Below are 57,671 nucleotides of genomic sequence, written 5' to 3'. Positions count from 1 at the left end.
CCAGACCGGCTCGGCCTGGGACGAGGCGGTGACCGCGGGACTGGTCCTGCTCTGCGAACCGGTCCGCCAGGAGTACCTGCGGGCGGTCGGCGGACGGGCCTCCTACTTCGAAGCGGCCGACCTGCTGCGTGAGCTCTTCCCGTACCGGCACCTGCGGGACAGCGCCTGGCAGGACGCCGCGGAACTCCAGCAACTTCTGGCGCAGTCGAGCAGGCACCAGTGCACCAGCCCGGTCGACCTGCTGGTCGCTGTCACGGCCGCCCAGCACAAGCTGACCGTGCTGCACCAGGACGCCGACTTCGAGACCATCGCCCAGCTCACAGGCCAGCCCGTCCGGCGGATCTGTTAGGTCCTGTCCGACAGGGGGCTACTCCACCAGGTCACGGACGACCGCGTCGGCCAGCAGGCGGCCCCGGAGGGTGAGGACGGCGCGGCCCCGCGCGTAGGCGGTGTCGGCGAGGAGGCCGTCGGCGAGGGCGCGGTCGGCGGCCTTCAGACCGGTGTCGGTGAGGAGGGTGAGCGGGATGCCCTCGGCGAGGCGCAGTTCGAGCAGGATGCGCTCGACCCGGCGGTCCTCGGCGGTGAGCAGTTCGCGGCCCTGGGCGGGGGTGCGGTGCTCGGCGAGGGCCCGGGCGTAGGCGGCCGGGTGCTTGGCGTTCCACCAGCGGACGCCGCCGACGTGGCTGTGGGCGCCGGGACCGGCCCCCCACCAGTCGGCGCCGGTCCAGTAGAGCTCGTTGTGACGGCAGCGCCCCTCGGGGGTGGTGGCCCAGTTGGAGACCTCGTACCAGGAGTACCCGGCGGCGGCGAGCGCCTCCTCGGCGATCAGGTAGCGGTCGGCGTGCACATCGTCGTCGATCATCGGCAGTTCGCCGCGCCTGACCCGGGCGGCCAGCCTGGTGCCCTCCTCGACGATCAGCGAGTAGGCCGAGACATGGTCGGGCCCGGCGCCGATCGCGGCGTCCAGGGAGGCCCGCCAGTCGTCGTCGGACTCACCGGGGGTGCCGTAGATGAGGTCCAGGTTGACGTGGTCGAAACCGGCCGCGCGGGCCTCGGCGACGCACGCCTCGGGGCGGCCCGGGGTGTGGTGGCGGTCGAGCAGCTGGAGCACGTGCGGGCGGGCACTCTGCATGCCGAAGGAGATCCGGTTGTAGCCGCCCGCGCGCAGCTCGGCGAGGTACGCCGGGTCGACCGACTCGGGGTTGGCCTCGGTGGTGACCTCGGCGCCGTCGGCGAGCCCGAACTCCTCGCGGATCGCGGCGAGCATCTTCACCAGGTCCCGGGCGGGCAGCAGGGTGGGCGTGCCGCCGCCGAGGAAGACGGTCCGCACCGGCAGGTCGGTGTCGCCCAGCACCCGCCGGGCGTGCCGGATCTCGGCGACCACGTTGTCCGCGTAGGTCTCCTGCGAGGCGACCGCGCCCGAGGAGCGCAGCTCGGTGGCGGTGTAGGTGTTGAAGTCGCAGTAGCCGCAGCGGCTGGCGCAGTACGGGACGTGCAGGTAGAAGCCGAAGGGCCGCGTCCCGAGTCCGGCGAGGGCGTGCGGGGGCAGGGAACCGTCGGACGGCACGGGTTCGCCGTCGGGAAGTGCGGAGGGCATGACCCCATTGTCCCGTACGGCTCACCCGACCGGGCGAGCCGTACGGCAGGGGCGGCTCAGGCCTCGTTGGCGCCCGCGTACATCTCGGCGACGGCGTCCGCGTACGTCCGCTCGACCACCGGGCGCTTGATCTTCAGGCTCGGGGTGAGTTCGCCGTGCTCGATGTCCAGGTCGCGCGGGAGCAGGGTGAACTTCTTGATCGTCTGCCAGCGCTGGAGGTCGGCGTTGAGCCGCCGCACGAAGCCGTCGATCAGCTGGCGCACCTGCGGATCGGCGACCACCTCGGCGTACGGCTTGCCGGCCAGGCCGTGCCCGGCGGCCCACGGCATGATCACCGACTCGTCCAGGCCGATCAGCGCGGTGCAGTAGTTGCGGCCGTTGCCGATCACCAGGATGTTGCTGACGAACGGGCAGACCGCCTTGAACCTGCCCTCGACCTCGCTCGGCGCGACGTACTTGCCGCCGGAGGTCTTGAACATGTCCTTCTTGCGGTCGGTGATCCGCAGGAAGCCGTCCTGGCCGATCTCGCCGATGTCCTCGGTGTGGAACCAGCCGTCCGGCTCCAGCACCTCGGCGGTCTTCTCCGGCAGGTTGTGGTAGCCGCGCATCACGCCGGGTCCGCGGAGCAGGATCTCGCCGTCCTCGGCGATCCGGACCTCGCTGCCCGGCAGCACGGTGCCGATGGTGCCGACCCGGACGTCCTCGGCACGGTTGACGGTGATCCCGGCGGAGGACTCGGTCAGGCCGTAGCCCTCCAGTACGGGCACCCCGATACCGGCGAAGAAGTAACCGATCTCGGGCGCCAGCGCCGCGCTGCCGGAGACCGAGCCGCGCATCCGCCCGCCGAAGGCGGCCCGGATCTTGGCGTAGACCAGCTTGTCGGCGAGCGCGTGCTGCAGCCGCAGGCCGAGCGGGGCGCTGTCGTGGCCGGTGGCGATCCGGCTCTCCTGGGTGGCGCGGGCGTAGGCGCGGGCCGTTCGCGCGGCCCACAGGAAGATCTTGTACTTGGCACCGCCCTGAGCCCGCGCCTTGCCGGCGATGCCGTTGTAGACCTTCTCGAAGATGCGCGGCGCCGAGGCCATCATGGTCGGGCGGACGACCGGCAGGTTGTGGATGATCCGGTCGACCCGGCCGTCCACCGCCATCACGTGGCCGGTGGCGATCTGGCCGCAGATCAGGCTCTTGCCGAACACGTGCGACAGCGGCAGCCACATGAACTGCACGTCCTCCGTGCGCAGCAGCCGGCTGGCCTCCTGGGCCCGGCCCTGGTACGCCCAGCAGTCGTGCACCAGGCGCACGCCCTTGGGCCGGCCGGTGGTGCCGGAGGTGTAGATGAGGGTGGCCAGCTGCTCCTTGTCGAGCGCGGCGACGGTCTTCTCGATGGCGTCCGGGTGCCGTTCCAGGTACTCGGCGCCGAGCTGCTCCAGCTCGGCCAGGGTGAGCACGTTCAGCCCGGGGGTCTCCGGGACGGCGTCGGCCGGGTCGAACATGATCGCGGTGCGCAGCTCGGGGAGCTGGCCGATCTCGCCGACGACCTTGGCGAGCATGGTGTCGTTCTCGACGAACAGGGCTCTGGAGCCCGAGTCGGAGAGGATGTACGCCGTCTCGTCCGCGTTGGTGCTGGGGTAGACGGCGGTGGTGGCGGCGCCCGCGCACATGTTGCCGAGGTCGGCGATGATCCACTCCAGCCGGGTGGAGGCCATCAGCGCGACCCGGTCCTCCGGGCGGATGCCGAGCGACAGCAGGCCGGCGGCCACCGCGTGGACCCGGGTGGCGGTCTGCGCCCAGGTCACCGAGCGCCACTGTTCGGCGCCGGGGGTGCTGTCCGCCGCGTGTTCGTCGACCGGGACGGGGAAGCGGTAGGCCTCACCGCCCGGGGTGGCGGCGACCCGCTCCAGGAACAGGTGGGCGACGGAGGCGGGACGCCCGGCGACGATGTCGGCACTGCCGGAGCCGATCAGGGACTGCGCGGAACTCAACGAGGACCTCCGGTGGCGGGTGGCCGTCTGAGGGATTCGGGTGGCCGTCTGAGGGATTGTCGCGGCGCCCGTGGGGGCGGTCGCCGGCCCCCGGCCGACCGGACGGGTACCGGCGAGTAACAAGGGGGCTATCAGCAGCCTAGGGGGAAAGCCGCCATTCCGTAAGGGGGTGCGACCGGCCGGCACCCGAGCGGGCCACCGGCGCGGGGCACGACCGGGCACGCCCGGCCGTTCGGCAAAGGACTGGGCAAAGATCCGGCTCGCAAGCCCGGAATCGCCTTTACCGGTCCACCGAAGAACGAGAATCGGGATGCGAATCCCACCGTCGACGACAAGAGTGTGCCAGTGCTGATCAGACTGCTAAGGGCGTACTTGCGCCCGTACTCCCGACCGATCGCCCTGCTGGTACTGCTCCAGCTGGTGTCGACCCTCGCGGCGCTCTATCTGCCGACGCTCAACGCCGACATCATCGACCAGGGGGTGGTGAAGGGGGACACCGGCTACATCCTTGAGGTCGGAGGGGTGATGATCGGGGTCACCCTGGCCCAGGCCGCCTGCTCGATCGGCGCCGTCTACTACGGCGCGCGTATCGCGATGGCCTTCGGCCGGGACCTCCGGGCCGGCATCTTCGACCAGGTGCAGAGCTACTCCGCCCGCGAGCTCGGCCAGTTCGGCGCCCCCTCGCTGATCACCCGGACCACCAACGACGTCCAGCAGGTCCAGATGCTGGCCCTGATGGCCTTCACGCTGATGGTGGCCGCGCCGATCATGTGCGTCGGCGGCATCATCATGGCGCTCAATCAGGACGTGCCGCTCTCCGCCCTGCTGCTGGCCGTGATCCCGGTGCTGGGCGTCGTCGTCGTGCTGCTGGTCCGCTCGCTGCGCCCGAAGTTCCGCAGCATGCAGGTGAAGATCGACACCGTGAACCGGATCCTGCGCGAGCAGATCACCGGCATCCGGGTCATCCGGGCGTTCGTCAAGGACGACCACGAGCAGGCCCGGTTCGCCCGCGCCAACGACGACCTGACCGGTGTCGCCATCCAGGTCGGCCGGCTGATGTCGTTCATGTTCCCGGCCGTGATGCTGGTGGTGAACGTCTCCAGCGTCGCCGTGCTCTGGTTCGGCGCGTACCGCATCGACAGCGGCGGGATGGAGATCGGCGGCCTGACCGCCTTCCTCTCCTACCTGATGCAGATCCTGATGAGCGTCATGATGGCCACCTTCATGTTCATGATGGTGCCGCGCGCCGAGGTCTGCGCCGAGCGGATCCAGGAGGTGCTGTCCACCGACTCCACCGTCGTCCCGCCCTCCGCGCCGGTCACCGAGGTGCTGCGCCGGGGCAACCTGGAGCTGCGCGACGTCGAGTTCCGCTACCCGGGCGCCGAGGCCCCGGTGCTGCGCGGCATCGACATCACCGCCCGCCCCGGCGAGACCACCGCCGTGATCGGCTCCACCGGCAGCGGGAAGTCCACCCTGCTGGGCCTGGTCCCCCGGCTGTTCGACGCCACCGCGGGCCAGGTCCTGCTGGACGGCGTGAACGTGCGCGACCTCGCCCCCGAGGCGATCGCCGAGACCGTCGGACTCGTCCCGCAGAAGCCGTACCTCTTCTCCGGCACCGTCGCCAGCAACCTGCGCTACGGCCGGCCCGACGCCACCGACGAGGAGCTCTGGCACGCGCTGGAGGTCGCCCAGGCCAAGGAGTTCGTCGAGCGTCTCCCCGAAGGCCTGGACGCGCCCATCGCGCAGGGCGGCGGCAACGTCTCCGGCGGCCAGCGCCAGCGCCTGGCGATCGCCCGAGCCCTGGTCCGCAAGCCCGGCGTCTACCTCTTCGACGACTCCTTCTCGGCGCTCGACTACGCCACCGACGCCCGGCTCCGCAAGGCGCTCTCCCGGGAGACCGCCGACGCCACCGTGCTGATCGTCGCCCAGCGCGTCTCCACCATCCGCGACGCCGACCGGATCATCGTCCTGGACGAGGGCGCCGTCGTCGGCAGCGGCACCCACGGCGAACTGATGGCCGGAAACCCGACATACCGGGAGATCGTGCTCTCCCAGCTCACCGAGCAGGAGGCGGCGTGACCACCCCCGAGAAGGGCGCCCGACTCACGAAGGCGCCCGCGGCGGCCCCGGCCGGGCCCGCCAGCGACTCCCAGGCCGCGGCGGCCCGCCGCGGACCGGCCGGCCCCGGCCGGTTCATGGGCGGCCAGGGCGCCGAGAAGTCGATGGACTTCAAGAACTCCGGCAAACGGCTGCTCAAACTGCTGCGCCCCGAACGCGCCCTGCTCAGCGGCGTCATGGCGCTCGGCGTGCTCAGCATCGGCTGCGCCGTGACCGGCCCCAAGGTGCTCGGCCACGCCACCGACCTGATCTTCGCCGGCGTGATCGGCGCCCGCTTCCAGTCCGGCACCTCCAAGGAGCAGGTCGTCGAGGGCCTGCGCGCCCACGGCGACGGCGGCGTCGCCGACCTGCTCTCGTCGACCGCCTTCACCCCCGGCCAGGGCATGGACTTCGGCGCCATCGGCACCGTACTGCTCTGGGTGCTGGCGATCTACGCCGTCTCCGCCGCGTTCGGCATCGTCCAGGGACGACTCGCCACCACGGCGGTCCAGCGGGCCGGTTACCGGCTGCGCGAGGAGGTCGAGGCCAAGCTCTCCCGGCTGCCGCTCAGTTTCTTCGACAAGCAGCCGCGCGGCGAGGTGCTCAGCCGCGTCACCAACGACATCGACAACATCGGCCAGTCCATGCAGCAGACCATGGGCCAGGTGGTGAACTCGCTGCTCACCGTGGTCGGTGTACTGGCGATGATGTTCTGGATCTCGCCGCTGCTGGCGCTGATCGCCCTGGTCTCCGTCCCGCTGTCGGTGGTCGTGGCGGCCAAGGTCGGCAAGCGGGCGCAGCCGCAGTTCGTCCAGCAGTGGAAGTCCACCGGGCAACTCAACGCGCACATCGAGGAGATGTACACCGGCCACGCCCTGGTGAAGGTCTTCGGCCGGCAGAAGGAGTCCGCCGAGGTCTTCCGCGAGCACAACGAGGCGCTGTACAGCGCGAGTTTCCGGGCCCAGTTCATCTCCGGGATCATCCAGCCCGCGATGATGCTGATCGGCAATCTGCAGTACGTGCTGGTCGCCGTGGTCGGCGGGCTCCGGGTGGCCAGCGGCGCGCTGTCGATCGGCGACGTGCAGGCGTTCATCCAGTACTCGCGGCAGTTCAGCCAGCCGCTCACCCAGGTCGCCAGCATGGCCAACCTGGTGCAGTCCGGCGTCGCCTCCGCCGAGCGCGTCTTCGAGCTGCTGGACGCGCCCGAGCAGACCCCGGAGCCGGCCATGCCGGAGCGCCCGGACGAGGTGCGCGGCCGGGTCGCCTTCCAGGACGTGTCCTTCCGCTACGACCCCGAGAAGCCGCTGATCGAGGACCTCTCGCTGAAGGTCGAGCCTGGCCAGACGGTGGCCATCGTCGGCCCGACCGGCGCCGGCAAGACCACCCTGGTCAACCTGCTGATGCGGTTCTACGAGGTCAGCGGCGGGCGGATCACCCTGGACGGGGTGGACATCGCCGCGATGTCCCGCGAGGACCTGCGCTCCGGCATCGGCATGGTGCTCCAGGACACCTGGCTGTTCGGCGGCACCATCGCCGACAACATCGCGTACGGCTCCGTCGGGGCCACCCGCGAGCAGGTGATCGAGGCGGCCCGCGCCGCGCACGTGGACCGCTTCGTCCGGACCCTGCCGGACGGCTACGACACCGCGATCGACGACGAGGGCACCGGCGTCAGCGCCGGCGAGAAGCAGCTGATCACCATCGCCCGGGCGTTCCTGGCGCAGCCGTCGATCCTGGTCCTGGACGAGGCGACCAGCTCGGTGGACACCCGTACCGAGGTGCTGATCCAGCGCGCCATGGCCCGGCTGCGCACCGGCCGCACCAGCTTCGTGATCGCCCACCGGCTCTCCACCATCCGGGACGCCGACGTGATCCTGGTGATGGAGAACGGCTCGATCGTCGAGCAGGGCTCGCACGACGAGCTGATCGCCGCGGACGGCGCGTACGCGCGGCTGTACCAGGCCCAGTTCGCCGAGGCGGTGGCCGAGGTGGACTGACCGGTGGTGGGCGGGTGGCCGGCTCGTGGTGGGCCCGCGCCGCTTCGGTGGTGAGCCCGTGTCCGGTTCCTGGTGAGCCCGCGGTTGGTTCGCGGGGTGAGCCCGCGGTCGGTTCGCGGGGTGAGCCGGAGTGAGAGGTCGGCCGGTCCGACGTCCCACTCCGGCTCTTCGGCTTCCGGAGGCCGGCCGCTACGGTGGGGCCGTGCGTGACGACCTCTCGGCTCCCTCCACGGCGGGCCAGGACCCGGACGCCTTCGAGGCGAACCGGCGGTACCTGGGCTCGGTCGCCTACCGGCTGCTCGGCTCGTTCAGCGACGCCGAGGACGTGCTGCAGGAGGCCTGGCTGCGCTGGCGGACCGCGGACCAGGCCGCCGTCGCCGACCCGAGGGCCTTCCTGACCACCGTCGTCACCCGGCTCTGCTACGACCAGCTGGGCTCCGCCCGGGCCCGCCGGGAGGCCTACTTCGGCGAGTGGCTGCCCGAGCCGGCCGTCTCCTACGAGGACTCCCCCGCCTCCCCGGCCGAGCTGGCCGAACGCGGCGAGTCCGTCTCCCTGGCCCTGCTCGCCGTGCTGGAGCAGCTCACCCCCGCCGAGCGGGCCGCGTTCGTGCTGCACGACGTGTTCGCGGTCGGCTTCGACGAGATCGCGGCCGGCCTCGACCGCACCCCCGCCGCCACCCGCCAGCTGGCCTCCCGGGCCCGGCGCCGGGTGAAGGACGGCGGCCGGCGCGCCACCGCCGATCCGGCCGAGCACCGGCAGGCGGTGCGGGCCTTCGCCGCCGCCACCGCCGGCGGCGACATCCAGGGCCTGCTGGCCGTCCTCGACCCGGACGTGGTCTGGCACTCCGACGGCGGCGGCATCGTCACCGCGGGCGCCCGCCCGGTGCTCGGCGCCCAGAAGGTCTCCCGGCTGGTGGCCGGGCTGGCCTCGAAGTGGGTCACGGCCGAGGCCGGAGTCGGCTTCGCCCTGGTCAACGGCGAGCCCGGACTGGTCTGGTACGAGAGCCCGGGCCGGATCGGCGGCGTGGTCGCGTTCACCGTCGCCGACGGCCGGATCACCGAGGCGTACGCCGTGGTCAACCCGGAGAAGCTGGCCCACCTGAACGAGGCGCCGACGGCATGACGCCGGGGTGACGCGAGCGTGACGCGGGTCACTGTCACAGCCGGGCCGGCCACGTCGTCCCCTTCCCGGACACGCGCGGAGAGCGCGGCGAAGGAGGCGGACACATGACCGAGAAGCAGATCGTCGTACTGGGGGCCGGTTACGCGGGACTGACCGCGGCGACCCGGGCGGGCAAGCGCGACCGGGTGACCCTGATCGCCCCCGAGACCCGTTTCCTGCACCGCATCCGCCAGCACGAGACCGCCGCCGGCCACCCCGAGCACCGGCCCGCCGTGGCCGACCTGATCCGCGGCCGGGGCGTACGGCACGTCCGGGCGCGCGCCACCCGCCTGGACCTCACCGCCCGCAAGGTGTTCCTGGACACCGGCGAGGCCGTCTCCTACGACACCCTGGTGTACGCCCTCGGCAGCCGCACCGCCTGGCACGGTGTCCCGGGCGCCGCCGAGCACGCCCGCACCGCCGAGCAGGCCGCCGAACTGGCCGAACGGCTCCGCTCCGCCGAACGCCCCGGCACCGTGGCCGTGGTCGGCGGCGGCGCCACCGGCATCGAGCTGGCGGCCGAGCTGGCCGAGGCCCACCCGCGGTGGCGGGTCCGGATCGTCGCGGCGGGCCAGGTGGGCGGCTGGTTCTCGGCCAGGGGCCGGGGCCACGTCCTGCGGGTCCTGGAGCGGCTCGGGGTCGAGGTGCACGAGCAGAGCACCGTCACCGCGGTCGACGCGGCGGGCCTGGACACCGCGCGCGGCCGGATCCCGGCCGACCTGGTCGCCTGGGCCGCCGCCATGGAACCGCACCCGCTGGCCGCCGAGGCCGGTCTGGCGGTCACCGCGAGCGGTCGGGCCGTCGTCGACGACCGTCTGCGCTCGGTCTCCCACCCGGACGTCTACGTGATCGGCGACGCCGCCGAGGTGACCGTCCCCGGGACCGGCACCCTGCGGATGGGCTGCGCCACCGCCCAGCCGATGGGCAAGTACCTCGGCCGGGTGCTCGCCGGACGCACCGACAGGCCGTTCGCCTTCCGGTACGCCGTCCAGTGCCTCAGCCTCGGCCGCCGCGACGGGCTGCTCCAGCTGATCCACGGGGACGACTCCATGCGGCCCACCGTGTTCACCGGCCGGGCCGGGAAGCTGGCCAAGGCGGCCATCGTCGGAGGCGTGGTCTCGACCCTGCGCTGACCGGCGGCCGGCACCGGCGGCCGCGCACGCGAACGGGCCCGGGGCTGCTCGCCCCGGGCCCGTTCAGCCACCGCTGGTTACTTCTTTTCCTTCGGCGCCTCGGCGTCGGTGGACAGCGCGGCGATGAAGGCCTCCTGCGGGACCTCCACGCGGCCGACCATCTTCATCCGCTTCTTGCCTTCCTTCTGCTTCTCCAGCAGCTTGCGCTTACGCGAGATGTCACCGCCGTAGCACTTGGCGAGCACGTCCTTGCGGATCGCGCGGACCGTCTCACGGGCGATCACCCGCGAGCCGATCGCGGCCTGGATCGGCACCTCGAACTGCTGGCGCGGAATCAGCTTCTGCAGCTTGCCCGCCATCATCACGCCGTAGTTGTAGGCCTTGTCCTTGTGCACGATCGCGGAGAAGGCGTCCACCGCGTCGCCGTGCAGCAGGATGTCGACCTTCACCAGGCTGGCGCTCTGCTCACCGATGGGCTCGTAGTCGAGCGAGGCGTAGCCCCGGGTCTTGGACTTCAGCTGGTCGAAGAAGTCGAAGACGATCTCGGCGAGCGGCAGGGTGTAGCGCAGCTCGACCCGGTCCTCGGAGAGGTAGTCCATGCCCTGGAGGTTGCCGCGGCGGGACTGGCAGAGCTCCATGATCGCGCCGACGAACTCGTTGGGCGCCAGGATGGTGCCGCGCACGACCGGCTCGAACACCTCGGCGATCTTGCCGGTGGGGAACTCGCTCGGGTTGGTGACGGTGTGCTCGCTGCCGTCCTCCATCACCACGCGGTACACCACGTTCGGGGCGGTGGAGATCAGGTCGAGGTTGAACTCCCGCTCCAGGCGCTCCCGGATGATCTCCAGGTGCAGCAGGCCGAGGAAGCCACAGCGGTAGCCGAAGCCGAGCGCGACCGAGGTCTCCGGCTCGTAGACCAGCGCGGCGTCGTTGAGCCGCAGCTTGTCGAGGGCGTCGCGCAGCAGCGGGTAGTCCGAGCCGTCCAGCGGGTAGAGGCCGGAGAAGACCATCGGACGCGGGTCCTTGTAGCCGCCCAGCGCCTCGGTCGCACCCTTGTGCATCGAGGTGATGGTGTCACCGACCTTGGACTGCCGGACGTCCTTCACACCGGTGATGATGTAGCCCACCTCGCCGACGCCGAGGCCGTCGGCGACCTTCGGCTCGGGCGAGATGACACCGATCTCCAGCAGCTCGTGCGTCGCGCCGGTCGACATCATCGCGATCCGCTCGCGCTTGGTGAGCTGCCCGTCGACCACACGGACGTAGGTGACCACACCGCGGTAGGAGTCGTACACCGAGTCGAAGATCATCGCGCGCGCCGGGGCGTCCTTGACGCCGACCGGGGCCGGAATGTTGGCGACGATGTGGTCCAGCAGCTCCTCGACGCCCAGGCCGGTCTTGGCGCTGACCTTGAGCACGTCGGCCGGGTCGCAGCCGATGATGTGCGCGATCTCGGCGGCGTACTTCTCCGGCTGGGCGGCCGGCAGGTCGATCTTGTTGAGCACCGGGATGATCGTGAGGTCGTTCTCCAGCGCCAGGTACAGGTTGGCGAGGGTCTGGGCCTCGATGCCCTGGGCGGCGTCCACCACCAGGACGGTGCCCTCGCAGGCGGCGAGGGAGCGGGACACCTCGTACGTGAAGTCCACGTGGCCGGGGGTGTCGATCATGTTGAGGATGTGCGTCGTACCGGTGTCCGGGCCGGTCTTCGGCGCCCACGGGAGGCGGACGGCCTGCGACTTGATGGTGATGCCGCGCTCACGCTCGATGTCCATGCGGTCGAGGTACTGGGCACGCATCTGCCGCGGGTCGACGACGCCGGTGATCTGCAGCATCCGGTCTGCGAGCGTCGACTTGCCGTGGTCGATGTGGGCGATGATGCAGAAGTTGCGGATCAGCGCCGGGTCGGTACGGCTGGGCTCTGGCACATTGCTGGGGGTCGCGGGCACCTTGGTCCGATTCTCCGTTGGTCCGGGGGCCGGGGGTGTCCGGGTCATCGCTGACCGGTTTCCCGGGGACCGGACAGTCGTCCGATCGAAATAGTTCCTCCCATCTTCCCACGCCCGCGACGTGCGCCGCCGGTCGGTTCTTCCACAGGCCTCCGCGGCGCGGCAGGATGGCGTTCCATGATCCTCGAAAGCGCCCTGCTCGATGTCCTGCCCGGCCAGGAGGAGTCCTTCCTCGCCACCTTCGCCGAGGCCCGGCCGCTGATCTCGGTCCAGACCGGATTCCGCGCGCTGGAACTGCGCCGCTGCCTGGACGAGGGGCGCGGCTCGCGGTTCCTGCTCCAGGTGGAATGGGAGACCCTGGAGGACCACACCGAGGGGTTTCGCCGCTCGGCCGAGTACCAGCGGTGGCGGGACCTGCTGCACCGGTACTACCGGCCCTTCCCCGAGGTGGAGCACTACGGCGAGCCGCTGCTGAGCGCGTAGGCCGGGCGGGCCGGGGGCGGCCGGACCGGGGCGGGCCGTCACGGGCGGGCCGCCGGGGCGGCCGGTTTGGGGCGGGCGGCGGCCCCCTGGTAGCGTGGGGCGCTGCACCTGGCCTCGGCATGCCCTCTCAGCTGGTCCGGCGGCCGCGCGGTGCAACCCTCCCCCAGCCTTCGGCCGGGGGGACCTCCAGAACCGTTACAGACAAGACTGAGGCTCCTTCGTGGCGAACATCAAGTCCCAGATCAAGCGCAACAAGACCAACGAGAAGGCGCGCCTGCGCAACAAGGCCGTCAAGTCCTCGCTGAAGACCGCTCTGCGCAAGGCCCGTGAGGCCGCTGCCGCCGGCGAGACCGAGAAGGCCGCCGTGCTGGCCCGCGCCGCCTCCAAGGCGCTGGACAAGGCCGTGAGCAAGGGCGTCATCCACGCCAACCAGGCCGCCAACAAGAAGTCGGCCATCACCAAGCGCGTCAACGCCGTCCAGGCCTGACGCCCCCGGGGCCCACGGCCCCACACGCCTCAGGACGAACCGGCCCTCTACCCGAACTCCTGAGGTACGACAAGGATTCGCACCGCACGCGGCCTGCGTTCGCCACGCGGGTGCGGTGCACAGAGCAGTACGGCAGGCGCCGCAGCGGACCTCTTCCCCAGAGGTGGCTGCGGCGCCTGTCGCGTGCTGTGGCCGTACCGCTAGGGTTCGGTCACGGCAAGGCAATGGGGATCACGTTCGACGATCACCTGTGCAGAGGGCTCAGGGGGGCACCTATGGCGACACCACCGCCACCACCGCCGCTACCGGGACAGAGCGGGCCGGGGTTCGCCGGTTTTCCGCAGCAGCACCCGCCACAGCATCCGCAGCAGTTCCCGCCGGCGACGGCCGTTCCGGGCTTCGGCCCGCCGCCCGGGCTGCCCGCCTCGCCCGGCCTGCCACCGGCTCCGGGCAGCGGTGGGCCGGGCCGACGGGCCGGGAACCTGCGCCGCAACGCCGTCTGGGCGTTCGTGGGCGCGCTGCTGGCCTCGGCCGGCTGGGCCGGCGCCGTGGCCGTCGTACCCCGGATGGTGACCAGCGGCTCCTTCCCGCAGAGCGTCCGTGGCTACCACACCGTGGACAAGCTCTGTGACGCGGGCAAGCTCACCAAGTTCAACCAGAACTACCGCATGGTGGACAACTATCCGCTGCAGCACAGCAGCCGGAGCGACTCCATGGACATCATGCGCTGCTACGCGTTGATGAAGCGGACGGTCAGCGGGAGCGACAGCCCGGACTACGCCACCATCGACATGCGCGCCGAACTGCACAAGGCCGTCGACGCCGCCCCCGAGTTCGCCGCCACCAGGATCTTCTTCGAGCAGCAGAAGTACGAGATCACCGATGTGCGGAACCTCGGCCAGGAGGCCTACTTCGCCTACGGCGACGAGCCGACCAGCTCGGACAAGACCTTCCACGACATCAACTGCTACCTGGAGGTCCGGGACGGCGGCATGACGTACTCGCTCTACTGGACCGACAACTACCAGACCGGCAAGGACTACACGCTGGACCGCGACACCGTCCGGCAGATCATGATCGCCGACAGCCGGGACGTCCTCAAGGCGATCGGCGGACCGTAGTGGCGGTGGCTCCGTAGCGGCGGTGGCTCCGTAGCGGCGGTGGCTCCGGGGTGGCGCGGGCCCGCCGGGCAGGGCGGGTCAGCCGTACCGGGGTGAGCCCGCCCGGGGGTGAACCGCCGGGCCGCTGTGGCGGGAGCCGCTCAGTACGGGCGGGAGCCCGCGCGAGAGGCCCGGGCGACCGCGACCACGGCCCGCTCCAGGGCGTACGCCGGGTCGTCGGACCCGCCCTTGACGGCGGCGTCCGCCTGCGCGATCGCGGTGAGGGCGATGGCCACCCCGTCGCCCGTCCAGCCGCGCATCTGCTGGCGGACGCGCTCGACCTTCCACGGCGGCATGCCCAGCTCGCGCGCCAGGTCGGCCGGTCGCATGTTCCGCCCGGTGGTCGCCAGCCGCCCGATGCTGCGGACCCCGGACGCCAGGGCGTAGGTGATGCCGGTCGGCGGCTGCCCCACGGCCAGCGCCCAGCGCAGCCGCTCCAGCGCCTCGGCGGCCCGGCCGGTGACCGCGAGGTCGGCCACCTCGAAGCCGGTGGCCTCGGCCCGGCCGCTGTAGTAGCGGGCGACCACGGTCTCGTCGATGGTGCCCTCGACGTCCGAGGTGAGCTGGCTGCAGGCGGCGGCCAGCTCGCGCAGGTCACTGCCGAGCGCGTCCAGCAGGGCCTGGCACGCCTCCGGTGTCGCCGACCGCCCGAGCGTGCGGAACTCGCCCCGGACGAAGGTCAGCCGCTCCCCCGCCTTGGCCAGCTTCGCGCACTGGACCTCCCGGCCCCCGGCCTTCCGCCCGGCGTCCAGCAGCCCCTTGCCCTTGGCGCCGCCGGCATGCACCAGCACCATGATCACTTCATCGGCCGGGGACTCGATGTACGCCTTGACCTCCTTCACGGAGTCGGCGGAGAGGTCCTGAGCGGCCCTGACCACGATGACCTTGCGCTCGGCGAACAGCGAGGGCGTGGTCAGCTCGGCGAGGCTGCCGGGCTGGAGGCCCCCGGGCGGGATGTCCCGCACGTCGGTGTCGGAGTCCGCCGCCCTCGCCGCCGCCACCACCTGGGCGACCGCACGGTCGAGCAGCAGCTCCTCCTGACCGACCGCGAGGGTCAGCGGGGCGAGCAGATCGTCGGGTGCACTCTTCCTGGCCATCGCCTACCAGCATCCCACGGGGTACGGACACTCCCCGCCCGGCCGCGACCGCCACCGCGACAGGAACGCCACCGCCACCGGAGGCAGGACCGAACGCGAGCCGCACACCCGGCCCGGGGAGAATGGACCGGTGACCGAAGACCTCACCATCGACCAGCCGGACGCCTTCGACCCGCGCGCCCGGCAGCTGCTCGTCCTTCCCGACCGCGACGCCGCCGACGAGGCGGCGGAGGAGCTGAGCGCCAACCACCCCGACCTCGGCGAGCTGGAAATCGTCCGGGACGCCCTGGCCGGCGAGGACGACGCCGAGGACGCGCAGTGGCTGGTGGTCGTGGAACCTCCCGAGGACGGCTGGACGGCCCGGCACCTGCGCGCCCTGGACGCCGTCGCGGCCGAGAACGAGGGCTGGCGCGAGGAGGGCTGAACAGCGGGGCCGCATGCTTCAGTGCCCTCCCGCCGGCCGGTCGCCGGACGGATGGACGACCGCACCGAGGCCGGCCGGGGTCTCCCCGGTCAGGGCGATGTCCCCGGCCCGGTCCGTCCGCAGCACGGCGGCGCCGAGGGCCCGAAGCCGCTCCACCGTCCGCGGCGAGGGGTGCCCGTACGGGTTGCCCTCGCCGCAGGAGATCAGCGCCAGCCGGGGGCCCAGGGCGGCGGCCAGCCCCCAGTCCTGGTGGGCGGACCCGTGATGGGCCACCTTCAGGACGTCCACCCGGGTCCGGCCGAGGCGGCCGAGCAGCACCGACTGGGCCGGTGGTTCGAGGTCGCCCAGCAACGCCAGCCGTAGTCCGCCGGCCAGGGTGACCAGCAGCGCGACGCTGGCGTTGTTGGCGCCGGATGCCGAGGCCGCCGCCTCGGCATCCGGCCAGAGCACCTCCCAGGAGAGGCCCGCCCCGGCCGCCCGCCGTTCGCCGCGCCCGGCGCGCAGCAGCGGGACACCGGCGGCGGCGGCCCACCCTGACACCCGGGCCGCCTCACCCGGCGGATCGTCCAGGGTGGTGCCCTCGATCGCCCCGACCCGGCGCCCGCGCAGCACCCCCGGTACGCCCTCGACGTGATCGGCGTGAAAGTGCGTCACCAGCAGCAGTGGAACGGCGGTGATGCCGAGGTCGCGCAGGCAGCGGTCGGCCGCGCGCGGGTCCGGACCGGCGTCCACCACCACTGCGCTGTCGGGCTCCCGGCCGCCCCCGGACACATCGGCGGGGACGACGGGGAGCACCAGCATGTCGCCCTGGCCGACGTCGCACATCGCCATCCGCCACCCCGGGGGCGGCCAGCCGGTGGCGATCCGGGTGAGCAGGGGCGGTCGCAGCAGGACGGCCGGCAGGGCCAGCAGGAGCAGGCCCGCCACCAGCAGCCGGATGCGCCCGCCCCGCAGCCGCCTGCCCCGAAGGCCGGCCCGGCCGGGCGCGCCCGCGCCGGTGTCCACCCGCCGGGCGAGCAGCAGCGGCGCCGTCCAGCAGACCGCCACCGTGGCCAGGGCGAGCGACACCGTCCCGAACAGCCCGCCCGGCCAGGACAGTTGCGCGCCCGGCAGCTCGGCCCCGCGCCTCGCCACCGCCGCCAGCCAGCCGACCGGGATCGCGGCCGGCTCCGCGAGCACCCGGGCCAGCGCCGGCGAGAGCGGGTCCAGCGCGAGGACCGCGAAGCCGAGCAGCGTCGCCGGGGCCACCGCCAGCTCGGCCAGCAGATTGCACGGGATCGCGACCAGGCTGATGTGCGCGGACAGCACGACCGTCACGGGCGCGCAGAGCGCCTGGGCGGCCGCCGTGGCGGCGACGGCGCCCGCCAGGTGACGCGGCCAGCCCCGGGCCCGCAGGGCGGCCGCCCAGTGCGGGCCGAGGACCAGCAGGCCGGTGGTGGCGAGCACCGAGAGGAGGAAGCCGAACGACCGCGCCAGATACGGATCGACCAGCACCAGGATCAGAACGGTGCCGGCGAGCGCGGGCACCGCCTGGCGGGGGCGGCCGGTGGCCAGGGCCAGCAGCCCGACCAGGCCCGTACCGGCCGCCCTCAGCACGCTCGGCTCCGGCCGGCAGATGGTGACGAAGGCCAGGGTGACGGCCGTGCCCAGCAGCGCGGTACTGCGCAGCGAGAGCCCGAGCAGGGCCGCCAGGCCCCGGCGCTCGGGCGTACCGGCCCGCCCCGGCGCGCCCAGCAGCACACCGAGCACGATCGCCAGGTTCGCCCCGCTCACCGCGACCAGATGGGCCATGTCGGTGGCCCGGAAGGCGTCCCGGAGATCGTCGGGCAGCCGGGAGGTGTCGCCGACGACCAGACCGGGGAGAAGACCCCGCGCGTCCGGCGGGAGCCCGTCAGAGGCCGCCCGCAGGCCGCCCCGGAGCCGGCCCGCGATCCGTTGCGGCAGGCTCGGCGTCGCGAGCTGCCGGGGCGGCCCGTGCGGGAGCAGCAGCGCGGCGGACTCGGTGTCGTGGCCCTCACCGGCCGGGCGGACCTCGGCCTCGACGGCCAGCCGGGCCGACGGGAGCAACCGCTGCCAGGCCTCGACCGCCTGCCCTCGCACCAGCACGGTCACCGGGGTCCGCGTCCGGACCGTGTACCCGGCACCGCTGGTACGGCGGTCACCCGGGGCAGGCCCGTCCCGGACGGTGACACGGTCCGCCACGGCGTCCACGGTGAGGACGGCCTGCCCGCCGGTCGGCCCCCCGCTCCGGGAGGTACGGGCTCTCGGGTCGCCGGTGACGGTCAGTTCGACGCCCACTTCCGGGGCGGGCGGCGGCGGTTCGGGCGGGCGGCCGGCACCCCGGGGAGCCGCGGCCGCCGCGGCACGGGCCAGCTCGGGCAGCGGCCCCCGGTGCAGGTCGGCGGTGTGCAGGAGGGTGGCGGCGGTGGCCGCCGCACCGGTGAGGAGGACGGCGGCCAGGGTGGCGGCCGTCCCTCGGCTCCGGCGCACACCCGGGCGGGTGAGCAGGAGGACGCCCACCACTGCCGCCGCTCCCGCCGACACCGACGCCACCGCACCGTGCCCCGGGTCCAGGCCGAGCAGCGCGGCCGCGACCACCCACGCCGACACGGCGGGGAGCAGCAGCCGGAAGTCGGCGGCCGGGGCACGGGCGGGCGAAGCCGGGTCGACGGTGGCGATAACGGTACCTCCCTTCGGCAAGGCGGCGGAGCGGGGACGACGGACGGACCGGGCGGCGGAGCGGGGCGGGGAGTCAGAGGGTGAGCAGCGGTCTGATCTCGGCGTAGATGTGCTCGCCGATGCCGTTGACCTGTCTCAGCTGGTCGAGGGAGCGGAACGACCCGTGCGACGTGCGGAACAAGAGGATGCGCTGGGCAAGCGTCGGGCCGACGCCGGGGAGGGTGTCGAGCTGCTCAAGGGTGGCCCGGTTGATGCTGACCGGCTGCTTCGGCCCGGCCGCCGCCGGAGGGCCGGATCCCGCCCCGGCGGCAGGGGGCGGCCCGGGCTCGCCGACCAGGATCTGCTCACCGTCCGTCAGCACCCTGGCCAGGTTGAGGCTCTTGGTCTCCGTCTCGGGCAGCGGGCCACCGGCCACACGCAACGCGTCCGCCACCCGGGACCCGCCGGGCAGGGTGTGCAGCCCCGGCGCGTGCACCCTGCCCCCGATGTCCACCACCACGGCCCCCGCCCCCGGGCCGGTATCGGGGCCGGCCCGGGCAGCGGCATCGGAGGCGGTCTCCGCCGAGGCCGGTCCGCTCGCCGCCGGTGCCGGCGCCGCCGAGGCGACCGCCACCACCGGCACCGCGACCGGCCGGGGCCGCGCCAGCCAGAAGTGCTGAAGGCCGTAGCCCACGGCAAGCAGCAGCAGGACGGTGAGTCCGGCCACCGCCCGCCGGTCGAGTACCACCGCCGGGGCGAACCGCGAACGCGCCCTGCCGCCCCCAGCCGCAGGCGGCTCCACCACACCCGGCTCCGACACCCCTCCCAGAGGCACCCCTCCCAAAAGCGGCCCGCCCGAAGTCACGCCCGACGGCGGCCCGGTGGCCACCGGCTCCCCCGCACCGAGCGGCCCTTCGGCCGCCGGCAGCAGTGCCGACATCCGCAGACGGGCGGTCTCACCGATCTCATGGCGCTTGGCCGCGCCGAGGCTCACGCTGGTCATGCGCAGCACGCTAGGAGCCCTCGGCCACCCTCGGGAGAATGACCAAAATCCTGTGGAAAACCAGGGGGTTGTGGATAACTCAGGTCACTCGTACGAGTGCCGATCACTCCTACGAATTGACCACCACCACGCCACCCGGCCTCAGCGCGGCGAGACCACCACCGCCAGCAGCCCCGGCCCGACGTGAGCGCCGATCACCGCTCCCACCTCGCCCACGTACAGGTCCCGCAGCCCGGGCACCCGGCCGCGCAACCGCTCCGCGAGCGGCTCCGCCCGCTCCTCCGCCGCCAGATGATGAACGGTGATGTCGACCTCGCGCTCGCCCGCCCGCTCGACCGCGATCTCCTCCAGGCGGGCGATCGCCCGGGACGCCGTCCGGACCTTCTCCAACGGCTCGATCCGCCCGCCCGCCAGGTGCAGCAGCGGCTTCACCGCCAGGGCCGAACCGAAGAACGCCTGGGCCGCACCGATCCGGCCGCCCCGGCGGAGGTGCTCAAGTGTGTCGACGTAGAAGAAGCCGCTGGTCACCGCCGTCCGCCGGATGACGGCCTCGGCCACCTCGTCCAGCTCCCGCCCGGCCGCGATCGCCTCGGCCGCCGCCAGCACGCCGTACCCGAGAGCCATGCCGACCAGCCGGCTGTCCACCACCCGCACCGGGACGGGCGCCTCGGCCGCCGCCAGCCGGGCCGCCTCCACGGTGCCGGACAGCTCACCGGAGATGTGCACCGAGACGATCCCCTTCGCCCCGGCCTCGGCGGCCGCCCGGTAGGCGGCGGCGAAGGACTCGGGGTTGGAGCGCGAGGTCGTCACCCGCTGCTTGCCGTTCAGCGCCTCGGCGACGTCCTTCGGGGAGATCTCCACCCCCTCGGCGAGGACCGAGTCACCGACCGCGACGCTCAGCGGGACCACGGTGATCCCATGGCGATCAACAGCTTCGTGCGGCAGATAGGCCGTGGAATCGGTGACAAGTGCGAGGTCGGCGGGCATGAGGCGGAGGTTACTCCCCGCCCGGCCCGGATAACAGCGCCGGACGGCAGCACCCGGACGACGAGGCCGGGACACCCCAACAACACGGCATACGAGGCCTGCGGGACCGACAGGACCAGGACACCCGGGGCCGACAGGTCAGCCCGCCGACGATCCCGTCGTCGGCTTCCGCAGCCGCTGCGCCAGCCGGGCCAGCGGGTCACCGAGGCCCAGCAGGTCCTCGGCGCTCGGCCGGCCGCCCTTCCCGTCGGTCAGCCCCGGCCGCTGCTGCGACCCCTCCCGAGCGGCACCCGCGGCACCGGCCCCACGCCCGGCACCAGCCCCTGCGGTCCCCGAGGCCCCCACGGACCCGGAAGAGCCCGCACCCCCCGACGTGTCCCAGTGTCGCAGCGCCCCCGCCTCGCTCTCGCACTCCTTGCTGAGCCGGCTCAGCTCGTCGTCCGCGAAGCGGTGCATCCGGTCCTGGGCGGCCCAGCGCATGGTCTCGGCGGAGTGGGTGATCCGCTCGGCCCGCTCCCGCAGCTCGGGCAGCTTGGCCGCGATCCGGCCGGCGTCGGGCTCGCGCTCCAGCGTCCGCAGCTCTCCGTCCAGCTCGGCCGCGTGGACGTCGAGCCGGGCCAGCAGGCCGAGCGACTCGCTGAGCTGGCCGTCCTGGGCGAGGCCGCTCTCCAGTACCTGGCGGGTGCCGCTCAGCGAGGTCCGCAGCCCGAGGCGGACGGCGGAGATCTGCCCCTGCGGGCCGGCCTTGGTGTACGTCTTCGCCTTGAGGGCGGCGTTCTCCACCGCACGCCGGGCGTTGGCCTCGTGTCGATCGACCTTCGCCGCGACCGCCTTCGCCGCCTTCACCGTGCCCACCACGGCCAGGACCGCCACCGCGATCCCGAAGAGCAGGGCCAGGCCGATCATCACGCCGAGCACGTCCATCACGAGTCACCTTCCGACAGCCGAACCGGCCCCCACCGGGCCCAACGCGGACCGGGTCGCCGAGGGTTCCACGGTAGCCTCCACTCCGGTCCCGGGGCAGGCCGAACGAGCCTCCGACGGCCGAGATCAGGGACAAGTCGGGGATCTCCCCCGAGGGTCCCCCGCCCACCGGACCGGTCGGCGGGATCAGCCCGGCCACGACGCCCGGAACGCCACGGGGCCGGAAGCACCACCACACCCGAAGCACCACCACGCCCGGAACGCCACAGGGCGGGCGCCCCGAAGGACACCCGCCCCGAACAGCCGGACAGCGGCGAAACGTCAGCCGGTGACGATGTTCACCAGCTTCGGCGCACGCGCGATCACCTTGCGCACCGGCGCGTCACCGATCGCGGCGACGACGGCCGGGTCGGCCAGCGCCAGCGCCTCCAGCTCGGCGTCGGAGATCGCCGGGGCGACCTCCAGCCGGGCCTTCACCTTGCCCTTGACCTGCACCACACAGGTCACCGTCTCGTCCACCACGTACGCCGGGTCGGCGACCGGGTAGTCGGTGTGCGCCAGCGACTCGCCGTGGCCCAGCCGGCGCCACAGCTCCTCGGCGATGTGCGGGGCCAGCGGGGCGACCAGCAGCACCAGTTGCTCGGCCACCACCCGCGGCGTAGACCCGCGCTTCACCAGGAAGTTGTTCAGCTCGATCGCCTTGGCCACGGCCGTGTTGAAGCGCAGCCCGGTCATGTCGCCGCGGATGCCGTCGATGGCCTTGTGCAGCGCGCGCAGCGTCGCCTCGTCGGCGGGCTCGTCGGTGACGACCAGCTCGCCCGTCGCCTCCGAGACGACGTTGCGCCACAGCCGCTGCAGGAAGCGGTACGAGCCGACCACCGCACGGGTGTCCCACGGACGGGAGACGTCCAGCGGGCCCATCGACATCTCGTACAGGCGCAGCGTGTCGGCCCCGTACTCGTCGGCGATCTCGTCCGGCGCGACGGCGTTCTTCAGGGACTTGCCCATCTTGCCGGCCTCGCGCTTGACCTGCTCACCCGCCCAGAAGTACGCGCCGTCGCGCTCCTCGACCTCGGCGGCGGGCACCGGGAAGCCGCGCTCGTCGCGGTACACGTCGGCGGTGATCATGCCCTGGTTGAACAGCTTGTGGAACGGCTCGACCGAGGAGACGTGGCCCAGGTCGTGCAGCACCTTGTGCCAGAAGCGGGCGTACAGCAGGTGCAGTACGGCGTGCTCGGCACCGCCGACGTACAGGTCGGCGCCGCCGCCCGGCTTGGTGGCCGTCGGGCCCAGCCAGTACTGCTCGTTGGCCGGGTCCACCACGCGCGAGCCGTTGGACGGGTCGACGTAGCGCAGCTCGTACCAGCACGAACCGGCCCAGTTGGGCATGGTGTTGGTCTCGCGGCGGTACCTCTTCACGCCGTCGCCCAGGTCCAGCTCGACGTTGACCCAGTCCTCGTTGCGCGACAGCGGGGTCTTCGGCGAGGAGGCGGAGTCGTACGGGTCGTAGGTGTGCGGCGAGTAGTCGTCCACCTCGGGGACCTCGACCGGCAGCATCGACTCGGGCAGCGCGTGCATCACGCCGTCCTCGTCGTAGACGATCGGGAAGGGCTCGCCCCAGTACCGCTGACGGCTGAACAGCCAGTCACGCAGGCGGTAGTTGACGGTGCCCTCGCCGATGCCGTGCGCGGTCAGCCAGCCGGTGACGGCGGCCTTGGCGTCCACCACGCTCAGGCCGTCCAGCGAGACGCCGTCCTCGGTGCCCTCGGCGTGCGCCGAGTTGACGATGACGGAGTCGTAGGTGTCGAAGGCGTCGTCCCAGGTGTGCGGGTCCTCGTCGCGCCCGTCGGTGGGCTTGACGACGCAGCGCATCGGCAGTGCGAAGGCGCGGGCGAACGCGAAGTCGCGGCTGTCGTGGGCCGGGACGGCCATGATGGCGCCGGTGCCGTAGCCCATCAGCACGTAGTCGGCGATGAACACCGGGACGGGCTCGCCGCTGACCGGGTTCACCGCGTACGCGCCGGTGAACACACCGGTCTTGACCTTGGCCTCGACCTGACGCTCGACGTCGGACTTGGCCGCGGCGGCGGCGCGGTAGGCGGCCACGGCCTCGGCGGGGGTGGCGGCGCCACCGGTCCACTCGGCCGGGACGCCCTCGGGCCAGGCGGCCGGGACGATCGAGTCGACCAGGCCGTGCTCGGGGGCCAGCACCATGTAGGTGGCGCCGAACAGGGTGTCGGGGCGGGTGGTGAAGACGGTGATCTTCTCACCGGAGCCGACCGCGAAGTCGACCCGGGCACCCTCCGAGCGGCCGATCCAGTTGCGCTGCTGCAGCTTGATGGCCTCGGGCCAGTCCAGCAGGTCCAGGTCGGAGATCAGGCGGTCCGAGTAGGCGGTGATCCGCATCATCCACTGGCGCAGGTTCGACTTGAACACCGGGAAGTTGCCGCGCTCGGAACGGCCGTCCGCGGTGACCTCCTCGTTGGCCAGCACGGTGCCCAGGCCCGGGCACCAGTTGACCGGCACCTCCTTGGAGTACGCCAGCCGGTACTCGCCCAGCAGCTCGTCGCGCTCGGCGGCGGACAGCTCCGCCCAGGCACGCCCGTCCGGGGTCTGCCGCGCGCCGGACTCGAACTGCGCGATCAGCTCGGCGATCGGGCGGGCCTGGCCGGCCTGCTCGTCGTACCAGGAGTTGAAGATCTGCAGGAAGATCCACTGGGTCCAGCGGTAGTACTCCGGGTCGATCGTGGAGATCGAACGGCGCGGGTCGTGGCCCAGGCCCAGCCGGCGCAGCTGCTGGCGCATGTTGGCGATGTTGGCCTCGGTGGAGACCCGGGGGTGGGTGCCGGTCTGCACCGCGTACTGCTCGGCGGGCAGGCCGAAGGCGTCGTAGCCCAGCGTGTGCAGCACGTTGTGGCCGGTCATCCGCTGGTAGCGGGCGTAGACGTCGGTGGCGATGTAGCCCAGCGGGTGGCCGACGTGCAGGCCCGCGCCCGAGGGGTACGGGAACATGTCCATGATGAAGCTGTGCGGCTTCGCGGTGACGTCACCGGCGGCCGGGTCGGCCAGGTCGCCGGCCGGGTTGGGGGCGTTGAACGTGCCCTCCTTCTCCCAGATGTCCTGCCAGCGGGACTCGATCTCCGCAGCCAGGGTGGCGCTGTACCGGAACGGCTCGGTTGCGGCTTCGGCCGCGCCGGAAGCAGGGGTCGTCTCGCTCATGGTCCTTCAAGCTCCATCGATGTCGGTTGGCGAACCGTCGCCGGGCCCGTACCGGTACCCGGCCGGCCACGGCCAGGGCGCGGGAAACGCAGGCGGAAAACAAAAAATCCCCTCGCAGGAGGGGACGCCACGCCGACTCCGGCACCACCCGAAGGCGCGGCCGGTCCTGGTCAGCGCGGCCAGCTAAGGAGCAGGCGCACGGTTCGCATGGGCTCAGGGTACCGCAAGGGGCTCAGGCGCCTCCCGGCAATGCCGCCCGGGAGGCCGCGTCGAAGTCGCGCAGCGCCCGGGCCACCCGCTCGGACTGCATACCGGAGGCCAGCGCGCGGGCCAGGACGGCGGTCCTGGCGGCCTCCTCGGGGGCGCCGTCGCGGCGGTGGGAGTCGGCCAGCCGGACCAGCAGCAGGGCCTTGGCCCGGGCCCGGCCGGGGCCGAGGCCGGCCACCGCCTCGGCGAGCAGGGCCTGGGCCCGCCGGTGGTCACCGAGGTAGAGGTACGCCTCCCCCACCATGCCCGCGAGATCGGCCCCCGTCTCGGGATCCGCCATCACCCCGTCACCCGCCTCCGCGAACGCCCGCTCCGCCGCCGCACCGGCCGCCTCCGGCTCGCCCCACCGCCCGTACGCACGGGCGATCCGGCCGTACTGGAGCGCCCGTTCGGCCGGGCCGAGGGTGTCCCCGGCGGACTCCAGCGCCGCGGCCAGCATCGTGACGGCGCCCGACCCCCGCCCGCCCGGACCGTGTGTGGCCAGTACCACCAGAGAGCCGACCACCTCCACCCCGAGCCGGGGGTCGCCGCTGACGTGCGCGGCCCGCAGCGCGGCCACGAACGCCCGCTGGGCGGCCGCGTCATGGCCGAGGTCGTAGGCGGCCGAGCCGGCCAGCCCGGCCAGCCGGCTCGCCGTGCCGTACAGCTCGCGCCCGCGCTTCTCGTCGTACGCGCCGAGCTCCAGCAGTTTGGCCACCATGGCGAGTTCGGCCCGGGCCGGGCCGAGGACGAGCCCGCCCCCGCAGGCCCGCTCCAGCCGCAGCTTGCTCCGGTAGGAGAAGCCGAGCTCGTCGACCAGGCCGGGGTCGATCCGCAGGGCGCCCTCGCCACCGCCGACCGGTGGTGGCGGGGAGGCCAGCCGACGGGCGGCCTGGTCGAGGTCGGCGCCCCGGAAGAGGTCGGTGAGCCGGACCGGCCCGGCGTCGGTGGCCGCCTCGCGCAGGGCGGTCTGGGCGGTGTCGGCCGTCCACGGGTCGGTGAGCAGCCGCGGCGAGAGGATCTTGGCTCCCCGGTTGCCGCCCATCCGGCCCCAGAGCTGCTCATAGGTGACGGCGATGCCCAGCGTGCGGCTGAGCACCTCGCAGACCGCCTGGTCGTGCGGGCTGCGCGGCACCATGCCCCGGTCGCGCCACTTGTACGGGGCGGTGGAGCTGATCGCCAGGCCTGGCTGCAGGGTGAGGTTCACCTCCCGGGCCAGGCGCTCCGGGTTCCAGCCGAGCTGGTGCAGTATCCGGGCCAGTTCCTCGTTGCGTCTGCGCTCCAGATCGGCCATGTCACGACCGTAGCGGGCGGCACGGGCCGGGCGCTGCGAGACGGGTCAACCGTGCGCCCGCCCGGCGGGAAACGCCGAGGGCCGCCTCCCGGAACGGGAGGCGGCCCTCGACTGCTGTGGAGCTACGGGGAATTGAACCCCGGACCTCTTGCATGCCATGCAAGCGCTCTACCAACTGAGCTACAGCCCCTTGACCTGCGTTGTCACCGGGGGCTACCTGCGGTTTCCCTCGGCGACATCGACTACTTTACACGGTCACGGGGGTGGTCCACGAATCCGTTGCCGGAGGCGCCCGCGGGCCCGCCCGCCACCCACCGGGTACGGCCGGCGAAGGCCCCCGCGAGGACGGCGGTGACGAGCACCCCGCCGCCGACCGGCAGCACGCACCCGAAGCACCCGAGGCACCCAGAGCACGCGGAGACGGCGGGAACCCGCAGGGCCCGGGAACACGGACCCGGAAAACGGAGAAGGCCGCCACCCGGTGGGTGGCGGCCTTCTCACTGTTGTGGAGCTACGGGGAATTGAACCCCGGACCTCTTGCATGCCATGCAAGCGCTCTACCAACTGAGCTACAGCCCCGCGACACGCACGGCCCTCGCGGACCGCAGGTGCGGAGTGGAGCTACGGGGAATTGAACCCCGGACCTCTTGCATGCCATGCAAGCGCTCTACCAACTGAGCTACAGCCCCGCACTTCACCGGATTTTCCGCTTCCCTTCCGGGCCGCGTTTTCCTCCGTGCGAACGAGGAAGACTCTAACTGGTCAGGCCCGGAACTGCGAAATCCGTCCCCGCCGGCCGCTCGGCGGATCACCGCCGGCAGCCCCCACTCAGGTGTCGTCGCCGATCACCGGCTGCGGCAGCGTGCCCGCGTTGTGCTCCAGCAGGCGCCAGCCGCGCACGCCCCGGCCCAGAACGGACCAGCAGCAGTTGGACAGGCCGCCGAAGCACTCCCAGAGCGCCGGCTCCAGGCCGAGCAGCCGCCCGAGCATGGTCCTGATGGTGCCGCCGTGGCTGACCACCACCAGGGTGCCGTCCTCCGGCAGCTTCCCGACCGTGTCCAGCACGACCGGCACCGAGCGGTCGGCCACCTCGGTGGACAGCTCACCGCCACCGCGCCGGACCGGTTCGCCCTGCGCCCAGGCCGCGTACTCCCCCGGGAAGCGGGCGCGGATCTCGGCGTTGGTCAGCCCCTGCCAGGTGCCCGCGTAGGTCTCACGCAGGCCGTCGTGGTGCTGCACGTCCAGGCCGGTGATCTTCGCCAGCTCCTCGGCGGTGCGCCGGGCGCGCTGGAGGTCCGAGGAGATCAGCAGGTCGGGGTGGAGGCCGGCGAGCAGCCTGGCGGCCCGCTGGGCCTGCTGGACGCCCTGCCCGGTCAGCTCGATGTCCGTGCTGCCCTGGAACCGCGATTCGAGGTTCCAGGACGTCTGGCCGTGCCGCCAGAAGACGATGCGCGGACCTCGCGCGTCCCCGCTCAGCTGTAGTCCTCGGCGCCGAAGTCGTCGGCCGGGGCGACCTCGGCCGGGGCGACGGCGTTGCCGGCCGCATCGGTCCGCACGTCCTCGGGGCGGTTGCGGGTGGCCAGCGCGTCGGCCGGCAGCGGGAGTTCGGGGCAGTCCTTCCAGAGCCGGTCGAGCGAGTAGAAGGAGCGCTCCTCGGAGTGCTGGATGTGCACCACGATGTCCAGGTAGTCGAGCAGGATCCAGCGGCCCTCGCGCTCGCCCTCCCGGCGCACCGGCTTGACGTCCAGCTTCTCGCGGAGCTGGTCCTCGATCTCCTCGGCGATGGACTTGACCTGGCGGTCGTTGTTCGCGGAGGCGATCACGAAGGCGTCGGTGATCGACAGCACCTCGCTGACGTCGAACGCGATGATGTTGTGGGCCAGCTTGTCGGCCGCCGCCTGGGCGGCGACGGTGATGAGTTCCTGGCTGTGCTCGGTGACGGTCACGGTGTTCTTCCGGCTCGACGGCTTGGGGGCGGTCCCCGGCACCCGGCCGGGGATCGCCTTCCAGGATCTCACGCCGCCCGGGCGGCCCCGGAACCGTTTTCCGGGGCCGCCGCGCACACCCGGGGCTACTGCGTCTTCGGCGCCTGGTAGTCCTTGCCCAGCACGACCACCAGATCCGCGTTCTGGGCGTCGGTGACCTTCTTCGCCGCCGTCTCCGGCAGGTTGAGGCTGAGCGCCAGCGACTTCGCCGCGGCCTGCCGGGCGTCGTCGGTGTAGCGGATCTCACTGACGGCCTGCGGGGCGGTCTTCGACCCGCCGGGGATGAAGGTGAGGCCCGCGTTCATCACCTGGACCTGGGCGGCGGCCGCCGCCTGGTCGTTGCCGCTGGCGTCCTGGATGCTGACCCGGGCCGGGGCGTCGCCCGAGGCGGCGGACTTCACGGTGCCGCCCAGCACGTCCTTGACCTGCTTGCCGGCCGTGGCGTCGTCCAGGGTGCCGTCCGGCTTGACCGTCAGTGCGGTGGTGCCGAAGTGGCCGTCCTTGGCCTGCTGGGAGAGCTGGACGAGCACCCCCGCCAGGGCGTCCTCGGGCAGCGACGGGTCGAGCACCGCGTTCATCCGGTGCACATCGTCCTTGGCGTCCTTGAACTCGGTCGGCATGGTGCGCACCACCGCGTCCATCACCTGTCCGAACCGGGCCAGTTGGGCGTCCCGGTTCTCGGTGGGCGCCTGGTAGGTGGCGTAGGCGACCGCGGCCTTGCCGTTCAGCAGGGTGTTCTTGCCCGCGGCGGCGAGCAGCTTGCCGTCCGGCTTGCCGCCCTCGTGGGCCTCGGCGTTGGTGTCCACCCGGACCCCGCCGAGCTGGGCGACCAGCAGTTCCAGGTACGGGGTGTCCAGCCGCCAGGTGCCGGCCACCGGGGCACCCAGCACGGTGGTCAGGCCTTCCCTGGTGGCGGACGGCCCGATGCTGTCCATCGCCTGGCCGACCGTGGTGACCGGCGGGTCGCCCGGGCCGGGCAGCCGGAGGGTGTCGGGCAGCAGCAGCACGGTGCCCTTGTGCCCGGAGGAGTCGTTGACCAGCAGCGCGCTGGAGACCTTGCCCTGCAGGTCGCGCAGGTGCACCACGTTGACCTGGCGCGGACCGGCCGCGGTCGCCGCGGTCTGCTTGTCCCCGGTGAACCAGAGGTAGCCGCCGGCCCCGGCCGCCGCGAGCGCCACCACCACGCCGGCGCCGATCAGCCGGTTGCGCAGCTTGCGGCGGCGCTCGGCCCGCACCTCGCTGCGGGACTCGGCGAACTTCAGCCAGTCGATGACGTCCTCGGACTCCTCCGCCTCCTCGTCGACGAAGGTGAACTCGTCCGTGGGGTAGTCGTCCTTGGACGTCTTCCCGGCGCCCGCACCGGACTTGCCCGCACCCGGCTTGCCGGCGGCGGACCTGCCCGCACGGCCCCCGCCGACCTGCTCGGACGGCGGCTCCGGTTTGGCCGGAGCCGCCTCGGTGGCGGCGGGCCGGGCCGCGCGCGGACGCGGCGGCGCGGGCGCCGGCGCGGCCGGAACGGGCTCGGGCTCGGTGACCACCGGCTGCGGCGCGGTGGCGTACTGCTGCTGGGGGTACGGGTCGTAGGCCTGCTGGTACTGCTGCTGCTCCTGGTAGCCGTACCCGCCCTGCTGCGGGTACGCCGACGGCACCGGCTGCCCGTACTGGTCGTACTGCTGCGGCTGTTGCTGCTGCGGCTGTTGCTGCTGCGGGGCCTGCTGCTCGTACGGCTGGTACTGCTGCTGCTCCTGGTAGCCGTACCCGCCCTGCTGCGGGTACGCCGACGGCACCGGCTGCCCGTACTGGTCGTACTGCTGCGGCTGTTGCTGCTGCGGGGCCTGCTCCTGGTAGGGCTGGTACTGCTGGTACTGGCCGGTGGACCAGTCGTCCTGGCCGCCCGTGCGCTCGCTCATGCGCCCACCTCGCTCCGCTCGCTCATGCGCCCGCCCCTCCGGGATTCAGATCCGGTGCGGCGCGTAGAGCGCACGCTTGTCGATGTAGCGGACCACGCCGTCCGGGACGAGGTACCAGACCGGCTCGCCCTTGGCGACCCGGTTGCGGCAGTCCGTGGAGGAGATGGCCAGGGCCGGGACCTCCACCAGGGAGACCCCGCCCACCGGAAGCCCGGCGTCCGAAAGAGTGTGCCCCGGGCGGGTACAGCCGATGAAGTGCGCGAGCGAGAAAAGCTCGTCGGAGTCCCGCCAGGAGAGGATCTGGGCAAGCGCGTCGGCACCGGTGATGAAGAAGAGGTCGGCGTCCGGGTGCAGTGCGTGCAGGTCGCGCAGGGTGTCGACGGTGTACGTCGGACCCTCGCGGTCGATGTCGATCCGGCTGACCGAGAACTGCGGGTTCTCCGCGGTGGCGATGACCGTCATCAGGTAGCGGTCCTCGGCCGGGGTGACATGGCGGTCGCTCTTCTGCCACGGCTGCCCGGTCGGCACGAAGATCACCTCATCGAGGTGGAACGCGCTCGCCACCTCACTGGCGGCGACCAGGTGCCCGTGGTGGATCGGGTCGAAGGTGCCACCCATGACGCCGAGGCGCTTCTTCACCGGTACCGGTCCGCCGGGATTCCCGGCCTGCTCTCCCATGGCGCCACACCTTACGCGACACGCGTTACGGTGCGGGAACGCCCGGGTGGGGGCCGCCCCGGACACGCGCGAGGGAGCGGCCGGCACTCACACCGGACGCTCCCCTGGCCACCACCGGGACGGCTCGGCGGGACTCAGCGGTCCCGGTTGAAGCGGGTGGTGACGTAGAGCAGCAGCAGCAGGATGAACAGCGCGGCGCCGCCCGTCAGGTACGGGTTGAGGCTCTCGTGGTTGCCCCCCTCGCCCTCGGAGGCGAGCAGGTTCAGAACGGGAAGTGCGGCGGCAGTGTTCATGGTCGGCGGGACCTTCTCGGCTCGGGTGACGGACCAGGGTGTCGGGCCGGTGAGGGCCCCACCCGCCATCGTACGGGTGGTTACACGGCAACCGCTCGGCGGCCCACCGCGTCTGATCAGGCGTGAGCCGGGTGCCCGGCGGGGGTGTGCTCAGTTGTTGCGGCCGGCCCGCAGCAGGATCCAGGCGAGCAGTCCGACGCCCACGAAGGAGGCCACCACGATGATGCGCAGGAACAGCCCCGGGCCGTCCTCCGTGGAGATCGGGCCGGCCAGGCTGACAAGGGCGTCGGTGGACATCTGCGGGCTCCTCGAACTGCTCGGTACCGCGGCCAGGTCTGGTCTCGGCTATCCAGGACATTCAGGGTAGACCGGCTTCACATCCGCGCCGCCCACCGCCCCCTGCGGCGCGGCCCGCACCGCGCGTAGGGTGGCCGCGGGGACGAGTACGCAACCACGGACGTTGCACAGACAGTCGTTGCAGACGAAGAGCAGCGGGGGCCGGCCAGCGGCCGGGGCCGCCGTCGAGCAGGAGGTACTCACACCATGACCGATACGACCGAGAAGACCCCGAGCCGGCGCCGCCAGCGCTTCCCGGAGATCTCCACCCGGGCCTGGGAGCACCCCGCGGACCGCTCCGCCCTGGTCGCGCTGCGCAAGCTGACCGGCTTCGACGACGTGCTCAGGAAGCTCGCCGGTCTGGTCTCCGAGCGTTCGATCCGGCTGATGTTCCTGGCCACCGCCGTGAAGACGTCCGAGCGCCAGTTCCCCGAGCTCTACAACATGGTGCGCGACGCCGGCTACGTGCTCGACCTGGAGCGGATCCCGGACCTCTACGTCACCCAGGACCCGACGGTCAACGCGTACTGCATCGGCATCGACACCCCGATCATCGTGGTCACCAGCGGCCTGGTCGAGCTGCTGGACGAGGAGGAGCTGCGCTCGGTCATCGGCCATGAGGTCGGTCACGCGATGTCCGGCCACGCGGTCTACCGGACGATGCTGCTGATCCTCACCAACATCGCCACCCGGATCGCCTGGGTGCCGCTCGGCAACCTGGCGATCATGGCGATCGTCACCGCGCTCAAGGAGTGGTTCCGCAAGGCCGAGCTCTCCAGCGACCGGGCCGGCCTGCTCGCCGGGCAGGACCTCCAGGCGTCCATGCGGGCCCTGATGAAGCTGGCCGGTGGCCACAACCTCGCCGAGATGAACGTCGACGCCTTCCTGGAGCAGGCCGCGGAGTACGACAAGGCCGGCGACCTGCGCGACGGCGTGCTGAAGCTGCTCCAGGTGCTGCCGCAGAGCCACCCCTTCGCGGTGGTACGGGTCGCCCAGCTGAAGAAGTGGTCGGAGAGCGACGAGTACCGCTCGATCCTGGCGGGCGCCTACCCGCGCCGCGGCGAGGACCCGGAGACCTCGGTCGGCGACCAGTGGAGGGCCGCCGCCGACCACTACACCACCTCGGTGAAGGAGAGCAAGGACCCGCTGATGGGCCTGATCCGCGATGTCGCCGGCGGCGCCGCGACCGTCGGCGGCAAGCTCCGCGACACCTTCACCGGCGCCTCGCGCGGCAACGGATCCACCGGCGGCCCGACCCGCGACGACGACTGACCCCACCGGTACCGCCCCGGCGGACGGCTCCCGGCTCCCCGCCGGGGGCCGTCGGCGGGCCCGGGGAGCGGTCAGCCTCCCGCCAGCACCCCGCAGACCTGCCAGGCGGGCTGGGCGTGGTTGCCCGGGTCGATCCCGGGCGGGGCGGGCACCGAGGTGCCGCCCGCCGTGGCGAGCACCGGCTGGAGGAACCCGGCCATCGAGCCGGTGCACGGGGCCGGACCGGCCTGGAGCACCGAGTCCACCAGCCGCAGCTGGGTGGCGGCCAGGTCGACCCGGTCGAAGTCGAACGTCAGCTGCCGCCGGACGGTCTCCAGGGTGACCGGTGCGCCGCTCGACGCGCCGGCCGGCTTCAGCGCGTAGACGAAGGTGTGGTCGGTGGCGATCTGCAGCGTGCCGCTGTCCGCCTCGTCGATCCGCATCGCGCCCGCGACCTTGACGGTGCCCGAGGCCAGCGCGACCTGGCCGGGGTCGAAGCGGACCAGCCAGCCGGTCAGCGCGTGGTGCCGGTCGTCGGCCGGCTGGGCCACGCTCGTATCGAACTGGGCCTGCTCACCCGGGGTGACGAAGGCCCGCACATCGCCGGTCGCCCCCTGGATCAGGGCCGCGGGCGCCAGCGAGGAGGCGACCAGATAGCGCTGGACGGTGTCGAGCGCCTTGGTCACCTCGGCCTTGCTGAAGTGCTCGGTGGCCGCTCCGGCGGGCGTCCCGAGACCGATCGCGCCGTCGCTGTAGCCGGGCGGCAGCGAGGCGAAGGGGCCGGCCGGGTCGGCGACCGGCCTGACCGCCGAAGCCGGGCTCAACGCCACCAGACTGGTGGTCAGTTGACTGCCCGAGGGCTGGGCCGACTGCCGTTCGGGCGAGCTGATGCCGAAGTACACCGCGGCCGCGAAGGCCACCAGGATGAGCAGCAGCAGGGCGAGCGCCTGCCGGGGCACGGTGCCCAGCGGGCCGAGCCGTACGCGCGGGCGGGTGGCCCGGCCGAAGGAGCCGGCCAGCCGCTCCCGGGCGGAGAGCTCCTGGATCCGGGCAGCCCGGACGAAGGATTCGTCGAAGACGACGGACCGGTACTCGTCCTCATTTCCGGAACCACCGTCGGGCGCACCCTCCGGAGGCTCTCGCGGGTCACCCATAACACCAGGGTAAGCCGCACCCCGGCCCCGCCACGAGAGTCCTGCCACAGATTCCCGGGGCCGCTCCGTGACCGCCCGGAGCGCCCCCGTACGGCCCCGGGCACACCGGCCCCCGGCTCCGCCGGATCAGCGGCTCAGCCCGCCGGAGCGGTGACCACGAGCGACGGTTCGGCCGGCGAGGGCACCGGATCGGCCCCCACACTGCTGTTGCCGGACTCGGGCCGGGGCGCCGGTCCTCCGTCGGCCCCGCCCACGCCCTGGTAGACCGCCGCGACGGCCACCGCGACCAGGCTCACGCCCATGATCACGGCGAGCACCCAGGCCACCGGCCGGTGCCAGCGCTGCTGGGCGACATAGCGCCCGCGCCCGGCCCGGACCGGGTCGTAGACGCCGCTCCGGCCCCACCGGCGCCCAGTCGCCCGGCCGGGCGCCGACCACGGGTCGGAATAGAGGCGGTCGTCGTCCAGCCCGCTCGGGTGCGGGCGCAGCTCCAGCGGCAACCCGTCACCGGCCGGAATGTCATAGCCCCAGCCCGGTCCCACCGTGTCCGGCTCGAACCGGGCCTCGGCGGCGGCGAGCTGCCGCTCCTTGGCCGTCGGCTCGTGCACGGCGGCGGACCGCACGAAGGCCTCATCGAAGACCACGGTGGCGAACTCGTCGTCCGCACCACCGTGGTCGGCGCCGTCGGGGTACGGCGAGCCCCCCACATCGTCAGCCACGGATTCAGCGTATTACCGGGCGGCCGTTTTGTCTGTGGCTCCTCCCAGTTGGTTCGTCACCCGTGTGAAGCGAGCCGTCCCGGGCGCGCTCAGCCGGCGTCGGCGGCCCCGCCCACGGTCTGCGTCGCCTCGCCCCGGACATGCCCGTCACCGGTGACGATGTACTTGGTGCTGGTCAGCTCGGGCAGGCCCATCGGGCCGCGGGCGTGCAGCTTCTGGGTGGAGATGCCGATCTCGGCACCGAAGCCGAACTCACCGCCGTCGGTGAACCGGGTGGACGCGTTGACGGCCACCGTGGTCGCGTCGACCAGTTGCGTGAAGCGGCGGGCGGCCGCCTGCGAGGTGGTGACGATCGCCTCGGTGTGGCCGGAGGACCAGCGGCGGATGTGCTCGACGGCGGCGTCCAGCGAGGGCACCACGGCGGCCGCCAGGTCGTAGGAGAGGTATTCCGTCCCCCAGTCCTCCTCGGTGGCCGGCACCACCGTCGCCGCCGTGCCCTCGGCGGCCTTGAGCACCGCGTCGTCGCCGTGCACGGTCACCCCGGCCTCGGCGAGCGCGGCCAGCGCCAACGGCAGGAAGGCGTCCGCGACGTCCTGGTGGACCAGCAGCGTCTCGGCCGAGTTGCAGACGCTGACCCGCTGGGCCTTGGAGTTCAGCAGGATGCCGACGGCCATCGCGAGGTCGGTCCGGGCGTCCACGTAGACATGGCAGTTGCCGGTGCCGGTCTCGATCACCGGGACGGTCGAGCCCTCGACCACGGTCCGGATCAACGAGGCGCCGCCGCGCGGGATCAGCACGTCCACCAGACCGCGGGCGCGCATCAGCTCCCGCACCGAGTCCCGGCTCTCACCGGGGACGAGCTGGATCGCGTCGGCGGGCAGCCCGGCCGCCTCGACCGCGTCGCGCAACACCGTGATCAGCGCGGTGTTGGAGCGGTAGGCGGAGGCCGAGCCGCGCAGCAGCACGGCGTTGCCGGACTTCAGGCAGAGCGCGGCGGCGTCCACCGTGACGTTGGGACGGGCCTCGTAGATGATGCCGACGACGCCGAGCGGCACCCGTACCTGGCGCACGTCCAGACCGTTGGGCAGGGTGTAGCCGCGCACCACCTCGCCGACCGGATCGGGCAGCCCGGCCACGTCGCGGACGTCGGAGGCGATCGCGGCGATCCGCTCGTGGTCGAGGGTCAGCCGGTCGACCACCGACTCGGCGGTGCCGGCCGCGCGGGCCCGCGCGACGTCCTCGGCGTTGGCGGCGGTGATCTCGGCGCTGCGGGCCACCAGGGCGTCCGCGATCGCCAGCAGCGCGGTGTCCTTCGCCCGGCGCGGCAGCGGGGCGAGCGCGGCGGCGGCCTCCCGGGCTCGGCGCGCTACGGCGAGGACGGGGCTGTCGGCGGTGGCGAGGTCGCTGGTCATGTGCCAAGGGTAGCGACTGCGCGGGCGGCGTCCGGCGGGCATTTCGCCCGGTGAGACGGAGCCCGCGGCAGGGCGGCTCAGTACGGGTGGACCCCGCCCAGGTGCGGGGGCGGATCGCCGAAGCCCTCGGCCACCCGCTTGTGGTACGTCGCGCGGTCGACCACCTCCAGGCCGACGATCTCCCACGCCGGCAGGCTCGCCGTCACCTTGTGCTCGCCCCACAGCCGCAGCGCGATCGCCGCCGCGTCGTGCAGGTCCCGCGCCTGCTCCCAGTAGCGGATCTCGGCGTGGTCGGCGGCGTAGCGGGCGGTCAGGAAGAACGAGTGGTCGTGCGCCAGCCGCTCCAGCCCGGCCCGCAGCTCCGACAGCGGGGTGACCTGCCCGGCGACGCTCAGCACCACGTGCCAGAGCCGGGCCTGCTCGGGCACCGTGGGCGGGTCGCCCGCGTCCCGCCGGTCCGGCCGCAGCCTGCGCACCCCGCCGGGCCCCTGCGGCGGCGGGCCTGACGGCCCGGCGGGGCCGTCGCCACCGCGTCCGCCGTCGATGCTGGTCAGCCGCCGGCCCGCCGGCCCTCCGGTCAGCGCTGCCTCGCGCCTGCGTTCCACCGGCGGCCTCCTGTTCGGCGATGTCGTGTCGTCGTACCCGCCGGCCCGGCCCGACGCGTAAGGCTGCGTGCCTCCCCGCCCGCGGCCGGGCGTGAACCCCGTGCGGAGTGGCCCGCCGCCCGCGCTGGCCGGTCAGCCGCGCAGGACGACCAGGTCGTCGCGGTGAACGACCTCACGCTCGTACGCGGCGCCGAACTCCTGGGCCAGGTCTCGGGTGGACCGGCCGAGCAGGCGGGGCAACTCCCTCGCATCAAAGTTGACCAGTCCGCGCGCCACGATGTGGCCGTTTTCACCAAGAAGGTCCACCGGATCACCCGCGGCGAACTCCCCGTCGACCTTGGTGACCCCGGCCGGCAGCAGCGAGGCGCCACCGGAGACCACCGCCGCGACCGCGCCCTCGTCCAGGTGCAGGGCGCCGCGCGGGCTGCTCGCGTGGGCCAGCCAGAGCAGCCGGTCGGAGGAGCGGCTGCCGGTGCGCAGGAACAGCGTGCCGGTGGGCCGGCCGGCCAGCGCGTCGGCGGCGTGGCTGGCGGCGGTGAGCACCACCGGGATGCCCGCGCCGGTGGCGATCCGGGCCGCCTCGACCTTGGTGACCATGCCGCCGGTGCCGACACCGGCCTTGCCCGCGCTGCCGATCTGGATGCCGTCCAGGTCGTGCGGTCCGGCCACCTGGGCGATCCGGCTGGTGCCGGGGCGGCTCGGGTCGCCGTCGTAGAGGCCGTCCACGTCGGAGAGCAGCACCAGCAGGTCGGCCCGGACCAGATGGGCGACCAGCGCGGCCAGCCGGTCGTTGTCACCGAACTTGATTTCGGCGGTGGCGACGGTGTCGTTCTCGTTGACGATCGGCATCGCGCCCATCGCCAGCAGCTGGTCGAGCGTCCGGTAGGCGTTGCGGTAGTGGGCCCGGCGGCTGGCGTCCTCGGCGGTCAGCAGCACCTGGCCGACCCGGATGCCGTACCGCGCGAAGGAGGCGGTGTAGCGGGCGACCAGCAGGCCCTGCCCGACGCTGGCGGCGGCCTGCTGGCGGGCGAGGTCCTTGGGCCGCCCGTCCAGGCCGAGCGGGGCGAGGCCCGCCGCGATGGCGCCGGAGGAGACCAGGACCACCTCGGGCGCCTCCGCCCGGGTGCGCACCTTGGCCAGCGCGTCCACCAGGGCGTCGACCCGGTCGGCGTCCAGGCCGCCGGCGGCGGTGGTGAGTGAGGAGGAACCGACCTTCACGACGATCCGCCGCGCGGTCAGCACCTCGTCCCGCAGTGAGTCCTCGCTCATCTCGCTGTACGCCCTTCCGGTGTGGTGCGGGTACGACGGGCCCCGGGCCCGGCCGTTACCCCCGCAATCTACGCGACCGGCGCACCCCATCCGCAGGTCATGTCACCCGCTGGACGGGCCGCCCGGCGACCGCCCGGCCCGCGGCGGACCGGCCTGCCCGGCCAAGTTCCGTGCCGTCCCGGCGAAGTGACGTTTCACCAGACCGAACGCGGCGCGGCCCCCGCCTCCCTTGCGGGTGGCGGGGGCCGCGTCGAACCGCCGGCTCAGCTGTCCTCGTCGTCGCCCTCGATGGCGGCCTGGCGGCCGCTGGAGAGCGCCTCGAAGGCGAGGAACTCGGCCTCGGCCGCGTCCTTGCCCTTCTGCTTGTCACGGCGGCGGTCGACGGCCGGACGCGGGCTCTCGAAGCGGTGGTCCTCACCGCGGCGGCCGAGCATCTCGGCACCGGCGGCCATGGTCGGCTCCCAGTCGAAGACGACGGCGTTCTCGTCCGGGCCGATGATGACGGTGTCGCCCTCCTGGGCGCCGACCTTCCACAGCTTCTCCTCGACACCGAGGCGGGCGAGCCGGTCGGCGAGGTAGCCGACGGCCTCGTCGTTGGAGAAGTCGGTCTGGCGGACCCAGCGCTCCGGCTTGCCGCCGCGGATGCGGTAGGCGCCGTCCTCCTCGGTGATGGTGAAGCCCGCGTCGTCCACGGCGGCGGGCCGCAGCACGATCCGGGTGGACTCCTCCACCGGCTTGGCGGCCCGGGCCTCGGCGACGATCTGCGCCATCGCGAAGCTCAGTTCGCGCAGGCCCTTGCGGGAGGCGGCGGACACCTCGAAGACGCGGTAGCCGCGCGCCTCCAAAGACTCGCGGGTGAGGTCGGCGATGTCCTGGCCGTCCGGCACGTCGATCTTGTTGAGCGCGACCAGGCGCGGCCGGTCGTCCAGACCGCCGTACTGGGCCAGCTCGGACTCGATGGTCTCCAGGTCGGTCAGCGGGTCACGGCCGGGCTCCAGCGTGGCGCAGTCCAGCACGTGCACCAGCACCGAACAGCGCTCGACGTGCCGCAGGAACTCCAGGCCGAGGCCGCGGCCCTGGCTGGCGCCGGGGATCAGACCGGGCACGTCGGCGACGGTGTAGACGGTCTCGCCCGCGGTGACCACGCCCAGGTTGGGGATCAGGGTCGTGAACGGGTAGTCCGCGATCTTCGGCTTGGCGGCCGAAAGCACCGAGATCAGCGAGGACTTGCCCGCGCTCGGGTACCCCACCAGGGCGACGTCGGCGACGGACTTGAGCTCCATGACGATGTCACGGGCCTCGCCGGGCTCGCCGAGCAGCGCGAAGCCGGGCGCCTTGCGGCGGGCCGAGGCCAGCGCCGCGTTGCCCAGGCCGCCGCGGCCGCCCGCGGCGGCGACGAAGCTGGTGCCGTGGCCGACCAGGTCGGCGAGGACGTTGCCCTCCCGGTCCAGCACCACGGTGCCGTCCGGCACCGGCAGCACCAGGTCGTGGCCGTCGGCTCCGGTGCGGTTGCCGCCCGCGCCGGGCTTGCCGTTGGTGGCCTTGCGCTTGGGCGAGTGGTGGTACTCGAGCAGGGTGGTGACCTGCGCGTCCACGATGAGGATGATGCTGCCGCCCTCACCGCCGTTGCCACCGTCCGGCCCGCCGAGCGGCTTGAACTTCTCTCGGTGCACGGAGGCGCAGCCGTGGCCCCCGTTACCCGCGGCGACGTGAAGCTCGACGCGGTCCACGAAGGTGGTCATGGGTGTGCCTCCAGTACGTGTACGACAAACGGTCTTTACCTGCTCTAAAGCATGAAGGGTGGACCGGAACATTCCGGCCCACCCTTCACTGTGAGTCTGGTGAGACTCAGGCCTCGGTGGCCACGATGTTGACGACCTTGCGGCCGCGGCGGGTGCCGAACTGCACGGCACCGGCGGTCAGCGCGAACAGGGTGTCGTCGCCACCGCGACCGACGCCCGCACCCGGGTGGAAGTGGGTGCCGCGCTGGCGGACGAGGATCTCGCCGGCGGAGACAACCTGGCCGCCGAAGCGCTTCACGCCGAGGCGCTGGGCGTTCGAGTCACGGCCGTTACGGGTAGAGCTTGCGCCCTTCTTGTGTGCCATCTCGCTATCCCCTTACTTGCTGACGGAGTCGATGCTCGTGATCCGCACAGCGGTGTGCTGCTGGCGGTGACCCTGGCGGCGACGGTAACCGGTCTTGTTCTTGTAGCGCAGGATGACGATCTTGTCGCCCTTGGTCTGGTCGACCACCTCGGCGTGAGCCTTCACGCCAGCGAGGACCCAGGGGTCGGAGGTGACAGCGTCACCGTCGACGATCAGGATGGTCGAGAGCTCGACCGAGTCACCCGGCTTGGCCTCAATACGGTCGATCTCCAGCACGTCGCCGACGGCGACCTTGTGCTGGCGGCCGCCTGCGCGAACGATCGCGTACATGCGGTACCTACTTTCCTACTCGGTCGGAACTCTCGATGCCAGCCACCTGGGTACGGACACAGGGGCCTCCCCCGGGCCTTCTCACGAAGGTCTCAGGAGGTGATGTGCTCGGGAGCATGGCGTAGACACGCCAGTGGTCAAGAATACGGACCGGGCGCCGCAGGGGCAAACCGGACCGTACAGGGCCCGGGGGCGGACGGTCGTCCGCCCCCGGGCACCGGGCACTACTCGGCTGCCGAATCACCCTCGGCGGCCGCGGCCTTCTTGGCCGCCGCGCTGGTCCGCTTGGTCGCGGTCTTGCGGGCGGTGGTCTTCTTGGCCGCCGCTGCCGTGGTCTTCTTGGCAGCGGTCTTCTTCGCGGCGGTCTTGCGCGCGGCCCGCTTCTTCGGGGCCGGCGCCTCCTCGGCGGGCTCCTCGGTCACGGCCGGCTCCTCGGCGACGGCCTCGGCCGCCTCCGGGGCCTCGACAGGCGCAGCGGGCTCGGCCACGGTCTCCACGACCACGGCCTCCTCGGCCGCGACCGGCTCGACCGGGGCCGGCTCCTCGGCGGCCGGGGCGGCGGCCTTGAGGGCCGCCTCCAGCGCCGCGTCGGCCCGGGCCTGCAGCACCACGATCTCGGCCTCGGCGGGCGCACCGGCCGGCGCCGTCGCCTTGCGCACCGCACGGCGACGGGTACGGCCGGCGGGAGCCGCGGCGGCGGCCGGGATCTCGACCAGGCTCGGCTGGGCCGGCTCGGCGGCGGTCTCCACGACCACGGCCTCCTCGACCACGACCGGCCCGGCCGGAGCGGAGGTTTCGACGACCTCCAGCTCCTCGATCGCGAGCTGCCCCTCGACCTCCTCGTGGACGTGCTCGTCCGGCTGGGCCACCTCGACGGCCTGCGGCTCCTCCTGGGCCGCTCCGCCCTTGCCCCGGCGCCGGCGCTTGCCCGCGCCCGAGCCCGCCTCACCGGCCGCGACGGCCTGGCCGCCACCGCCCATGTGGACGCTCGGCTGCTCCATGTGCACGATCACGCCGCGCCCGTTGCAGTGCACGCACGGCTCGGAGAACGACTCCAGCAGGCCCTGGCCGACCCGCTTGCGGGTCATCTGCACCAGGCCCAGCGAGGTGACCTCGGCCACCTGGTGCTTGGTCCGGTCCCGGCCCAGGCACTCCAGCAGACGGCGCAGCACCAGGTCGCGGTTGGACTCCAGCACCATGTCGATGAAGTCGATCACGATGATGCCGCCGAGGTCGCGCAGCCGCAGCTGGCGCACGATCTCCTCGGCCGCCTCGATGTTGTTCCGGGTGACCGTCTCCTCCAGGTTGCCGCCCTGGCCGACGAACTTGCCCGTGTTGACGTCGATGACGACCATCGCCTCGGTGCGGTCGATCACCAGCGAACCGCCGCTGGGCAGCCAGACCTTGCGGTCCAGCGCCTTCATCAGCTGCTCGTCGATCCGGTAGGTGGCGAACACGTCCACCTCGGAGGTCCACCGCTGGAGCCGCTCGGCGAGGTCCGGCGCCACGTTGGAGACGTAGTCGTGGATGGTGTTCCACGCCTCGTTGCCGGAGACGATGACCTTGGTGAAGTCCTCGTTGAAGATGTCGCGCACGACCCGGACGGTCATGTCCGGCTCGCCGTACAGCAGCGCCGGGGCGTTGCCGGTCGCGGCCTTCTTCTGGATCTCCTCCCACTGCTGCTGGAGGCGCTGGACGTCACGGGTCAGCTCGTCCTCGGAGGCACCCTCGGCGGCGGTGCGCACGATCACGCCCGCGTCGTCCGGGACGATCTTCTTGAGGATCTGCTTCAGACGGGCGCGCTCGTTCTCGGGCAGCTTGCGCGAGATGCCGGTCATCGAGCCCTCGGGCACGTACACCAGGTAGCGGCCGGGCAGCGAGATCTGGCTGGTCAGGCGGGCGCCCTTGTGGCCGATCGGGTCCTTGGAGACCTGCACCAGGACGGACTGGCCGGACTTCAGCACCGACTCGATCCGGCGCGGGCCGCCGTGGCCGCCCAGCGAACCGAAGTTGACCTCACCGGCGTACAGCACCGCGTTGCGGCCCTTGCCGATGTCGACGAAGGCGGCCTCCATCGACGGCAGCACGTTCTGGACCTTGCCCAGGTAGACGTTGCCGACGTACGAGGTGGCCTGCTCCTTGTTGACGTAGTGCTCGACCAGCACGCCGTCCTCAAGAACGCCGATCTGGGTGCGCTGGCCGTTCTGGCGCACCACCATGACGCGCTCGACCGACTCGCGGCGGGCCAGGAACTCGGCCTCGGTGATGATCGGCACCCGGCGACGGCCCAGCTCGCGGCCCTCGCGGCGGCGCTGCTTCTTGGCCTCCAGGCGGGTGGAGCCCTTGATGGACTGCACCTCGTCCGGGTCGAACGACGGCTCGGTGGAGCGGCGGCGCGGCTCGCGCACCTTCACCACCGTGCGGACGCCGTCCTCGGTGGTCTCGGCGCTCTCGGTGGCACCGGCCTCACCACTGCGGCGGCGACGGCGGCGACGGCGACGGGACGAGGCCAGGCCGGAGGCCAGATCGTCCTCGTCCTCACCCTCCTCGTCCTCGACGGCCGGCTCCTCCGCGGGCTGCTCGGTCTCCTCGGCCTCGAACTCCTCGGCCTCACCGCGGCGGCGACGACGGCCGCCCCGGCGGCGACGGCGGGACGGACGGCCGTCCTCCCACTCGTCCTCGACCTCCGGGCCGGCCACGGGGGCCTCGACCACGGGCGTCTCGACGACGGGCACCTCGACCGGGGCCGGGGCCTCCTCGACGACGGCCGGCTTCTGAGCCGCGGCCTGCTTCTGGGCGGCGGCGGGCTTCTGGCGGACCGGGGCCTGCACCCGGACCTGGGTGCGGGTGCGACGGCGGCGGCCGACGCCGCTGTACTCGTACTCGTCCTCCTCGGACACCGCCGCCGGAGCCTGCACCGGGGCCTGCGCCTTGGCCCTGGCCCTGGACTTGGGCTCGGCCTTGGCCTCGATCCTGGGCTCGGCCTCGGCCTCGACAGCCGCCGGAGCAGCCGTCTGCGGGGCCTCGTAGGGGGCCGGCTCCTGGAAGACCGGGGCCTGGAAGATCGCGGTGGACGGACGGACCGCCCGGCGGCGCACCCGGTGGACCGGCTCGGCCTCGGCCACCGGGGCGGGGGCGGGCTGCTCGGCGGGGGCGGCCTGGACGGGGGCCTCGGCGGCCACCGGCTCGGCCTGCGGCTCCCGGGCCTCCTCCTCGGCGGCGGGCTCCTCGACCGGGGCCTCGACCACCGGCGCGGCCTCCACCACACGGCGGCGGCGGGGTCGGCGGGCCGGGGCGGCCGGGGTCTCCTCGGCGGGCGTCTCGGTGGCGGGAGCCTCGACGGGCACCTCGGCGACCGGCGCCTCGCTCGGCTTCTCGGCGGCGGCGGGCTCCCCGGCGGGGGCCTCGGCACGCTTGCGGGTCCGGCGGGCCCGGACCGGCTTCTCCGCCACCGGCTCCTCCGCCACCGGTGCGGCGGCAGCGGGAGCCTCGGCCGCGACGGCCTCCGGCTCGGTGACGACGATCGGGGTGGCCTCCGGCGCCCCGGCCGGAGCCTCGGCACGCTTGCGCGCCCGGCGGGCCCGGACCGGCTTCTCCGCCACCGGCTCCTCCACCGGCGCGGCGGCGGCCGGCATCTCGGCCTCGGCCGGGATCACCGTCTCGGCGGCCTCGGTGGCAGCCCCCTGCGGGGTGCCCGCCGGGCGGGACACCGCACGGCGACGGCGGCGCGGCGGCGCGGCGGTCGCGCCCTCGCCTGCGGCGACGGCGGATTCGTTCTGGTCCGGTGCAGCGTTCTGCTGCGAATCGGTGTTATCGAGCATGCGGGTGGATCTCCCGTCAGGCCCCCGGGCTCCGTATCCAGGCACGGCAGGGCACCGGTGGCCGGCCGGCATCGCGACGGATGCTCGGGCCGGACCTTTTCTCGGTGCCGCCGTGCGGACGCGAGGCCGCACAGGGGCTCGTAGTCTCGCTCGGCGCCCCGCACTCGGCGGGGTGTCGAAAGTCTTCTGGTCTGACCAGTCTTCTGAGGTTTTCCCAAGCTGTGCCGTTCCCCAACCCCGGGTGGCTCCCGGACGGGGTCCTCGGGCCCACCGACCATCGGGGTCGGCGGGCCACAAGAGGCCGGCCTGTGCTTCGACGACGCTCGCTCCCCTGGGGAGCCGCGGGGGCCTGGAGGGCCAACGGGTCCAGTGAGGCACTGGACCCGGCCTCCGCCCGCTAGGCGGACGCGGTTGCGCGCGGCTCGCCGGCCATCACAGGGCCGGCCGGGGCCGCGGCGCGGTCGAGCGCCAGCGGGTCGGTCACCGTGCCGGTCTCCTCGTCGAACGGCCCCTGCGCCAGCCTGGTCACCTCTGCGGGGACCGGCGGCGCCAGGTCGGCCGTCGCACGGAGACCGGACAATACGTCGTCGGGTCGTACGGCGGGTGTGGCGTGTCGTACTACCAGGCGCAGTATCGCACAGGGACGGCCGGTCCGAACATCGTGGACCCTTTCGCCCTCCGTGTCCGCACCGTCGTCCACCTGCGGCGAGGCGACCTCGAGCGCCGCCACCGCACCGCGCGCGTCAAAGACCCGCACGCCGTTCTTGGTGAGACGTTCGACCTCGACCCGCTCCTCGGCCAGGAAAACGGCGGCCGCGCGGGCCGCCTCCTCCGGGGTGACACCGTCCAGCCGGACCTGCCACTCGGAGGCCTCCAGGCGCTCCACGAAGTTCGGTGTCCTGACCTCGACCGCGTCGGTGATGTCCAGGCCGTTCGGCAGCGACTCGTCGAGCTGCGCACGCAGCTCCTCCGGGTCGCGGACGGCGGCGAGGCCGATCTCCAGGTACTCCGCCTCACTCGCCACCCCGGTCGGGGCGGCGTTGGCGTAGGAGACCTTGGGGTGCGGAGTGAAGCCGGCCGAATAGGCCATCGGCACGGCCGACCGGCGCAGTGCGCGCTCGAAGGCGCGCTGGAAGTCGCGGTGGCTGGTGAAGCGGAGCCGGCCGCGCTTGGTGTAGCGGAGACGGATCCGCTGCACCGTCGGCGCGGGCGGAGGACCGTCGGGCGTACGGCGTGCCAGGGTCGCTCAGTCCTTAGTCAGTTGTCCCCGTCCGACGTGGCGCTTTCCCGCCACTGTCCGGACTCTGTCACCTCAAAGGGTACGCGCCCCCGCACCCCCCTCGCTCCGCCCCTGCTCAGAGCCGGTGGCTGTCAGTCGAGCGAACCGGGCTCGGCCAGCCACTGAGCCCGGAGGTCGGTGTGCCTGGCGATGGTCTCGAAGTCCCGGTCGTAGTGCAGCACGGTCAGGCCGTGGTGCATCGCGGTGACGGCGACCAGCAGGTCGGCGATCCCGGCCGAGGGGTGCTGACCGGCCTCGACGAGCCGTTCCTGGATCGCGAGCAGCGTCCGCCAGGCGCCGTCCGGCACCGGACGCCAGACGTACATGTCGGCCAACGCCGCCTTGAGGTCGGCGAAATGCCCCTTGGATCTCGCCGAGTAGCACAGTTCCGCTTCGGTCGGCTCACAGAGCCCGACCCGCCCCTGGTCGATCACCTCGCCCCACACCTCGTCCAGGTCCGGCCTGACGATCCGGACGTGGGCCGATGTGTCGATCAGGAACTGCTCCGCACCGCTCATTCAGCGCCATACCTCTTCCTTGAACCCCGGTTCCAGCACCGCGTCGAACACACCGTCGGCCGCCAGCTCGCGCATGCGTTCCCGGGCCCGTCGGCGCCGCGCCCGGAGGCCCACCTCCGCCAGTGCGGCGTTGACCGTGTCCTTCTTCGTCTTGGTTCCCAGCGCCTGGGCCGCCAGGGCCAGCGCCTCTTCATCGACGTCGATCATGGTTTTGGCCATACGGTATACCACCCTTCATCCACCCATTGATTTGCGTAGATTCTATACTCGTGGCCGCGATTCATATATACCAACATCAAATCGAGTGATGTCCGGAAACGACCGATCCCCGGCCGGAGGTGTCCGGCCGGGGATCGAGGAAAGTCAGGCTCTACTTGACCACGGTCAGCGGCAGCAGCTTCTTGCCGGTGGGGCCGATCTGGATCTCCGTCTGCATCTGCGGGCAGACGCCGCAGTCGAAGCACGGGGTCCAGCGGCAGTCGTCGACCTCGACCTCTTCGAGGGCGTCCTGCCAGTCCTCCCAGAGCCAGTCCTTGTCGAGGCCGCTGTCCAGGTGGTCCCAGGGCAGCACCTCCTCGTAGGTGCGCTCGCGGGTGGTGTACCAGTCCACGTCGACACCGGTACCGGCCAGGCCCTTCTCGGCGGAGGCCATCCAGCGGTCGTACGAGAAGTGCTCACGCCACCCGTCGAAGCGGCCGCCGTCGTCGTAGACGGCCCGGATCACGGCGCCGATGCGGCGGTCGCCGCGGGAGAGCAGGCCCTCGACGATGCCGGGCTTGCCGTCGTGGTAGCGGTAGCCGATGTTCTTGCCGTACTTGCGGTCGCCGCGGATGGAGTCGCGCAGCTTGGCCAGGCGGGCGTCGGTGGCCTCGGCGGACAGCTGCGGGGCCCACTGGAACGGGGTGTGCGGCTTGGGCACGAACCCGCCGATGGAGACGGTGCAGCGGATGTCGTTCTGCCCGGTGACCTCGCGGCCCTTCTGGATGACGTTCTTCGCCATCTCGCCGATCTGGAGCACGTCCTCGTCGGTCTCGGTGGGCAGGCCGCACATGAAGTACAGCTTCACCTGACGCCAGCCGTTGCCGTACGCGGTGGCGACGGTGCGGATCAGGTCCTCCTCCGACACCATCTTGTTGATCACCTTGCGGATGCGCTCACTGCCGCCCTCCGGGGCGAAGGTGAGACCCGAGCGGCGGCCGTTGCGGGTCAGCTCGTTGGCGAGGTCGATGTTGAAGGCGTCCACCCGGGTGGACGGCAGCGAGAGGCCGATCTTGTCCTCGGTGTAGCGGTCCGCCAGGCCCTTGGCCAGGTCACCGATCTCGGTGTGGTCGGCGCTGGACAGCGACAGCAGACCGACCTCCTCGAAGCCGGTGGCCTTCAGCCCGCGCTCGACCATCTCCCCGATGCCGGTGATGCTTCGCTCCCGCACGGGGCGCGTGATCATGCCGGCCTGGCAGAAACGGCAGCCGCGGGTGCAGCCGCGGAAGATCTCGACGGACATCCGCTCGTGCACGGTCTCGGCGAGCGGGACGAGCGGCTGCTTGGGGTAGGGCCACTCGTCGAGGTCCATCACGGTGTGCTTGGAGACCCGCCACGGCACGCCCGGGGCGTTCGGCACCACGCGGCCGATCCGGCCGTCGGCCAGGTACTCCACGTCGTAGAACCTGGGCACGTACACCCCGCCGGTGCGCGCCAGGCGCAGCAGCAGCTCGTCGCGCCCGCCCGGGCGGCCCTCGGCCTTCCAGCCGCGGATGATCCCGGTGATGTCGAGGACGGCCTGCTCGCCGTCGCCGACCACCGCGCAGTCGATGAAGTCCGCGATCGGCTCGGGGTTGAACGCGGCGTGGCCGCCGGCCAGCACGATCGGGTCCTCGTCGGTGCGGTCCGCGGCGTTCAGCGGGATGCCCGCGAGGTCGAGCGCGGCCAGCATGTTGGTGTAGCCGAGCTCGGTGGAGAAGGAGAGCCCGAACACGTCGAAGGCCCGCACCGGCCGGTGGGCGTCCACCGTGAACTGCGGGACGTCGTGCTCGCGCATCAGCGCCTCCAGGTCCGGCCAGACGCTGTACGTCCGCTCGGCCAGCACGCCCTCGCGCTCGTTGAGCACCTCGTAGAGGATCATGACGCCCTGGTTGGGCAGGCCCACCTCGTAGGCGTCGGGGTACATCAGCGCCCAACGGACGTCGCAGGCGTCCCAGTCCTTGACGGTCGAGTTGAGCTCGCCGCCGACGTACTGGATCGGCTTCTGGACGTGCGGGAGGAGGGCCTCCAGGCGTGGGAAGACCGATTCGACAGTCATGTACTAGGAACCCTTACGACGTTGAAAGGTGTCGCGCGCATCTGATCCCGGTCGGGTGGTGGGCGACTGTTTTGGGAGGGGTGACCCTCAAGGGTAGCCGAATCCCGGAGCCTTCCGACGTCCGCGTCCGGCCACCCGGGAGCGGTCCGGGCACGGCCGGGGAGTGGTCCGGCGGGGCCGCACTCCCGGCGCCCCGGCCCCGCCCCGGGGCCCGACCACCGCCCGATGTCCCCGGGCCATCGGCTGTTGACATGCCCGGAAGCCGCGTGCGGTACTGGCAAGGCTCCAATCCGGAAGCTCTGCGTCCCGTCCCGACAAGGGAGTTGCGGCGACCGGCCGCGCCACCGCCACGCCGGACGGTCACCGGCCGCGCACAGCGGTGACGCGCCACCCGCCGGGCGCCCGACGCAAGGAGAGCCATGACCGACACCGGCCGGCGGGTACGCCACACCGGCCACCCGCACGGGCCCGTGGACCGGTACCCCGGGGTGGCGGAGGTGGACGCGGCGGCCCACCGGCTGGCCCGGCGGCACCCCGACCGCTGCCGGCTGCGCGAGGCCGGCCGGTCCCGGGCCGGGCGGCCGCTGACGCTGCTCTCCGTGGACGACGGCCCACGGGCCGTCCTGGTGGTCGGCGGCCCGCACCCCAACGAGCCGGTGGGCGTCGCCAGCGCACTGCGGCTGGCCGGGCAACTGCTGGACCGGCCGGCCAAACCGGGCGTCTCCTGGCACATCCTGCTCTGCCTGGACCCGGACGGCGCCGCCCTCAACTCCGGCTGGCTGGACGGGCCGCTCACCATGCGCCGCCACTACGAGCACTTCTTCCGGCCCGCGTTCGAGGAACAGCCCGAGCTGCTGCCGCCCGCCGACGCCGACCGGGCGCCGATGCCGGAGAGCCTGGCCCTGACCGGCCTGCTCGACGAACTCCGCCCGTTCCTCCAATGCTCCCTGCACGGTGTGGACTTCGGCGGCGCGTTCGTCCAGCTGACCCGGCCCGTCCCCGGCCTGTCCGAACGGTTCACCCGCTCGGTGGCGCACGGCGGCATCCCGCTGGACGTCGACGCCTACGACGCCGTCGGCTGGGCCAGCCCCGCCCCCGGGACGTATCTGATGCCCGCGCCCGGCGGCGCCGGCCTCTCCCGGGCACTGCCCGACGAACCCGAGCTCTCCACCTGGTCGTACGCCGGCCGGCACGGCGGGGTGACGGCCGTACTGGAGGTGCCGATGTGGGCCGTCGACGCGGTCGGCGACGCCCGCCCGCACCCGGCCGCCCGCCGGGCCGTGGGCGCCGCCGCCCGGACGCTGCGGGAGCGCGCCGAGGAGCTGACCGCACTGCTCGCCCACGTCCCGCCGCACGCCCGGGCCGCCTACGGTCCACTGGTGCGCACCACCGAGTTCAACCTGGAGGTCTGCCCGCCGCTGGCCGACGAGTGGCTGGCCCGGTGGTGCGAGCAGCCCCTCTCGGTCTCCCGGGTGGCCACCGCCGGGATCGTCGCGGCCCGCATCCCGGTGCGGGTGGCGTCGATGCTGCTGCGGCTGCTGGCGGACACCGGCGGCCCGGCCGCGGACGCGGCCCGCGAACGCGCACACGGGATCGTCGCCGAGAGCCTGGACCAGCTGCGCCACCGCTTCGGTGCCCGCTGGGTCCCGGTGGAGACCCAGACCGCCCACCAGACCCGCGCCGTCCTGGCCGCCGCCGACTGCCTGCACCCCTGCCCGGCTACCCCCTAACGACCAGACTCAACAGGCGAGTTGACGGTCACCCCGGACGAGACAGCGGCACCGCGCACGGAAAACCGGCGGGGCCGGCCCGGAGATCCCGGACCGGCCCCGCCGGCACATCCCGCAACCGCTCAGGCCGCTATCGGCCGCTGGCTCTGCACCGCCTGCAACAGCCCGATCGCCACCCAGACCGCGAACATCGACGACCCGCCGTAGGAGACGAACGGCAGCGGGATGCCCGCCACCGGCATGATGCCCAGGCACATCCCTATGTTCTCGAACGCCTGGAAGGAGAACCAGGCCACCACCCCGGCCGCCACGATGGTGCCGTACAGGTCGGTGGCGTGCCGCGCGATCCGGCAGGCCCGCCAGAGCACCACGCCGAGCAGCAGGATGATCGCCAGCGCCCCGAGGAAGCCCAGTTCCTCACCGGCCACCGTGAAGACGAAGTCGGTCTGCTGCTCCGGCACGAACTGGCCGGTGGTCTGCGTCCCGTGGAACAGGCCCTTGCCGGTCAGCCCGCCCGAACCGATCGCGATGCGGGCCTGCGCGGTGTTGTAGCCGACCCCGGACGGGTCCAGCGCCGGGTTGGCGAAGGCGGCGAAGCGGTCGATCTGGTACTTGCTCAGCACCCCGAGCTTCCAGATCGCCACACAGCCGCCCGCGCCCGCCAGCAGCAGCCCGAACACCCAGCGGTTGGCGGCCCCGGAGCCCAGCAGGATGCCCAGCACGATGGCGGCCATCACCATCACCGAGCCGGCGTCCGGCATCAGCATCACGACCGCCATCGGCACGGTCGCCCAGACCAGCCCGCGGAACACCGCCCGGTGCGAGGGGAACTCCCGCTCCCCCGCGTCCACCTGGTCCGACAGCACCACCGCCATCGCCAGCACGATCGACAGCTTGGCGAACTCGGCGGGCTGGATCGAGAAGCCGCCGCCGAACTGGATCCAGGAGTGCGCGCCGTTGATGGTCGACCCCAGCGGGCTGAGCGTCGCCAGCAGCATCAGGATCACGCCGACGTACAGGAACGGCACCAAGGTCCGGAAGCGCCGGCTCCCTATCCCTATCACCACCGCGCACAGCGCCAGCCCGACCAGCAGGTTGGTCAGGTGCCGGTACAGGAAGTACTGCGGGTCGCCGTGGGTGAGCGAGTCCCGCCCCCGGGTGGCCGACCAGATCAGCAGCGAACTGCCCGCCGAGAGGGTCAGCGCGGCCAGCAGCAGTATCCAGTCCAGCCGCCAGATCGGCGAGTCCTTGGCGAGGGCCTTCGACACCCCGCTGCGCTGCGGGGCGAGCCGCAGCTGACGGTACGAACCGTAGAAGGTCACGCCCGGCTCCTTCCTGTGCCCCGGGTGGGTTCGAGCGCGGCGTCCGCCGCGGTGAAGACGGTCAGCGGGCCGGTCGGCTGCGCCGGGTCCAGGAAGACCTGCGGCGAGCCGCCGGTGACACCCGGGTCGCCGTCCACCGTGAACGCGGCCGGCTTGATGATCGCGGTGCCGTCCGGGTTGAACTTCGGCAGCTCGGCCTGCGGCTTGGGCAGCAGCGCCTTGCCGTTGTCGATGTTGCCCTTGTCGTCCACGCCGTACAGCGACTGGTAGATCCGGCGGATCGCGTCACCGGAGCCGCCGGAGCCGGTGCCACCCTGGCTTATCGTCATCACGACCGCGTAGTCGTCGCTGTACGTGGTCAGCCAGGAGGTGGTCTGCTTGCCCTCGACCTCGGCGGTGCCGGTCTTGGCGTGCAGCTCGATCTTGCCCTGCGGCCAGCCCGCGCCGGTGAACTTCCAGGCGGCGGTGCCGTTGTTGACCACGCCCGCGGTGGCCTGGTCGATGTAGCTCAGCAGCTTCTGGTCGCCGGGCAGCTTGCCGTCCTCGTGCGGGGCGATCTCACGGACGAGGTCCCCGCTCGGGCTCATCACCGCCTTGGCGACGGTGGGCCGGTAGAAGGTGCCGCCGTTGGCCAGCGCCGCGTAGATCCGGGCCATCTGGATCGGGGTGACGAGGGTGTCGCCCTGGCCGATCGCGAAGTTGACCGAGTCACCGGCACGCATCTGGTAGCCGTCGACGCAGTTCTCCCGGGCGATCTGGTCGGAGAAGCTGTTGCCGCCCTTCTCCGCCTGCTTGCACCAGGCGTCCTTGTTGTTGTCGTAGAAGGACTGCTTCCACTGCCGGTCGGGCACCCGGCCGGTGACCTCACTGGGCAGGTCGATGCCGGTCTTCGCGCCGAGGCCGAACTCGTGGGCGGTCTTGTAGAACCAGTCCGCCGGGTCCTTCTTCGGCTTGATGCCGCCGTCCTTCGTCCACTGGTCGTACGCCAGACCGTAGAAGACGGTGTCGCAGGAGACCTCGAGGGCCTTCTCCAGGGAGATCGAGCCGAAGCTCTCGCTCTCGAAGTTCTTGAACTCACGGCCGCCGATGGCCATGCTCTTCGGGCACGGGTACGTCCCGTCCAGTGGGTAACCGGCCTGCACGGCGGCGGTGGTGGAGATCACCTTGAAGGTCGAACCGGGGGCCGACTGACCCTGTATGGCCCGGTTCAGCAGCGGGAAGTTGGAATCCTTGCTGGTCAGCGACTGGTAGTCCTTGCCGCTGATGCCGCCGACCCAGAGGTTGGGGTCGTACGTCGGGGCGCTGGCCATCGCCACGATCCGCCCGGTGTGCACGTCCATCACGACGGCGGCGCCGGAGTCGGCCTCGTAGTTGCGGTTGGTCACCTTGTCGAAGGTCTTCCGGGCGTCGGCCATCGCCTGCACCAGGTTGTCCTCGACGACCTTCTGCACCCGGGCGTCGATGCTGGTGACCAGGTTGTTGCCGGTCTGCGGTGCCTCCGTGCCGGCGGTGCCGATCACCCGGCCGAGGTTGTCCACCTCCAGCTTGGTGATCCCGGCGGTGCCGCGCAGGTCGCGGTCGTACACCGACTCCAGCCCGGCCCGGCCGATCTGGTCGGCCGGCAGGTAGCGGTCCAGACCGGTCTTGTCGGCGGTCTTGCCGACCTCGTCGTCCGTCACCGGCGAGAGGTAGCCGAGTACCTGGGCCATGTTGGCGCCCTCGACGCCGGTGTAGTGGCGCAGGGCGGTGGGCTGCGCGGTGACCCCGGGGAAGTCCTCGCGGCGCTCCATTATCTGCATCGCCTGCTGCGTGGTCGCGTCCTTGGTGACCGGGATCGGCTGGTAGGGCGAACCGTTCCAGCAGGGCTGCGGCGTCTTGGCGTCACAGAGCCGGACCTTCTCCTGGACGTCCTTCGCCGGCATGCCGAGCACCTCGGCCAGCCGGCTGAGCACCGCCTTGCCGCTGTCCTTCTGCTGCATCAGCGACGTCCGGCTGACCGAGACCACCAGCCGGGTCTCGTTGCCGGCCAGGACGCGGCCCGAGGCGTCCAGGATCTCGCCGCGCACGGCCGGCTCGACCACCTCGCGGATGTGGTTGCCGGTCGCCTTGGCGGTGTAGACGCTGGCGTTGCGGATCTGCAGGTACCAGAGCCGTCCGCCGAGGGTGGCGAGCAGCGACAGCACCAGGATCTGCAGCACCACCAGACGGATCGTCACCCGCCGGGTACGGCCGGTCTCGGGGATGTTGCTCACGTCTCGTGCGCTCCAGGGTGCGGGGTTCCGGGGGTCATGGTCGGACGGGCTACGGGCGCTTGGCGAAGCCGAGCGAGCGCCGCTTCCGGTACGACGGGCCCTTCGAGGTCTCACGGGTGGTGCGGTAGCGGGCCAGCGAGCCCATCCCCGGACCGCCCTCGTCGTCACCGCTGGCGGCGGCCACCGGGTCGCGCCCGAAGCGGCGCCCGATCAGCATCACCACCGGTACCACGAACGGCGCCAGCAGCAGGTCGTACAGCAGGGCGCTGAAGACCAGTCCGCCCAGGCCGACATGGCGGGCGGCGGTGTCGCCGACCAGGGCGCCGACCATCGCGTACAGCAGGGTGGAGGCGACCGCCGCGGCGGCCACCACCAGCAGCGCGCCGGAGACCGAGCGCTGGCGGCCGTGGTCCTGGCGGAGCAGTCCGGCGGCGTAGCCCATCAGGCAGAGCACCAGCGCGTAGCGGCCGATCGCGTGGTCGGACGGCGGCGCGAGGTCGGCCAGCAGCCCGGCGGCGAACCCGACCAGGCAACCGCCGGTGGGCCCGTACACCATGGCCAGGCCGACCACCACGAGCAGCAGTATGTCCGGTGTGGCGCCGGGGAGTTGGAGCCGGCCGAAGACGCTGACCTGGAGGATCAGGCCGAGCAGGATCAGGACGGCGGAGACGGGGATGCGGGCGAGGCGCATGGCTCAGTTCCCCCCAGTGGTCTTGGCGGGCGGGACGGCGGCGCCGGGGGCCGCGGGGGCCGGGGCCTGCCCCTGGGCGGCGGCCGGCACGGGCGGCAGGACGGCGTCGCGAGGGTCGGTGCGCGGCGCCACGACCACCACGCCGACCAGGTCGAGCCGGGTGAACTGGACGAAGGGCTCGACCAGGATGGTCTTGGTCAGCTGGCCCGGGTTCGCCTCGACCTCGACCACCTTGCCGACCGGGACGCCGGGCACGAACGGGCGGCCGCTCTGCGAGCCGAAGGAGACCAGCCGGTCCCCCTCCTTGACCTGGGCCTTGCCGTTGAGCAGGGAGACCTTCATCGGGCCGGTGCCCTGCCCCGAGGCGAACCCGATCTCGCCGGTGCCCTCCAGCCGGGTACCGGCGCTGAAGCCGGGATCGGAGGCCAGCAGCACGGTGGACGTGGTCGGCGCCACGGTGGTGATCCGGCCGACCAGCCCCTGACCGTTGATCACCGTCATGTCCCGGCTGAGCCCGTCGTCGCTGCCGGCGTCGATGGTGATGGTCCAGGAGAAGCCCTGGGCCGGACCGATCGCGATCACCTGGGCGGCCTTGACCGTGTAGCCGCCGGAGCCCGCGGTGCGCAGCAGGTCGTCGAGCTGCTTGGTGCGGCCTGCCGCCATGTCGGAGGAGGCGAGCTTCTGGCGCAGCTCGGTGTTCTCGCGCGCGAGCTGGTCGGCGCGGCCGCTGTGGGTGGCGGTGTCGCGGAACGCGCGGACGGTGTCGGCCACCGGGTCGACCACGGTGGCGGCGGCGCGCTCGACGGGGCCGAGGACGGCGGCGGCGGTGCGCCGGGCGCCGCCGAGCGGAGAGCTCTCACCGCCCTTGATGTCGACGGTGATCAGCGCGAAGGCGACGGCCACCAGCAGGATGAGCAGCAGCCGGCTCTCTCGTGTATCCCTCACGGTGCTGGTACTGCCCCTTCGTACCTTGGCCCCCCACCCCTGGCTGTGGGGCCCGGGCGGGGGCCGTTCAGTTGACTGACAGGTTTTTCTCGGTACTGCTAACGACGCGGCTGGGCGTCCAGCACCTGCTGAAGCGCCTCGAACTCCTCGACGCACTTGCCGGAGCCGAGGGCCACCGAGTCCAGCGGGTTCTCCGCGATGTGGATCGGCATGCCGGTCTCGCGGCGCAGCCGCTCGTCGAGACCGCGCAGCAGGGCGCCGCCGCCGGTGAGCACGATGCCCCGGTCCATGACGTCGCCGGCCAGCTCGGGCGGGCACTGGTCGAGGGTGGTCTTGACCGCGTCGATGATGGAGTTGACCGGCTCGTCGATGGCCTCACGGACCTCGGCGGCCGAGATGACGACGGTCTTGGGCAGGCCGCTGACCAGGTCGCGGCCGCGGATCTCGGCGTGCTCGTCCTTCTCGCCCTCCAGCCCGAAGGCGGAGCCGATGCTCATCTTGATCTGCTCGGCGCTGCGCTCGCCCAGGAGCAGCGAGTACTCCTTCTTGATGTGCTGGACGATGGCGTTGTCCAGCTCGTCGCCGGCGACCCGGATGGACTGCGCGGTGACGATGCCGCCGAGTGAGATCACGGCGACCTCGGTGGTGCCGCCGCCGATGTCGACCACCATGTTGCCGGTGGCCTCGTGGACGGGCAGCCCGGCGCCGATCGCGGCGGCCATCGGCTCCTCGATGATGTGCACCTGGCGCGCGCCGGCCTGCGAGGAGGCCTCGATCACGGCGCGGCGCTCGACCCCGGTGATACCGGAGGGCACGCAGACCACGACCCGCGGGCGGGCCAGGTAGCGGCGGCGGTGGATCTTGAGGATGAAGTAGCGGAGCATCCGCTCGGTGATCTCGAAGTCGGCGATCACGCCGTCCTTCAGCGGGCGGATGGCGACGATGTTGCCCGGCGTCCGGCCGATCATCTTCTTCGCCTCGGCCCCGACCGCCAGGATCCCACCGGTGTTGGTGTTGACCGCGACGACGGACGGCTCGTTGAGGACGATCCCCTTGCCCCTGACGTACACCAGCGTGTTGGCAGTTCCGAGGTCGATCGCCAAGTCGCGGCCGATGAACGACAGGTTGTTGGCCATGGGGTGTAGGTGCCTTCCCGGGCTCGGAGTCATTGCGGGGGGGGTGGACGAAAGCGCGTGCCCAGGGCGGAGACCGGCTCGGCAGCCGTACCAAGCCCTTGAGTCGCGTCCATCGTAGTCACGCCTGCCCGTACGGACGTCGACGTGGGGCGTACCGTCCATTGTCCGGAGCGTGATCGCTTCTCCGGGCATTGGGACGCCGTGTCGGCACCCCTAGTTCCCTATTTCACGATAAGAATGCCCCGGCCGGGCCAATGGTCCCGACCGGGGCAGTCCAAGGTCCTAGGCGTGCGCCGGGAAGAAGATCTTGATCTCGCGCTCGGCGGAGGCCTCGGAATCCGAGGCGTGGATCAGGTTCTCCCGGGTGATGGTCGCGTAGTCGCCGCGGATGGTGCCGGCACCGGCCTCCAGCGGGTTGGTCGCACCGGCCAGCATGCGGATGCCGCGGACGACCTCCTCGCCCTCGACGATCAGCGCGAGCGACGGGCCGGAGGTCATGAACTCCAGCAGCGGCTCGTAGAACGGGCGGCCGATGTGCTCCGCGTAGTGCTGCTCCAGCGTCGCCCGGTCGAAGGTGCGCAGTTCGACCGCGGTGAGCCGCCAGCCGGCCTTGCGCTCGATGCGGCTGATGATCTCGCCGGCCAGGCCGCGCTTGACGGCGTCGGGCTTGAGCAGGACGAGAGTGCGCTGGGACACGGTGCGTCTCCTGGGTAATCGGTTCGGCGTGCGATATACGCGACTACCCCAGAGATTACCTTGCGTGAGCAGCCCGGAAGCCCGCCCGGGCTGCCCCCGCGGCCTAGGCCTGGGCGGCCTCGGCCGCCGTACGGGCGGCCTTGAACTCGTCGATCTTGCGGCCGTAGTGCACCGAGCACCACCAGAGGCCGGCGAAGACCACGCCGAGGCCGAACATCGTCGGCAGGACGAACCCGCTGGCGACCAGGCCGACCTGCAGCGCCCAGCCGATCGCCACCGCGCCGGGGCGGTTGATCATGCCGCAGAGCAGGATGCACAGCGCCATGGCGACACCGGTGACCGTCCACACCGTGGCGGTGGGGACGTCGGAGAGCTGCATCGCCACCAGGGCGGCGAAGAGCACCACCAGCGCCTCGCCGATCAGCGTCGAGGAGCAGAGCGTCCTCATGTCACTTCCTCCCGAGCAGCAGGCGGGCCTCGCCCACCGTGATGACCGAACCGGTGACCAGCACCCCGGCGCCGCCGAGGTCGCCCTCCTCCTCGGCCAGGGTGACGGCGGCGGCGATGGCGTCGTCGAGGCGGGGCTCGACCTGGACGCGGTCCTCGCCGAAGATCTCGACGGCGATCGCGGCCAGGGCGTCCGCGTCCATCGCGCGATGGGTGGAGTTCTGGGTGACCACGACCTCGGCGAGGACCGGCTCGAAGGCCTCCAGCAGGCCCGCCACGTCCTTGTCGCCGCTGGTGCCGATCACGCCGACCAGCCGGGTGAAACCGAAGGACTCGCCGATCGCGGCGACGGTCGCCTCGGCACCGTGCGGGTTGTGCGCGGCGTCCAGCAGAATCGTGGGGCTGCGGCGGACGACCTCCAGGCGGCCCGGGGAGGAGACGCCGGAGAACGCGTGGCGCACCTTGTCCACGTCCAACTGCCCGCCGCGGGCGCCGCCCACGCCGAAGAAGGCCTCGACCGCGCCGAGCGCGAGTGCCGCGTTGTGCGCCTGGTGGGCGCCGTGCAGCGGGATGAAGACGTCCTCGTACTCCTCGCCG

The 57,671-nt window shown here is 72.5% G+C and carries 48 protein-coding genes and 3 tRNA genes (2 of these 51 cut by a window edge); 11 read left to right on the top strand and 40 right to left on the bottom strand.

Features of this window, described 5'->3' with window-relative positions; genetic code table 11:
* On the top strand, positions 1-349 hold the 3' portion of the coding sequence (locus ACIP82_RS08020; RefSeq protein WP_363607492.1) for a PIN domain nuclease. 53 nt of this gene lie to the left of the window's left edge; 349 of the gene's 402 nt are visible here — the last part of the coding sequence; its start codon lies beyond the left edge, outside the window; the stop codon is at positions 347-349.
* An 18-nt stretch (positions 350-367) separates the two neighbouring features.
* On the opposite strand, the gene hemW is transcribed toward ACIP82_RS08020, so the two are convergent.
* Together hemW and ACIP82_RS08010 are read right to left on the bottom strand one after the other, a co-directional pair.
* Positions 368-1,597, bottom strand: coding sequence for a radical SAM family heme chaperone HemW (gene hemW, locus ACIP82_RS08015; protein ID WP_400651993.1), 1,230 nt, complete (start codon positions 1,595-1,597; stop codon positions 368-370).
* Between the two features lie 56 nt (positions 1,598-1,653).
* A complete protein-coding gene (locus ACIP82_RS08010; RefSeq protein WP_363607494.1) occupies positions 1,654-3,576 on the bottom strand; it encodes an AMP-binding protein in 1,923 nt (640 codons plus the stop codon).
* A gap of 345 nt (positions 3,577-3,921) precedes the next feature.
* Between ACIP82_RS08010 and ACIP82_RS08005 the strand changes: the two genes are divergently transcribed.
* The 4 genes from ACIP82_RS08005 to ACIP82_RS07990 all read left to right on the top strand — a co-directional run bounded on the left by ACIP82_RS08005 (position 3,922) and on the right by ACIP82_RS07990 (position 9,965).
* Entirely contained in the window at positions 3,922-5,655 is a 1,734-nt protein-coding gene (locus ACIP82_RS08005) for an ABC transporter ATP-binding protein (protein WP_363607495.1), read from the top strand.
* Complete coding sequence (locus tag ACIP82_RS08000) at positions 5,652-7,670, top strand: ABC transporter ATP-binding protein (RefSeq protein ID WP_400651989.1); 2,019 nt, start codon at positions 5,652-5,654, stop codon at positions 7,668-7,670. Before ACIP82_RS08005 ends, ACIP82_RS08000 begins: the two co-directional genes overlap by 4 nt.
* A 202-nt stretch (positions 7,671-7,872) precedes the next feature.
* Positions 7,873-8,793, top strand: coding sequence for an RNA polymerase sigma factor SigJ (sigJ, locus tag ACIP82_RS07995; protein ID WP_363607496.1), 921 nt, complete (start codon positions 7,873-7,875; stop codon positions 8,791-8,793).
* A 104-nt stretch (positions 8,794-8,897) separates the two neighbouring features.
* The gene (locus ACIP82_RS07990) at positions 8,898-9,965 is read left to right on the top strand and encodes an FAD-dependent oxidoreductase (protein ID WP_363607497.1); all 1,068 of its coding nucleotides are present in this window, start codon (positions 8,898-8,900) and stop codon (positions 9,963-9,965) included.
* A gap of 77 nt (positions 9,966-10,042) precedes the next feature.
* On the opposite strand, the gene lepA is transcribed toward ACIP82_RS07990, so the two are convergent.
* A complete protein-coding gene (lepA, locus tag ACIP82_RS07985) occupies positions 10,043-11,911 on the bottom strand; it encodes a translation elongation factor 4 (protein WP_363607498.1) in 1,869 nt (622 codons plus the stop codon).
* Positions 11,912-12,088: 177 nt separating this feature from the next.
* Here lepA and ACIP82_RS07980 point away from each other — a divergent pair, with 177 nt between their 5' ends.
* The 3 genes from ACIP82_RS07980 to ACIP82_RS07970 all read left to right on the top strand — a co-directional run bounded on the left by ACIP82_RS07980 (position 12,089) and on the right by ACIP82_RS07970 (position 14,002).
* Positions 12,089-12,394 (top strand): antibiotic biosynthesis monooxygenase, encoded by a 306-nt coding sequence (locus ACIP82_RS07980; RefSeq protein ID WP_363607499.1) that lies wholly within the window; start codon positions 12,089-12,091, stop codon positions 12,392-12,394.
* A 220-nt stretch (positions 12,395-12,614) separates the two neighbouring features.
* Positions 12,615-12,881, top strand: coding sequence for a 30S ribosomal protein S20 (rpsT, locus tag ACIP82_RS07975; RefSeq protein ID WP_363607500.1), 267 nt, complete (start codon positions 12,615-12,617; stop codon positions 12,879-12,881).
* A 275-nt stretch (positions 12,882-13,156) separates the two neighbouring features.
* Entirely contained in the window at positions 13,157-14,002 is an 846-nt protein-coding gene (locus tag ACIP82_RS07970; RefSeq protein ID WP_363607501.1) for a hypothetical protein, read from the top strand.
* A 140-nt stretch (positions 14,003-14,142) separates the two neighbouring features.
* Here the strand turns inward: ACIP82_RS07970 and holA are convergent, their stop codons facing one another.
* Positions 14,143-15,138 (bottom strand): DNA polymerase III subunit delta, encoded by a 996-nt coding sequence (holA, locus tag ACIP82_RS07965; protein ID WP_363607502.1) that lies wholly within the window; start codon positions 15,136-15,138, stop codon positions 14,143-14,145.
* Between the two features lie 187 nt (positions 15,139-15,325).
* Here holA and ACIP82_RS07960 point away from each other — a divergent pair, with 187 nt between their 5' ends.
* A complete protein-coding gene (locus ACIP82_RS07960) occupies positions 15,326-15,562 on the top strand; it encodes a hypothetical protein (RefSeq protein WP_363607593.1) in 237 nt (78 codons plus the stop codon).
* An 18-nt stretch (positions 15,563-15,580) separates the two neighbouring features.
* Here the strand turns inward: ACIP82_RS07960 and ACIP82_RS07955 are convergent, their stop codons facing one another.
* The 15 genes from ACIP82_RS07955 to ACIP82_RS07885 all read right to left on the bottom strand — a co-directional run bounded on the left by ACIP82_RS07955 (position 15,581) and on the right by ACIP82_RS07885 (position 31,056).
* Positions 15,581-18,262: a ComEC/Rec2 family competence protein gene (locus tag ACIP82_RS07955; RefSeq protein WP_400651983.1), complete on the bottom strand. Its 2,682-nt coding sequence runs from the start codon at positions 18,260-18,262 to the stop codon at positions 15,581-15,583.
* Positions 18,263-18,314: 52 nt separating this feature from the next.
* Positions 18,315-19,223, bottom strand: coding sequence for a ComEA family DNA-binding protein (locus tag ACIP82_RS07950; protein WP_363607524.1), 909 nt, complete (start codon positions 19,221-19,223; stop codon positions 18,315-18,317).
* 141 nt (positions 19,224-19,364) lie between these two features.
* On the bottom strand, positions 19,365-20,210 hold the full coding sequence (locus tag ACIP82_RS07945) for a DegV family protein (RefSeq protein ID WP_363607525.1): 846 nt from the start codon (positions 20,208-20,210) through the stop codon (positions 19,365-19,367).
* Between the two features lie 138 nt (positions 20,211-20,348).
* The gene (locus tag ACIP82_RS07940) at positions 20,349-21,134 is read right to left on the bottom strand and encodes a hypothetical protein (RefSeq protein WP_400651981.1); all 786 of its coding nucleotides are present in this window, start codon (positions 21,132-21,134) and stop codon (positions 20,349-20,351) included.
* A gap of 321 nt (positions 21,135-21,455) precedes the next feature.
* Positions 21,456-24,353 (bottom strand): leucine--tRNA ligase, encoded by a 2,898-nt coding sequence (gene leuS / locus ACIP82_RS07935; protein ID WP_400651979.1) that lies wholly within the window; start codon positions 24,351-24,353, stop codon positions 21,456-21,458.
* Positions 24,354-24,585: 232 nt separating this feature from the next.
* A complete protein-coding gene (locus ACIP82_RS07930) occupies positions 24,586-25,893 on the bottom strand; it encodes a hypothetical protein (RefSeq protein WP_363607528.1) in 1,308 nt (435 codons plus the stop codon).
* A gap of 117 nt (positions 25,894-26,010) precedes the next feature.
* Positions 26,011-26,083 (bottom strand) — tRNA-Ala (locus tag ACIP82_RS07925).
* Positions 26,084-26,399: 316 nt separating this feature from the next.
* Positions 26,400-26,472: transfer RNA gene (locus ACIP82_RS07920), tRNA-Ala, on the bottom strand.
* Between the two features lie 37 nt (positions 26,473-26,509).
* Positions 26,510-26,582: transfer RNA gene (locus tag ACIP82_RS07915), tRNA-Ala, on the bottom strand.
* A 139-nt stretch (positions 26,583-26,721) separates the two neighbouring features.
* Positions 26,722-27,369: a histidine phosphatase family protein gene (locus ACIP82_RS07910; protein ID WP_400652329.1), complete on the bottom strand. Its 648-nt coding sequence runs from the start codon at positions 27,367-27,369 to the stop codon at positions 26,722-26,724.
* Positions 27,366-27,839, bottom strand: coding sequence for a ribosome silencing factor (gene rsfS, locus ACIP82_RS07905; protein WP_363607529.1), 474 nt, complete (start codon positions 27,837-27,839; stop codon positions 27,366-27,368). The genes ACIP82_RS07910 and rsfS overlap by 4 nt, the downstream gene beginning before the upstream one ends.
* Before the next feature lie 125 nt (positions 27,840-27,964).
* Complete coding sequence (locus ACIP82_RS07900) at positions 27,965-29,788, bottom strand: LCP family protein (protein ID WP_400651975.1); 1,824 nt, start codon at positions 29,786-29,788, stop codon at positions 27,965-27,967.
* Between the two features lie 45 nt (positions 29,789-29,833).
* Positions 29,834-30,466, bottom strand: a complete 633-nt coding sequence (gene nadD / locus ACIP82_RS07895) for a nicotinate-nucleotide adenylyltransferase (RefSeq protein WP_363607531.1) — start codon at positions 30,464-30,466, stop codon at positions 29,834-29,836.
* Positions 30,467-30,600: 134 nt separating this feature from the next.
* Positions 30,601-30,759 carry a hypothetical protein gene (locus tag ACIP82_RS07890; RefSeq protein WP_400651971.1) on the bottom strand — a complete coding sequence of 53 codons (159 nt, stop codon included), beginning with the start codon at positions 30,757-30,759 and terminating at the stop codon, positions 30,601-30,603.
* A gap of 150 nt (positions 30,760-30,909) precedes the next feature.
* Entirely contained in the window at positions 30,910-31,056 is a 147-nt protein-coding gene (locus ACIP82_RS07885; RefSeq protein ID WP_363607533.1) for a hypothetical protein, read from the bottom strand.
* A 246-nt stretch (positions 31,057-31,302) separates the two neighbouring features.
* Between ACIP82_RS07885 and ACIP82_RS07880 the strand changes: the two genes are divergently transcribed.
* The gene (locus tag ACIP82_RS07880; RefSeq protein WP_363607534.1) at positions 31,303-32,367 is read left to right on the top strand and encodes a M48 family metallopeptidase; all 1,065 of its coding nucleotides are present in this window, start codon (positions 31,303-31,305) and stop codon (positions 32,365-32,367) included.
* A gap of 71 nt (positions 32,368-32,438) precedes the next feature.
* Here ACIP82_RS07880 and ACIP82_RS07875 read toward each other — a convergent pair whose 3' ends face one another.
* The 13 genes from ACIP82_RS07875 to ACIP82_RS07815 form a co-directional block, all read right to left on the bottom strand.
* Positions 32,439-33,500 (bottom strand): hypothetical protein, encoded by a 1,062-nt coding sequence (locus ACIP82_RS07875; protein WP_363607535.1) that lies wholly within the window; start codon positions 33,498-33,500, stop codon positions 32,439-32,441.
* Positions 33,501-33,634: 134 nt separating this feature from the next.
* The gene (locus ACIP82_RS07870; protein WP_400651969.1) at positions 33,635-34,219 is read right to left on the bottom strand and encodes a hypothetical protein; all 585 of its coding nucleotides are present in this window, start codon (positions 34,217-34,219) and stop codon (positions 33,635-33,637) included.
* Between the two features lie 89 nt (positions 34,220-34,308).
* The gene (locus ACIP82_RS07865) at positions 34,309-35,631 is read right to left on the bottom strand and encodes a glutamate-5-semialdehyde dehydrogenase (protein WP_400651967.1); all 1,323 of its coding nucleotides are present in this window, start codon (positions 35,629-35,631) and stop codon (positions 34,309-34,311) included.
* A 77-nt stretch (positions 35,632-35,708) separates the two neighbouring features.
* Positions 35,709-36,236, bottom strand: coding sequence for a hypothetical protein (locus tag ACIP82_RS07860; protein WP_400651965.1), 528 nt, complete (start codon positions 36,234-36,236; stop codon positions 35,709-35,711).
* Between the two features lie 132 nt (positions 36,237-36,368).
* Positions 36,369-37,505: a glutamate 5-kinase gene (proB, locus tag ACIP82_RS07855; RefSeq protein ID WP_363607539.1), complete on the bottom strand. Its 1,137-nt coding sequence runs from the start codon at positions 37,503-37,505 to the stop codon at positions 36,369-36,371.
* Between the two features lie 263 nt (positions 37,506-37,768).
* Positions 37,769-39,247 (bottom strand): GTPase ObgE, encoded by a 1,479-nt coding sequence (gene obgE, locus ACIP82_RS07850; RefSeq protein WP_363607540.1) that lies wholly within the window; start codon positions 39,245-39,247, stop codon positions 37,769-37,771.
* Between the two features lie 106 nt (positions 39,248-39,353).
* The gene (rpmA, locus tag ACIP82_RS07845; protein WP_209416555.1) at positions 39,354-39,611 is read right to left on the bottom strand and encodes a 50S ribosomal protein L27; all 258 of its coding nucleotides are present in this window, start codon (positions 39,609-39,611) and stop codon (positions 39,354-39,356) included.
* Between the two features lie 12 nt (positions 39,612-39,623).
* Complete coding sequence (gene rplU / locus ACIP82_RS07840; RefSeq protein WP_030058249.1) at positions 39,624-39,941, bottom strand: 50S ribosomal protein L21; 318 nt, start codon at positions 39,939-39,941, stop codon at positions 39,624-39,626.
* Positions 39,942-40,165: 224 nt separating this feature from the next.
* On the bottom strand, positions 40,166-43,762 hold the full coding sequence (locus ACIP82_RS07835; RefSeq protein ID WP_400651959.1) for a ribonuclease E/G: 3,597 nt from the start codon (positions 43,760-43,762) through the stop codon (positions 40,166-40,168).
* 397 nt (positions 43,763-44,159) lie between these two features.
* Entirely contained in the window at positions 44,160-44,960 is an 801-nt protein-coding gene (locus tag ACIP82_RS07830; protein ID WP_363607542.1) for a TIGR03936 family radical SAM-associated protein, read from the bottom strand.
* 173 nt (positions 44,961-45,133) lie between these two features.
* Complete coding sequence (locus ACIP82_RS07825) at positions 45,134-45,559, bottom strand: PIN domain nuclease (protein WP_363607543.1); 426 nt, start codon at positions 45,557-45,559, stop codon at positions 45,134-45,136.
* Positions 45,560-45,766: a hypothetical protein gene (locus ACIP82_RS07820; RefSeq protein WP_400651955.1), complete on the bottom strand. Its 207-nt coding sequence runs from the start codon at positions 45,764-45,766 to the stop codon at positions 45,560-45,562. It lies immediately after the preceding gene.
* A gap of 163 nt (positions 45,767-45,929) precedes the next feature.
* Positions 45,930-47,855, bottom strand: coding sequence for a TIGR03960 family B12-binding radical SAM protein (locus ACIP82_RS07815; RefSeq protein ID WP_363607545.1), 1,926 nt, complete (start codon positions 47,853-47,855; stop codon positions 45,930-45,932).
* Positions 47,856-48,274: 419 nt separating this feature from the next.
* Here ACIP82_RS07815 and ACIP82_RS07810 point away from each other — a divergent pair, with 419 nt between their 5' ends.
* The gene (locus ACIP82_RS07810) at positions 48,275-49,585 is read left to right on the top strand and encodes a M14 family zinc carboxypeptidase (protein ID WP_400651951.1); all 1,311 of its coding nucleotides are present in this window, start codon (positions 48,275-48,277) and stop codon (positions 49,583-49,585) included.
* Between the two features lie 122 nt (positions 49,586-49,707).
* Here ACIP82_RS07810 and rodA read toward each other — a convergent pair whose 3' ends face one another.
* From rodA to ACIP82_RS07770, 8 genes are all read right to left on the bottom strand, one after another.
* Complete coding sequence (gene rodA / locus ACIP82_RS07805; protein ID WP_363607547.1) at positions 49,708-50,907, bottom strand: rod shape-determining protein RodA; 1,200 nt, start codon at positions 50,905-50,907, stop codon at positions 49,708-49,710.
* Positions 50,904-53,159: a penicillin-binding protein 2 gene (gene mrdA, locus ACIP82_RS07800; RefSeq protein WP_400651949.1), complete on the bottom strand. Its 2,256-nt coding sequence runs from the start codon at positions 53,157-53,159 to the stop codon at positions 50,904-50,906. Before mrdA ends, rodA begins: the two co-directional genes overlap by 4 nt.
* Positions 53,160-53,208: 49 nt before the next feature.
* On the bottom strand, positions 53,209-53,850 hold the full coding sequence (gene mreD / locus ACIP82_RS07795; protein ID WP_363607549.1) for a rod shape-determining protein MreD: 642 nt from the start codon (positions 53,848-53,850) through the stop codon (positions 53,209-53,211).
* Between the two features lie 3 nt (positions 53,851-53,853).
* Positions 53,854-54,795, bottom strand: a complete 942-nt coding sequence (mreC, locus tag ACIP82_RS07790; RefSeq protein ID WP_363607550.1) for a rod shape-determining protein MreC — start codon at positions 54,793-54,795, stop codon at positions 53,854-53,856.
* Between the two features lie 98 nt (positions 54,796-54,893).
* Positions 54,894-55,919 (bottom strand): rod shape-determining protein, encoded by a 1,026-nt coding sequence (locus tag ACIP82_RS07785; RefSeq protein WP_030256393.1) that lies wholly within the window; start codon positions 55,917-55,919, stop codon positions 54,894-54,896.
* A 294-nt stretch (positions 55,920-56,213) separates the two neighbouring features.
* Positions 56,214-56,627 (bottom strand): nucleoside-diphosphate kinase, encoded by a 414-nt coding sequence (gene ndk / locus ACIP82_RS07780; protein WP_400651945.1) that lies wholly within the window; start codon positions 56,625-56,627, stop codon positions 56,214-56,216.
* Between the two features lie 103 nt (positions 56,628-56,730).
* Complete coding sequence (locus ACIP82_RS07775; RefSeq protein WP_400651943.1) at positions 56,731-57,075, bottom strand: DUF4233 domain-containing protein; 345 nt, start codon at positions 57,073-57,075, stop codon at positions 56,731-56,733.
* A gap of 1 nt (position 57,076) precedes the next feature.
* A protein-coding gene (locus tag ACIP82_RS07770; RefSeq protein ID WP_363607553.1) for a folylpolyglutamate synthase/dihydrofolate synthase family protein crosses the window boundary here: on the bottom strand, positions 57,077-57,671 show its 3' portion. It continues 797 nt past the right edge of the window; 595 of the gene's 1,392 nt are visible here — the last part of the coding sequence; the start codon falls outside the window, past its right edge; it ends in the stop codon at positions 57,077-57,079.

This window comes from Kitasatospora sp. NPDC088548 (assembly GCF_044753005.1).
Lineage (GTDB): Bacteria > Actinomycetota > Actinomycetes > Streptomycetales > Streptomycetaceae > Kitasatospora.
The sequence above is the reverse complement of the archived record's forward strand: the minus strand, read 5'-3'. Positions and strand labels throughout refer to the sequence as shown.

Excerpts from the sequence above, each read along its gene's own strand:
- hemW (WP_400651993.1), bottom strand. The coding sequence starts at position 1,597 with ATGCCCTCCGCACTTCCCGACGGCGAACCCGTGCCGTCCGACGGTTCC.
- ACIP82_RS07990 (WP_363607497.1), top strand. The coding sequence starts at position 8,898 with ATGACCGAGAAGCAGATCGTCGTACTGGGGGCCGGTTACGCGGGACTG.
- ACIP82_RS07980 (WP_363607499.1), top strand. The coding sequence starts at position 12,089 with ATGATCCTCGAAAGCGCCCTGCTCGATGTCCTGCCCGGCCAGGAGGAG.
- ACIP82_RS07970 (WP_363607501.1), top strand. The coding sequence starts at position 13,157 with ATGGCGACACCACCGCCACCACCGCCGCTACCGGGACAGAGCGGGCCG.
- holA (WP_363607502.1), bottom strand. The coding sequence starts at position 15,138 with ATGGCCAGGAAGAGTGCACCCGACGATCTGCTCGCCCCGCTGACCCTC.
- ACIP82_RS07950 (WP_363607524.1), bottom strand. The coding sequence starts at position 19,223 with ATGACCAGCGTGAGCCTCGGCGCGGCCAAGCGCCATGAGATCGGTGAG.
- ACIP82_RS07945 (WP_363607525.1), bottom strand. The coding sequence starts at position 20,210 with ATGCCCGCCGACCTCGCACTTGTCACCGATTCCACGGCCTATCTGCCG.
- ACIP82_RS07940 (WP_400651981.1), bottom strand. The coding sequence starts at position 21,134 with ATGGACGTGCTCGGCGTGATGATCGGCCTGGCCCTGCTCTTCGGGATC.
- leuS (WP_400651979.1), bottom strand. The coding sequence starts at position 24,353 with ATGAGCGAGACGACCCCTGCTTCCGGCGCGGCCGAAGCCGCAACCGAG.
- ACIP82_RS07930 (WP_363607528.1), bottom strand. The coding sequence starts at position 25,893 with ATGGCCGATCTGGAGCGCAGACGCAACGAGGAACTGGCCCGGATACTG.
- ACIP82_RS07900 (WP_400651975.1), bottom strand. The coding sequence starts at position 29,788 with ATGAGCGAGCGCACGGGCGGCCAGGACGACTGGTCCACCGGCCAGTAC.
- nadD (WP_363607531.1), bottom strand. The coding sequence starts at position 30,466 with ATGGGAGAGCAGGCCGGGAATCCCGGCGGACCGGTACCGGTGAAGAAG.
- ACIP82_RS07890 (WP_400651971.1), bottom strand. The coding sequence starts at position 30,759 with ATGAACACTGCCGCCGCACTTCCCGTTCTGAACCTGCTCGCCTCCGAG.
- ACIP82_RS07885 (WP_363607533.1), bottom strand. The coding sequence starts at position 31,056 with ATGTCCACCGACGCCCTTGTCAGCCTGGCCGGCCCGATCTCCACGGAG.
- ACIP82_RS07880 (WP_363607534.1), top strand. The coding sequence starts at position 31,303 with ATGACCGATACGACCGAGAAGACCCCGAGCCGGCGCCGCCAGCGCTTC.
- ACIP82_RS07875 (WP_363607535.1), bottom strand. The coding sequence starts at position 33,500 with ATGGGTGACCCGCGAGAGCCTCCGGAGGGTGCGCCCGACGGTGGTTCC.
- ACIP82_RS07865 (WP_400651967.1), bottom strand. The coding sequence starts at position 35,631 with ATGACCAGCGACCTCGCCACCGCCGACAGCCCCGTCCTCGCCGTAGCG.
- proB (WP_363607539.1), bottom strand. The coding sequence starts at position 37,505 with ATGAGCGAGGACTCACTGCGGGACGAGGTGCTGACCGCGCGGCGGATC.
- obgE (WP_363607540.1), bottom strand. The coding sequence starts at position 39,247 with ATGACCACCTTCGTGGACCGCGTCGAGCTTCACGTCGCCGCGGGTAAC.
- rpmA (WP_209416555.1), bottom strand. The coding sequence starts at position 39,611 with ATGGCACACAAGAAGGGCGCAAGCTCTACCCGTAACGGCCGTGACTCG.
- rplU (WP_030058249.1), bottom strand. The coding sequence starts at position 39,941 with ATGTACGCGATCGTTCGCGCAGGCGGCCGCCAGCACAAGGTCGCCGTC.
- ACIP82_RS07835 (WP_400651959.1), bottom strand. The coding sequence starts at position 43,762 with ATGCTCGATAACACCGATTCGCAGCAGAACGCTGCACCGGACCAGAAC.
- ACIP82_RS07825 (WP_363607543.1), bottom strand. The coding sequence starts at position 45,559 with ATGAGCGGTGCGGAGCAGTTCCTGATCGACACATCGGCCCACGTCCGG.
- ACIP82_RS07820 (WP_400651955.1), bottom strand. The coding sequence starts at position 45,766 with ATGATCGACGTCGATGAAGAGGCGCTGGCCCTGGCGGCCCAGGCGCTG.
- ACIP82_RS07815 (WP_363607545.1), bottom strand. The coding sequence starts at position 47,855 with ATGACTGTCGAATCGGTCTTCCCACGCCTGGAGGCCCTCCTCCCGCAC.
- ACIP82_RS07810 (WP_400651951.1), top strand. The coding sequence starts at position 48,275 with ATGACCGACACCGGCCGGCGGGTACGCCACACCGGCCACCCGCACGGG.
- mreD (WP_363607549.1), bottom strand. The coding sequence starts at position 53,850 with ATGCGCCTCGCCCGCATCCCCGTCTCCGCCGTCCTGATCCTGCTCGGC.
- ACIP82_RS07775 (WP_400651943.1), bottom strand. The coding sequence starts at position 57,075 with ATGAGGACGCTCTGCTCCTCGACGCTGATCGGCGAGGCGCTGGTGGTG.